Here is a 56,966-nt window from a genome sequence, read left to right as displayed (position 1 = left end):
CCTGCTTCGACCGGTTGCCCTTGGCCAGCATCACCTTGGAGCCGCCCGCCGCCTGGAACTGGGCGACGTAGCTGTCCATCCGGCCCGCCGTCGTCGGGCCGAAGGAACCGGAGGCGTACCCCTCGGGCGTCTTCGCCGGGCCCGCGTAGTAGACCGGGTGGTCCTTCAGGTACTGCGGCATCTCCTCGCCCGCGTCCAGCCGCTCCTTGATCTTGGCGTGCGCGATGTCGCGGGCCACGACCAGCGGACCGGTCAGCGAGAGCCGGGTCTTGACCGGGTACTTGGTCAGCTCGGCCAGCACCTCGTCCATCGGCCGGTTGAGGTCGATCTTCACGACGTCGCCCGACTCGTCCAGGTGCTCGTCGGTGGTGTCCGGCAGGAAGCGCGCCGGGTCCTTCTCCAGCTGCTCCAGGAAGACGCCCTCGGCGGTGATCTTCGCGACGGCCTGGCGGTCCGCCGAGCAGGACACCGCGATCGCCACCGGCAGCGAGGCGCCGTGCCGGGGGAGCCGGACCACGCGCACGTCGTGGCAGAAGTACTTGCCGCCGAACTGGGCGCCGATGCCGATCTTCTGCGTCAGCTCGAAGACCTTCTCCTCCAGCTCCTTGTCCCGGAAGCCGTGACCGGTGGGGGAGCCCTCGGCGGGCAGCTCGTCCAGGTAGTGCGCGGAGGCGTACTTCGCGGTCTTCAGCGCGAACTCGGCCGACGTACCGCCGACGACGATCGCCAGGTGGTACGGCGGGCAGGCGGCCGTACCCAGCGAACGGATCTTCTCCTCCAGGAACTTCATCATGGAGGCCTCGTTCAGTACGGCCTTCGTCTCCTGGAAGAGGAACGACTTGTTGGCCGAGCCGCCGCCCTTCGCCATGAAGAGGAACTTGTACGCGCCGCCGTCGGTGGCGTACAGCTCGATCTGCGCGGGGAGGTTCGAGCCGGTGTTCTTCTCCTCCCACATGGTGAGCGGGGCCATCTGCGAGTAGCGGAGGTTGAGCTTGGTGTACGCGTCGAAGATGCCGTGCGACAGGGCCTCCTCGTCACCGCCCTCGGTCAGCACGTTCTGGCCGCGCTTGCCCATCACGATCGCGGTGCCGGTGTCCTGGCACATCGGCAGCACGCCGGCCGCGGCGATGTTCGCGTTCTTCAGGAGGTCGAGCGCGACGAACTTGTCGTTGGACGACGCCTCGGGGTCGTCCACGATCCGCCGCAGCTGCGCCAGGTGGGCGGGGCGCAGGTAGTGCGAGATGTCGTGCATGGCCTCGGCGGCCAGGGTGCGCAGCGCCTCCGGGGCGACCTTGAGGAACGTACGGCCGTCGGCCTCGAAGGTGGAGACACCCTCGGAGGTCACCAGGCGGTACGGCGTGGTGTCCTCTCCCAGCGGGAGCAGATCGGAGTACGCAAACTCTGGCATTACGGCCATTCCTCACTCGGCAGACGGTGGCTGACCTCCCTCGGGCAGCGCATCCACCAGGGTAGAGCGCCGCGGGCGGGGCGAAGCTGTGAGGTAAGGCTCAGTCGCCGGATGTGCCCCGTGCGTCCGGGGTGGCGGGTGTGCCGGACGGGGCGGTGGACACGGCTGGTCCGGCACGCCGGGCGACCCGCACCCTAGTCGCGATCTATCGCGTTTGGGTAGGCTGGTCCGGTGGACCTAGAGAAGCAGCCTCAGCAGCCGGTGGCGCCGGTCGGCATCCGTGCCTCCGACGCGGACCGGGACCGGATCGCGGACATCCTGCGGGAAGCCATGGCCGAGGGCCGGCTCACCGCCGACGAGCACGCCGAGCGGGTCGACGCCGTCTACCGGGCCAAGACCGTCGGGGAACTGGAACCGCTGGTGCGGGACCTGCCGGGCGCCCCGGGCGCGGTCCGCTCCGCCGTGCCCGCCGCCCCCGGCACGCAGGAGGCGCAGGGGCCCGAGGGTCCGGCCGACAACCTGGTGGCGATCTTCAGCGGATCGACCCGCAAGGGCCGCTGGCGGGTCGGCGCCCGGACGAACGCCTTCGCGCTCTTCGGCAGCGTGGAGATCGATCTGACCGAGGCACTTTTCGGTCAGAGACTGACGGTCATCAATGCGACGTCCGTCTTCGGGAGCGTCGACATCAGGGTTCCCGAGAACATCTCGCTGCGCGGCGGTGGTGCGGGCGTCTTCGGTAATTTCGAGGTCGCCACGCTGGAATCCGGCGACCCCGAGGCGCCGGTCGTCGTCATCAACGGATATTCCGTGTTCGGCAGCGTCGAGGCGAAGCCCAAGCGCGGCAAGTTCATCGCGGATCTCCAGGACCGGCTGCGCAAGCGCCTCGGCTGACCGGTCGTACCGGCATCCGCGTCGGAGCTGGTCCGCGACGGTACGAGGGGGCGCGCCGGGCGGCTCTCGGTGGCTCCCCGGGGGTTCGCCCCGCCTTCTTCCGGCGGTCCCGGAATGCCGTGGCGAACTCCCGCGAGGGCTTTCGGCGGGCCCAGGGCGTTCCCGGGCGGGCCTTCCGGACCTCCGTGGGACTTCTCGAACCCGCGTGAATCTCCGTGAATCCCCATGGGTTCCGGTGGGTCCCCGCGAATCTTCGCGAATGTTTGCGAACCTTCGTCAAACTTCGAGAACAAGCCAATTCCCGGGGCGCCGCAATTCGACCCCGGGTGCGGGGCGCCACTCAGTGCATGGGCGTGCGCACAGGGGGTAGGGAATGCTGCATCGTCTCTCGCTCGCGAAGCCGTCGTCAGGAGTGGACCGTGCTGCAACTGCCGCATCAGCCCCTGCAGGTAGCCGCCGTGCCTGCCCAGCGCGCCCCCGCGCGGGAGGACCAGGCCGGCCCCTGGCACTCGGAGGCGGTGTGCCGCCGGGACGAGGCCGGGCTGTTCTTCGCCCCGTCGAAGGAGCCGACGGCCGCCAGACTCGCGCGTGAGGAGTCCGCCAAGCGGGTCTGCGCGCGCTGCCCCGTGATGATCGAGTGCCAGGAGCACGCGCTCATACAGCCGGAGCCCTACGGGGTCTGGGGCGGGCTCACCGCCGCCGAGCGCCGTGTGGTGCTCGCCCGGCGCAGACGGCGCGAGATGGAGCTCAAGGCGTCGTCGGCGTCGGCCGGGGCCACGGGCCGGATCGCCGCGGCCGGCTGACCGCCCGACCGGGCCGCGCGCACGCCGCCGCGGTCCGGCCTCCGCGCGCACCGGCCCGACGACGGCCCGGTGGCGCGGCCACCCACGCGAAGAGGCGCCCCCACCGCACACGGGGGGCGCCTCTTCGCGTGGCCGTGCCCGGGGACCCGCTCCGGAGAGGCGTCCTCGAGGGCGGCTCCTACTGCGCGCGGTCGAAGCCGACGGCGCTGTAGGCGCGCAGCTTCGAGAGCCGGTGCGTGGAGTCGATCCGCCGAATCGTGCCGGACTTGGAGCGCATCACGATGGACTCGGTGGTGGCCGTCTCCGCCCGGTACCGCACCCCGCGCATCAGCTCGCCGTCGGTGATGCCGGTCGCGGCGAAGAACACGTTGTCGCCGCTGACCAGGTCGTTGGTGGACAGCACCCGGTCCAGGTCGTGCCCGGCGTCCAGGGCGCGCTGCCGCTCGGCCTCGTCCTTCGGCCAGAGCTTGCCCTGGATGACGCCGCCGAGGCACTTTATGGCGCAGGCCGAGATGATGCCCTCGGGCGTGCCGCCGATGCCCATCAGCAGGTCGACGCCGGTGCCCTCGCGGGCCGCCATGATCGAGCCCGCGACGTCGCCGTCGGAGATGAACTTGATGCGGGCGCCGGTCTCGCGGATCTCCTTGACGATGCCCTCGTGGCGCGGGCGGTCGAGCACGACGACCGTGACGTCCTCGGGGGCGGAGTTCTTCGCCCGGGCGACCCGGCGGATGTTCACCGAGACGGGGGCGTTGATGTCGACGAAGTCGGCGGCCTCGGGGCCGGTGACCAGCTTGTCCATGTAGAAGACGGCCGAGGGGTCGAACATGGCGCCGCGGTCGGCGGCGGCCAGCACGGCGATCGCGTTCGGCATGCCCTTGGCGTTCAGGGTGGTGCCGTCGATCGGGTCCACGGCGATGTCGACCTCGGGGCCGGTACCGTCGCCGACGCGCTCGCCGTTGAACAGCATGGGGGCTTCGTCCTTCTCGCCCTCGCCGATGACGACGACGCCGTTCATCGAGACGGTGGAGACGAGGGTCCGCATGGCCTTCACGGCGGCGCCGTCCGCGCCGATCTTGTCGCCGCGGCCCACCCAGCGCCCGGCCGCCATGGCGGCGGCCTCGGTGACCCTGACCAGCTCCAGGGCGAGGTTGCGGTCGGGGGCCTCGGGGGAGACCTCCAGCGGAGACGGCAGATGATGCTCGGGCATCGGAGCGCACCTTTCTGTACGGCGACGACCGGAAGAGGGTGCTGTGACTCTATCGTCAGGTCGACAAAATGAGCAGACCGGGTCACTTTTGAGCGCTCGTTGTCGGCCGCCGCCCCCCGCTCGAGTCCGCCGGGCGCAATGCGACCATGGGTCCGTGGCTAGCAAGCGAGGCAAGCAGACGGCGCGGGACATGTTCCTGTCGATGGCGGTCATCACCGCCGTCGCGGGCAGTGTCTACATCTTCATTCCGCAGGACAAGAACGCCGATCCGGTCCCGGCCGTCGACTACCGGGTGGAGCTCCTGACGGCGCGGCGCGCGGCGCCGTACCCGGTGGCCGCCCCGGACGGGCTGACCGGCGGCTGGAAGGCCACCTCGGTCAGCTACGACCGCAAGGCGGGCAACAGCTGGCACCTGGGCTTCCTCGACCCGGACGGCAAGTACGTCGCCGTGGAGCAGTCCACCTCCCCGGCGAAGCGGTACGTCACCGAGGTCAGCCAGAAGGCCGCGGACACCGGCCGTACGCGCCAGGTCGCGGGCGAGGCGTGGCAGCACTGGGAGGGCGACAAGTACGACGCCCTCGTGCGCCAGGACAAGGGCTCGACCACGGTGGTCACGGGCTCGGCGTCGACGGAGCGGCTGGCGGAGATGGCCGCCGCGCTGAAGACCGCCGCCCCGTCCCCCACGCCCTCCCCGTCCTCCTGACGGCTCCCGCCCGCGCGGCGCGCGGGCGTACGCGACGAGGCCCCGGAGCGTGCGTCGCTCCGGGGCCTCGTCGCGCTGCGGGCGGTCGACGACCACCCGGACGGCCGTGCGGCCGGGGGGCGGCTCAGACGGTCGTGATGACCTCGTCGTAGGAGAGGCGCGGCAGGCGCGGGAACCAGGCGTCCTCGCCCGGCTTGCCGATGTTGACGACCATCAGCAGGCTGTGGTCGCCGTCCAGGAACTCCTTCTCGATGCCCGCGGCGTCGAAGCCGGTCATCGGGCCCGCGGCCAGGCCGGCGGCGCGGACGCCGATGATGAAGTACGCGGCCTGCAGGGCGCCGTTCAGCGCGGCGGACGACTCGCGGACCGGGCGCTCGGAGAAGAACGCGTCCTTGGCCTGCGGGAAGTGCGGCAGCAGGGCCGGGAGCTCCTCGTGGAACTCGTTGTCGGTGGCCAGGATCGCGACCAGCGGGGCGGTCGAGGTCTTGGCCTGGTTGCCCTCGGCCATGTGGCTCACCAGGCGGGCGCGGGCGTCCTCGGAGCGGACCAGGACGACGCGCAGCGGCGACTGGTTGAATGCGGTGGGCCCGAACTTGACCAGGTCGTAGATCGCCTGGACCTGCTCGTCCGTCACCGGCTCGTCGGAGAAGGTGTTGGCGGTGCGGGCCTCGCGGAAGAGGAGGTCCTGGGCGGTGGGGTCAAGAGCGAGGGACATCGTGCGTATTACCTTCCGGACGTACACGGGGGTCGAGCGACTCGGCCACCGTAACGGAGAGGTAGGTTAATTTTCAACTAAACCGTGGGTGGGGGTGACCCGCTCCACAGGGAGCCGCGCGGATTCAGCCGTTGCCGCCGCTTTGCTCCTCGTCCTCCCGGCTCCCGGCCTCCGGTCCCGCCAGGGCCGCGTCCAGCTTGGCCCGGGCGCCCTCCAGCCAGTGCCGGCACACCTGGGCCAGCTCCTCGCCGCGCTCCCAGAGCGCCAGCGACTCCTCCAGCGTCGTACCGCCCGTCTCCAGGCGGCGCACCACCTCGATCAGCTCGTCACGGGCCTGCTCGTAGCCGAGCGTGCCGGTGGCACCGGCCTCCGCGGCCGTCTCGTCCGTCATCTTCTCCACCTCGTGTCTCGGTCCTCTGCCGCTTGTCCGGAACGTTCCGCCCGTTGTCCGGCACGTTCCGCCCGCTGTCCGGCACGTTCCGCCCGGCGGGCACCGGCGCACCGGTCCCTCGTCACTCGCCCGTACGCCGACCGGTCCGCCGTCATTCGCCCATCCGTCACTCGCCCACCCGTACGGCGAACTCGCCGCCCGAGACCCGCGCCCGGAGCACCTCGCCGGGCTCCCCGGCCTCCTCGGGGTCCCGCACCACATGGCCGTCCGCCCGCTGGAGCACCGCGTAACCCCGCTCCAGCGTCGCCGCCGGGGACAGGGCCACCACCCGCGCCCGGGTGTGGGCCAGCTCCGAATCCGCCCGGTCCAGCAGATGGCCCAGCACCCGGCGGCTGCGCCCGGCCAGCGCGTCGATCTCCGCCGCGCGCTCGTCCACCATCCGCTGCGGACGCTCCATCGACGGCCGGGCCAGCGCGTGCGCCAGGCCCCGCTCCTCGCGGTCCAGCAGCCCGCGCACCGAGCGCAGCGCCCGCTCGCGGAGCTGCCGTACCCGGTCCAGCTCCTCGCCCACGTCCGGGACGACCTTCTTCGCCGCGTCCGTCGGTGTGGAGGCGCGGACGTCCGCCACCAGGTCCAGCAGCGGCGAGTCGGGCTCGTGGCCGATCGCCGACACCACCGGCGTACGGCACTCGGCCACCGCCCGGACCAGCTCCTCGTCCGAGAACGGCAGCAGGTCCTCCACGCTGCCGCCGCCGCGCGCCACCACGATCACATCGACCTCGTCCAGCCCGTCCAGCTCGCGCACCGCCCGGACCACCTGGCTCACCGCGTGCACCCCCTGCACGGCCGTGTTGCGGACCTCGAAGCGGACCGCGGGCCACCGCCGCCGGGCGTTCTCCAGCACGTCCCGCTCGGCCGCCGACGCCCGCCCGCAGACCAGGCCGATCAGCTGCGGCAGGAACGGCAGCGGCTTCTTCCGGTCGGCCGCGAAGATCCCCTCGGCGGCCAGCGACTTCCGCAGCGCCTCCAGGCGGACCAGCAGTTCGCCGATGCCGACCGGCCGTATCTCCGTGGCCCGCAGCGACAGCTGCCCCCGGGGCGCGTACCACTCCGGCTTGGCCAGGACGACGACCCGCGCCCCCTCCGACACCACGTCCGCGATCCGGTCGAAGACCTGACGGAAGCACGTCACGCTCACCGAGATGTCCTGCGAGGGGTCGCGCAGCGTCAGGAAGACCACCCCGGCGCCCGGCCGCCGCGAGAGCTGCGTGATCTGCCCCTCGACCCAGACCGTGCCGAGCCGGTCGATCCAGCCGCCGATGAGCCGCGACACATCACCTACGGGCAGCGGAGCTTCCGCCGACGTGTGGAGAGCCATGCGGGCGAGCGTAACCGCCCCCACCGACAACCGGCCCTCCACACCACCGCGCGACTGCGTCACTGCGCGACTGCGCCGCCGGACCGCTGCGGCATCGCCGCGCCACTGCGCCGCGGGCGGACCGCCACCGCACCACCGCGCGACTGCGTCACCGCGCCGCGCCGCCGGGCGTGCCCTACCGCCCCGCCCGTCGCCCCCGCTGCGCGGCCAGCACCACCAGCCCCACCGCCAACCAGCACACCCCCACCACCTGGGCGCTCCCGGTCGCCTCCACGATCACCGCGATCAGCACCCCCGCCCCCACCACCGGCACCAGCACATGCCGCCACCAGCTCGGCGGCCCCGCCATCCGGCGTACGACGAACCAGCCGACCACCGACGCGTGCAGCAGCACGAACGCCGTCAGCGCACCGATGTCGACGACCGACACCAGATGGTCCAGCCCGTCGGCCCGCCGGGCCGCCCACACCGCGGCGACCAGCGTCACCACCGCCGCCAGCAGGATCGCGAGCCGCGGCACCCCGGACCCCGCGTCCACCTTCGCCAGCACCCGGGGCAGCCGCCGCTCCCGGGCCATCGCGAACAGCAGCCGCCCCGCGGCCGCCTGCCCGGCCAGCGCCGCGAACGCCGCCCCGATCGCCTTGCTCACCGCCACCAGATCGTGCAGCCAGCCGCCGACCGACACGTCCACCGTGTCGTAGAACGCCGACCCCTGCGCGGCCGGATCGGCGGCCAGTTCCGCCGAGGTCATCGGTTCCAGCAGCGCCGCCAGATACGCCTGCGCCACGAACAGCACCCCCGTCAGCACCAGGCAGAACAGCAGCGCCCGCGCCACCTTCGCCGACCCCCCGGACACCTCCTCCGCGAACGTCGCGATGGCGTCGAACCCCAGGTACGACAGGACCGCCACCGACACCGCCCCCAGCACCGCCGCCATGGAGAACCCGGAATCACCCGTGAACGGCGACAGCCAGCCTCGCTGCGCCCCGTCCCGGACGAGCACCACCACCGCCGACACCAGGAACACCGCCAGCACCACGATCTCCATCGCGAGCACCGCGAACCCCACCCGGGCGGCGGCCCGCACCCCCCACAGATTGAGCAGCGTGGTGACGACGACGGCCAGCGCCGTCCACACCCACCGCGACACCGACGGCACCAGCGCGTTCAGCGCGATCCCGGAGAAGAGGTACGCGACCGCCGGGATCAGCAGGTAGTCGAGCATCGCCATCCACCCGGCCACGAACCCCGGCCCCTCGCCGAGCCCCTTGCGCGCGTACGCGAAGACCGAACCGGCCAGCGGCGCCACCCGCACCATCTGCGCGTAGCTGAACGCCGTGAACGCCATCACCACCGTCGCCGCGACGTACACCAGCGCGACCGCGCCGTCCGACTTCGCGTCCAGCGTCCCGAACACCCCGACCGGGGCCATCGGCGCGATGAACAGCAGCCCGTAGACCACCAGGTCCCGGAAGCCGAGTGTCCGCCGCAGCCGCCCGGCCTCCTGGTGCGCCCCCGAGTCCCCGTCGTCGACCCCGGTGGCGGCGTCCGGCATGGGACCTCCCAGATCAGGTACGGATCAAGGCCCAGTCTCACCACCGGCCCGCTCCTCCGCGATCCCGACGCCGCCGACCGGGCCGTACGATGGGCCGCATGACTGCTACGACCTCCCGCCGCGTCCTGCTCGCCGCCCCCCGTGGCTACTGCGCGGGCGTGGACCGCGCCGTGATCGCCGTGGAGAAGGCCCTGGAGCAGTACGGCGCCCCGGTGTACGTACGCCACGAGATCGTCCACAACAAGTACGTCGTGCAGACCCTGGAGAAGAAGGGCGCGATCTTCGTCGAGGAGACGGCGGAGGTCCCCGAGGGCTCGATCGTGATGTTCTCCGCGCACGGCGTCGCGCCGACCGTGCACCAGGAGGCCGCCGAGCGGAAGCTCGCCACGATCGACGCGACCTGCCCGCTGGTCACCAAGGTCCACAAGGAAGCGGTCCGCTTCGCCCAGGAGGACTTCGACATCCTGCTGATCGGCCACGAGGGCCACGAGGAGGTCATCGGCACCTCCGGCGAGGCCCCCGACCACATCACGCTGGTCGACGGCCCCGAGGACGTCGCCGGTGTCGAGGTCCGCGACCCCTCCAAGGTCGTCTGGCTCTCCCAGACCACGCTCTCCGTCGACGAGACGATGGAGACGGTCGGCGCCCTCAAGGAGAAGTTCCCGCTCCTGGTCTCGCCGCCCAGCGACGACATCTGCTACGCCACGCAGAACCGCCAGATCGCGGTGAAGCAGATGGGTGAGGACGCCGATCTGGTGATCGTCGTCGGCTCCAAGAACTCCTCCAACTCGGTCCGCCTGGTCGAGGTCGCCCTCGGCGCCGGGGCGAACGACGCCCACCTGGTCGACTTCGCCGAGGAGATCGACGAGGCGTGGCTGGACGGCGTCTCCACGGTCGGCGTCACCTCCGGCGCCTCCGTGCCCGAGGTGCTGGTCGACGGGGTCCTGGCCTGGCTGGCCGAGCGCGGTTTCGAGGACGTGGAGATCGTGAAGGCGGCCGAGGAGTCCATCACCTTCTCGCTGCCCAAGGAGCTCCGCCGCGACCTGCGCGCCGAGGCCGCGGCCCTCACGGAGCAGTAGCCCCGGATGCCGCCCGGATGCCGCCCGCCGCAGGGCGGCATCCCGTTCCGGGGAGTGGGCGGGGCCGCCTGCCCGTACCGTGGATCGTATGCAGATCTTCGGCGTGGACATCGGCGGATCCGGGATCAAGGGCGCACCCGTGGACCTGGCCCGCGGAGACCTGGCGCAGGAGCGCCACAAGGTACTGACACCGCGACCGGCCACCCCCAAGGACGTGGTCGAGTGCGTGGCCGAGGTCGTCGGCCACTTCGACTGGTCGGGCCCGGTCGGCGTCACCTTCCCGGGCGTCGTCACCGACGGGGTCACCCGTACCGCCGCCAACGTCGACAAGAGCTGGATCGACATGGACGCCCGCGCCCTGATCGGTGACCGGCTCGGTCTCCCGGTCACCGTGCTGAACGACGCGGACGCGGCCGGCGTCGCCGAGATGACCTTCGGCGCCGGCCGCGACCGCAAGGGCACCGTGATCATGCTGACGCTCGGTACGGGCATCGGCAGCGCCCTCTTCGTCGACGGCGGCCTCGTCCCCAACACCGAGCTCGGCCACCTGGAGCTGAACGGCCACGACGCGGAGAAGCACGCCTCCACCAAGGCCAAGGAGGACGAGGACCTCAGCTGGCACCACTGGGCGCACCGGCTGCAGAAGTACCTGGCCCACGTGGAGATGTTGTTCTCGCCCGACCTCTTCATCATCGGCGGCGGCGTCAGCCGCAAGGCCGCCAAGTTCCTGCCCCTGATCGAGCACGTACGCGCCGAGATGGTGCCCGCGGAACTCCAGAACAACGCCGGGATCGTGGGCGCGGCCATGGCGGCCGGGAGCGCTGCCTGAGGCAGGGCCTACGAGGCGTCCTCCCGCCGGCGCGGGCGGCGCGGACCCCCCTGCGGGGCGCGCGCCGCCCCCGCGGTCCGGGGGGCCACCGCCGTACGGCGCCGGCGCTGACGCATCTGCCGCACCTTCCGTACCGTCGTGATGACACCGGCGACGAGCGTTCCGCCGTACAACCACCCGGCGTGCACGGCGAGCGCGGTGACGACCGCCATGATCCGGCCGCCGAGCCCGCCGGAGCCCCCGGAGATCGGCACGATCCCGACGGCGAACGCGATCGGAACGATGATCGGCGCCGTCACCAGGTCCGCAGGCCGGACCCAGAGCGCGGTCAGCGCGCAGACCGGCAGGAACAGCACCCCGAACACCGCCGGCGACCCGTCCAGGGCCACCAGGTCCAGACAGGCCAGGACGAACATGGTGACCGCGGCGAACAGCCCGGCCCCGATACCGGTCAGCCGGGGATTGGGCAGTCTGCGCAGCGCGAGCACCACGGGCGGCACCGGACGCCTCCGGCCCGTCGGCGGGCGCACCGCCCGGTAGACGGTCGCGGCCTCCTCGATGGTGCCCTGCGGGGACAGCGGGGCCTGAGGCGGCTGAGGTGACTGAGGCGCCTGCCTGCGCTGCGGGGGACGTGTCCTGTGCTGCTCCACCGGGACAACGTAGGGTGCCGGGCGCCGTGAAGCGGGTACGGGACACGCCCTTTGGGCGAGCCGGACGATGAGTTCGATGCCACACGGCCGAACGGGAACCGGCCCGGCCGCCCGGACCCCTCCCCGACCGGACCCGTGGGTACCCGCTTGCCCCCGCCCGTAAACTGGAGAATCGGCCCACCCAGGGCCCCGCTCTCCGCCCACCGCCTCACTCCTCAGGAAGTCGCCAACGTGTCGCTCACGATCGGAATCGTCGGTCTGCCGAATGTCGGCAAGTCGACCCTGTTCAACGCCCTGACCAAGAACGACGTGCTGGCGGCCAACTACCCGTTCGCCACGATCGAGCCGAACGTGGGCGTCGTCGGCGTCCCGGACCCGCGCCTGAACAAGCTCGCCGAGATCTTCGGCTCCCAGCGGCTGCTCCCCGCCACGGTCGACTTCGTCGACATCGCGGGCATCGTCCGCGGCGCCTCGGAGGGCGAGGGCCTGGGCAACAAGTTCCTCGCGAACATCCGCGAGTCCGACGCGATCTGCCAGGTCATCCGCGCCTTCAAGGACGAGAACGTCGTCCACGTCGACGGCAAGGTCTCGCCCAAGGACGACATCGAGACGATCAACACCGAGCTGATCCTCGCCGACCTCCAGTCCGTGGAGAAGGCCGTCCCGCGCCTGACCAAGGAGTCCCGCCTCCAGAAGGAGAAGGTCGCCGTCCTCGCCGCGGTCGAGGAGGCCCAGAAGATCCTGGAGTCCGGCCAGACCCTCTTCGCCGCCGGTATCACCGCGGGCACCGAGAAGGGCAAGCTCCTCCACGAGCTGCACCTCCTGACCACCAAGCCGTTCCTCTACGTCTTCAACGTCGACGAGGACGAACTGGTCGACGAGGACTTCAAGAACGAGCAGCGCGCCCTGGTCGCCCCCGCCGAGGCGATCTTCCTCAACGCCAAGATCGAGTCCGAGCTGATCGAGCTCGACGACGACGAGGCCCTGGAACTCCTCCAGTCCATGGGCCAGGAGGAGCCGGGCCTGGCCACCCTCGGCCGCGTCGGCTTCGACACCCTGGGCCTCCAGACCTACCTCACGGCAGGCCCGAAGGAAGCCCGCGCCTGGACGATCAAGAAGGGCGCCACCGCCCCCGAGGCCGCCGGTGTGATCCACACCGACTTCCAGAAGGGCTTCATCAAGGCGGAGATCATCTCCTTCGAGGACCTGATCGAAACCGGCTCCGTCGCCGAGGCCCGCGCCAAGGGCAAGGCCCGCATGGAGGGCAAGGACTACGTGATGCAGGACGGGGACGTGGTGGAGTTCCGCTTCAACGTCTGATCCGTTCGGCGAAAGGCCGTCCGACCTGCGACGAAGCGGGTTGGGCGGCCTTTGTGGTCCGCACAGAGTCCGCAGTGTGCTGACTTCGGTCAGTGCGCGGGGAGCGGCTACGCCGCTTCGTCGACCTGTGACTGGGTGTCGGCGGACTGGTCCGCGTACGCCTTGTCGACGGCGGCCCGGGTCCGCTCCTCGGAGTCGGGCCACAGGTGGGTGTAGATGTTCAGCGTCATGGCCGCGTTGGTGTGGCCGAGACGCTCGGAGACCGTCTTCACGGACTCGCCGTGCTTGATCAGCAGGCTGGCGTAGTGGTGCCGGAGGGCGTGGGGTCCGGTGCCCTTCGGTATGCCGGCCTTCGCGCAGGCGGGCCGCCAGGACCCGTCCATGAAGTGCGTGTAGACCACGGGTCCGCCTTGCGGCGCCGTGAAGATCCAGCCCTCGGGCCCATCGGCGGGGAAGTCCCGCAGGTGGGCCTTCATCGCATCCACCGCCATGCGGGGGAGCGGGACCGTGCGGTGCGAACGAGCGGTCTTGGGCGGGCAGACGTACACGCCGTGCTTGGCGGTCTGCTGGATCTGCTGCTCGACCGAGACTGTCGCGTGCAGCAGGTCCATGTGCCGGAGCTGGAGACCGAAGAGCTCGCCGGGGCGGAGCCCGGTGGCCGCTCCGAGCAGCACGAGGCCCTTGTAGCGGGCGGGCATCTCCTCGGACAGCGTCCGCACCTGCTCGACGGCCAGCGGCACGACCTTCTTCCGGGGTACCGAGGGCAGTTTCGCCTCGGCGCACGGGTTGTGAGGGATCATCCGGTCACGGACAAGGAGGGTCACAAGGAGGCTCTGCGGAGCCAGGACCTGCTTGCCGCGCTCGTCCAGGACGCCGAGGCACCGTGGGCCGAGTACGGCACCAAGGGCCTGAACGCCTACCACCTGGCCAGCCTGCTGCGCGACTTCGGCATCAGCCCGGCCAACCACCGCTTCGAAAACGGCAGGCAGGCCAAGGCGTACGCCCGCAACCAGTTCCTCGACGCCTGGGCCCGCTACTGCCCCGACCCTGCCCAACCGGTACCCACAGCCGACGAGGTCGCGCTCGCACGGCCAACCCATGGCAAGCCGCCCGCCCCTCCGTCCGGGACGCTGCCCATCGGCCCGCCCGGCGGGCCTGCTGGCCCCAAGCCCACTCGCTGACACCAGCTCCGTATCACTCCGTCGCATCCGTCCCCGCGCAGGTCAGTGCGGGGACGGAGTTCCTTGCCGATACGGATCACTCCGTACCTGCGACCGTCTCCGTACCTGCTCTGACCAGCTACGGGACGGATGCAACGGACGTGACGAAGCCCCACACGACTACCGGAGCACCACCATGCCCGAAACGAACACTGACAACGCCCCCATCCGTCGCCGCAAGGGATTCTTCGGCCTGACCCGCCGATCAGCAGCAAGCTGGAGCGAACGAGCCTCTAACGAGGCTTCGTCCGCGCTTGCCCCCGCCCCAGGGGCGGCGGCGGAGAAGGCCGAGCGCCAGGGGGCGCCCGAGCCGGAGGAGGGTGTAGCCGAGACCGGCTGCCCGCCCGCAGCCGACTCCGTCGCCCCGTGCACTCAGCCGCCGGCCGATGTTCAACCGCCCGGCGAGCAGCCCTCCTGGCGGGATCTCGATGCCCCCGTCCTGCCCGCGCTGATGAACCGCAAGCGCACCGTGGAGAAGCGCGACCAGGAGAAGACCATCCGCTTCACGCGGACTGCGGTCCGCGTGATCAGCGCCGCCGCTCACCAGCGCGGTCAGAAGTTCGCCGGATTCGTCGGGGACGCCGCCCTGGCCGTCGCTCTGGGCAAGGCGGGGCTGGTCGGCAGCCCGGAGGACGATCCTCTCCGCCCGTTGATTGAGGCCGTCGAGGCACACACAGTCGCGCTGAACCGCATCGGCGGCAACCTCAACCAGATCACCGCAGCCATCCACCGAGGAACGGTGCCCGAGCGTGCCGAGGCGGTGCTGGACCGCGTTGAGCAAGCGGCCGAGAGCAGCTACCGGCTGATCGACCAGCTCCTGGCGGAAGGCACCGCGCATGGTTCCTGACGTCTCCACCGGCTCCGACACCCGTGGGCTGATCGTCTACCTCTTCGGCCCCGGCCGCCGCGACGAGCACACCGACCCTCATATCGTCGCCGCCTGGGACATGGCCGGCGCCCCCGACCCCGGCCGCGACCCGGCAGCCACCTACTCCCAGCTCGCCAAGCGCCTCGACACCCACGTCGACCTGCGCACCCGCGAGCTGGGCGGCAAGAAACCACCTCAGCATGTCTGGCACTGCCCGGTCCGCACCGCGCCTGGAGACCGCTACCTCACCGACACCGAGTGGGCCGAGGTCGCCCGCCGCATCGTGGCCGCCGCTGGCATCGCCCCCGAAGGCGACGACAAGGCATGCCGTTGGATCGCGGTACGCCACGCCGACGACCACATCCACATCATGGCCACCACCGTCCGCGCCGACGGACGCCGCCCGCGCACCCACCGCGACGGACAGCGGGCCCAAGCCGAGTGCCGCAAGATCGAAGCCGAGTTCGGCCTGCGCCGCCTGAAGTCCGGCGACCTCACCGCGCCCCGCACCCCCACCGGCGCCGAACGCGCCAAGGCCGAGCGCCAGGGGCAGACGGTCACGGCACGGCAGTGGCTGCGAGAGCAGGCGTACGCGGTCGCCGCCGCCGTACACAACGAAGCCGACTACTTCACCGTGCTGCAGTCCCTCGGCATCAAGGTCAAGACACGACTCGGCCCCGAGACCGGCGACATCATCGGCTACAGCCTCGCCGCACCCGGCGACACCAACGCGGCCAGCGAACCCGTCTGGTACGGCGGCTCCAAACTCGCCCCCGACCTCTCCATCAACCGCCTACGCGAACGCCTCCCCGACCAGGAGATGGCAGACTGCCCCCGGCATGTGGCGGAGCCCGCCGACCCATGGCGGCACACCACCACCGCCATACACACGGCGCACACCGTCCTCGACTCTGATGACGATGCCACCACCCAGGGCCACCTCGACGCCTTCGGCGACGCCCTGTACAACATCGCCAGCGCCACGACCGGCCCTCACCGGGCAGAACTGCGGGCAGCGGCGATGGCGTTCAACCGCGCCCGCCGCTCCGCCACCCGCGCCGACCACCAGGCCGCCACCGCCCTGCGCAAGGCTGCCAAGGAACTCGCCTACGCCTCCAACCAGCCGGGCGGACTCGCCATCGCCCTGCTCTTCGCCACCGTGCACCTGGCGCGCGCCGCCGCCAAGTGGCACGAGCAGCACGGCCACGAACAGCAGGCCGCTGCAGCCGAAGAAGCCTTCCGCCACCTTCAGGTGGGCTACCAGCAGGCCGCCACACCCGTCCTGGCGGACCTGGCCCGCCGTGCACCACGAGCCGCAACCGCCCACCGCTTCGAGCAGGACGTTCGTGCGGCCCTCCTCGACCACGCCGACCGGATCCTCGCCGACCCCACTTGGACCGCCCTGACCACCACCCTCGCCCACGCCGAAACCGCCGGCCACAACCCCCGGCACCTCCTGGCCACGGTCGGCACCCTGCGGGAACTCGACAGTGCCGAGCGCCCCGCCGAGGTCCTCAACTGGCGCATCACCGCTCAGCCGAACAGGCGGACGCAAGCGGCTCGCAGGCGAAGTACGGTCAGCGGCACGTCGTCCATGTCCGCCACACCAATCCCACCGGCCACACCAGTGGGCACGAGGCCCGAAGAGCACAGTCGACACCGCTGACCCGGCCGGATGCCCCCGCCACGCATCGTGGCGGGGCACCGGGTCGAGTTCAATGGCAAGCTTCATGATGGTGCTGTCCTCTGCGGCCCGCACGATGATCGCCGCGGCCGTAGCCGCCCGGCAGCCCCAACGTCGTGATCACCACTGCTCGGGCTACGCGCGAGCTCACCCACGGGGCGAACCTCCCGTCAGACGCTTGTGAACCTGGCTTCGTTGAGCTGAGGTCGAGAACGGGTCAGGATTGTCAGACCGATCATCTACTGTCAAAACCTGATCAGTTCTCAACTGACCTGCTGTACCGGAGACTTGTATGAGGTGTGCGACGTGGATGTTCCGTACGAGGCACGACTGCGCGACATGCTGGCCGACCTCCTGCCGCTCATCGAGCCGAGTCTTCGGTTGATTGGCACGGAGTACCCGCTGCCCAATGCTCATGGAACACGCGGGCGTATAGACATCCTGGCCCGAGACGGCCACGGGTCGTGGGTGGTGATCGAATTGAAGCGATCCGACTCGACCTCGGCCCGCGCCCTTCATGAGGTCACGAAGTACGCCGAGCTGTTGCAGCAGGAGTTGGGGCTCCGCAAGGACCGCATCCGCGCGATGATTGTCTCCACCACTTGGCACGAACTGCGCGTCCCGGTGAGCAACATGGCGAGAGACTGGTCCCACGATCTCCGCGGGTACCAACTCACATTGGACGACAACGGCGTTCCTGTGCGCGCGGACCAGGTGGAATTTCTCGAAGCGGCGGTACCGCCGCGGGTCACCCCACATCACTTCATCTACTTCTACAACTCCCCGGAGGAGCGATCGAAAGGCTGGAACGAAATTCTGGCCACATCCGCCGAGGCGGGAGCGCATGATCTCCTCGCGGCGGACTTCCGGCGCATCTCACAGAAAGACCTTGTGGTCGCACCGTACGGCCTCTATTTCGCAATCGGGCGTCTGGACCCCGATGAAGCGCCAGCATGGCTCGATGGCAATGAGACGGATTCGTACGAGGAAACTGGGGGGTATCCCCTAGAGTACTCGGCCCTTTGTCATATCGCCCGGAATGTCTTCGCAGCTGGCTATGATACGGCCCGCCCCGGCGTGCTCCGGCATCTGGCGGAGAACCCGCACTGGGAGATTGAGGGCTATAGGGCGGCAGGTGAATTCGAGAAGCGTACTTCGCTGGACGAGCGAGATCTTCTCCGCGACCTGAACGGTGACGAAGAGGGAATCGGCGAAGTCCTCTACACAGGCTCCGCGCGTACCACGGATCGTGGAAGATGGCCGGCTTTCCGGGAGGAGAGCAGGATGTGCTTTGCGGGGAATCCCGATTGGGAGAGGCTCGTGGGACGGTGGCTGGACGACGTCTCGGCTAATGCCGTAGAGCGGGATGTCATGCTCCACGTGTACAACCCCTGCGACCTGATTCGATCCCTGGTGCACGGGTGGCCTGACAAGCTCTCAAACCTTGTTCCGATGGCCTTTGGAACGGCGCTTACCCAGGATGGCGTCAACCGCACGATCCATGGCTCGCTCTATTGGGACGGCATTCCGCACACCAATGTGACTGACCGAGTAAGGTTGGTTTATCGAGATGCTATGCACTGGCAGGCCCACCGACTCATGGATGCGGCCTGGGTCACCGATCTTGATCTCCTTAACCTTCTCGGTCTTCGTTACGTACTCATCGAGCAGATTGGGGGAAATCCATTGAACATCTCCGAGGCGCGCGAACTCCGACTCCACTTCGTAAAGGACGCGGACCTCTGCACACTACCGATCCCCTGTGAGGGGTCGCAGCTGCGCGACGCTGGCTGGAACGGCGCCTACTCGCTCGATACATTCCTGGAAAAGTACAGAGATCAGTTCGATGCAATGATTTCGACATATCGATCCGGATTCCATTTCGCGCCCTGATGTTCCACAGTGATCGGCCAGCGGGTCACTTCGCGCGATCACTAGAATCCGGAGGTCATGGGGTCAATCCCCTGGACAGTTGATAGATGCCAACAAATTGCTGGTCGAGAGCAATATCGACGAGTAATTTTCGTTGGCGAGTCAATAGAAGATCGATCCCAACGGCGCAAGTCCCCACTATGGAACGCCGAAGCCGCCGCCACCACTCCGCCGCACGCGGCTATGCCCTCGGCCACCCTGGATGCAGTCGGCGTTCGCTGCCTCCGCCATCAGCGGCGCCGATGAAAATCCCTATCACACTGCCATCTCGTTCAGAATGCCGAACGGTGCCCAGTCGCAGGCAGCGCCCACAGTGCACCCTGATGCCCTCGCTGCTCGTGGCAGCGAGGGCATCAGTCGTCAGGTGGTGTGGGCTGCGGGCAACTGCGAGGCCCACGTCGTGACCTCGGTCAGGTGCTCGGGCTGCAGCCCGAGGTGCGGCTCGGGCTGAATGAGGATGGTCGCTGTTCCCTTCGCAGTGCGCTCCACCGCCCATTCATGGTCGAGACCGGTGAAGTCGTCATCGATCCAGACGGCGGGGGCGTCGCCCAGCCAGGCGTCGACGTGATCGCGCTTCCACAGGTAGCCGTTGGGGTGGCTGGTGGTGATCTGCGGACGTGGGAGATCGATGTACGGCAGCGTCGGGAGGCCCAGGAGGGGCCCAATGAGGGTGGTGGCGTCCTGGCGCCAGCTCGTGCACCAGACCGGGGTGACCAAGCCGGTGCGGACGACGTCCATGAGCAGGCGGCCGTGGTCGGGGTTGAGCCAGACCGTGACCGGGTTGTCGGCGCTGCGGCCGGCGGGGACGACGTCGTGGCGAGTGTGTGTGGCTGGGGTGGTCCCATCCTCGTCGGGGAAGGGTATGAGGACGCCGTCGACGTCGAGGAGCAGGTACGGCGGGCGCATTGGTCCTCCAGGGGCCGGAGAGAAGGCGGCGGTCAGAGCTTGCGAGCGCGGATCAGCATGGTGGTGGGCCAGTGGCCCATGCGGGCGTCGTGGAATTCCTGTGCCGAGGTGAGCCAGAAGCCCGCCCTGCTGAGGTGCTTCTCCCAGCGGTCCGTGGAGAACTCCCAGCGGGCGATGGGTAGGCGGGTTCGATCGGGAAGAGTGACGTGGTCGCGGCGGGGCCGGTCGTCGCCCGAGGGGCTTCGGCCGCCGCGCTGCGGGTGAGGGACAGAGAAGACGAGCACCCGGCCAGGCGTGAGGCGCTGGGCCACGGCCGGCAACAGGAGCTCGGGGGCGACGAGGCCGACGGCGCCGAATACGGAGTAGATCGCGTCGAACTGCTCGTCGGACGCGTACAGGTAGTGCAGGGCGTGGCCGGCGACGAAGGTGAGGTTGTTCAGCCGTCCGTAGTGCGAGCGGGCCCGGCGGACCTGGAGGCCGACCAGGTCGACGCCGGTGACGCGGGCTCCGTGGCGGGTGGCGAGGTGGGAGGCGTTGTGGCCGGGGCCGCAGCCGAGTTCCAGGAGTCGCTTGCCGCGCAGGTCGGAGCCGAGGATCTCGGCTCCGGGACCTTGGCCGGGTCTCGTGGCCCATTCCATCCGGGCGGGTACGGAGAGGGGTTCGGCGAGTCCGGTGGCGGTGCGCTGGAGGGCGTGGGCGTGCCAGGGGGATGCCTGGGCGAGCACGTCAGATCTCCAGGAGGTGGAGGACGTCGGTGAGGTGGCGGCGGACGGCCTTGATGTAGGCGGGGTCGGTGGCCGGGTCGTTGATCCAGCGGATGGACTGCTCCATGAACCACTCGACGGCCCACATGCGGTGCCAGCCCAGGGCCCAGTTTTCGGCGGTGAGCCCGCCGCGTGGGGCGAGGGCGTCGGGGGTGCCGCCGGCGGTGACGTACTGCTCCAGGAAGACGCGCAAGCGCACGGGGTGCGGGGGCTCGATGGTGCCGTGCCAGCTGGCGAGGTCGAGCAGGCCGGGGCCGGTGAAGGCGCGGGCGAAGTCGAGCAGTCGCCAGCCGCGCTCGCCGATGTGAAGGCTGGTGGGGTGGAACTCCGAGTGCACCCAGCCGAACGGTTCCAGCATCGCTCCGGCCGAGCGGGCCTCGGCTGCCTGGACGATACGGTCGAGCGAGTCCTCGACGTCGTCGGCGTCCTGCCACCGATCGGCCTTGCGCAGCTGTTCGAGGTGTTCCAGCGCCCGGGCCGGGAGCGTGCGCAGCCGGTCCTGGTCGAGGACGGGCAAGGGCGGAGCCGTACGGGTGCCGTGCAGGATCACGGCCGCGGTGACGCCGTCGAGGTCGTCGGCCTCGCGGACGGACGGTCCGAGGTCCTCCATGAGCATGCCGAGCCATCCGTCCAGGACGGCGGAGGCGTGGACCTGGGGCACGGGTACGCCGAGGGTGTGGGCCAGGCGGAGGGCCTGGTCCTCGCTGTCGAATGGCTTCTTGGCGTACTTGAAGATCGCCGTGGAGCCGTCGGGGAAGGCCACGCGCTCGACGCCGGACATGGACCACACGCGCACCTCCTCCCGTACGGCGGTGGTCTGGCCGGTCGCGGTGAGCAGGTTGTCGAGGAGTTCGGCGCTGGGGTTCGTGGTCACAGGAGGGCTCCGGGGAGATGGTGGCGTCCGGGGCGGGCGAAGGATGCCGGCCCGCCCCGGAGCCTGATCGGGTGGGGTTACGCGGCGGGGTTCACGCGGTGGGCGTAGACCTGCTCGATCCAGCCCGCCTTGAAGGCCGCGAGGGCGTCGCGGAAGTTCGCCATCGAGGCACCGAAGGGCGCGACCACGCCGCCGGACTGGTCCGGCACGGACTGGCAGCCGTGCACGAGCCGGCCGCCGAGCGCGGCGTGGGCCTTGATGGACTCGATCCGGCGGTGCTCGTTGAACCAGCCGCCGTGGTAGACCTCGTCGAGCATCCCGCCCATCTCGTCGTCCAGGTCGAAGACGACAGAGGTGGCGGCGGGGAAGAACCAGCACGGGCCGACGTTGGAGATGTGTCCGTCGAGCTCGACCTTGTTGAGCGCCATGAGCGTGGCGGCCTCGCGCAGCATCCGCAGGTGCTCGGCAGTGATCTGCGGCAGGCCGAGGCCGGCCAGGTGCTCGTAGCGGAAGAGGTACGCGTACACCTCGTACGCGGTAGCCAGGACGCGGGCCGCGTCGGACGTGGACTCGGCGTGCTGCTTGATGAAGTCGAGCGCGAGCTGCTCGACTGCGCTCTCGGTCGTCTCGTCCACGTCCAGGAGCTGGGACTTGACCAGCTCCCAGTCGGCGACGAGCCAGGTGTTCGACTCGAAGCGGAAGAAGTACTCGGCCGGGTCGATCGTGATGCGTCGGCCGTCGACCTGGATGCCGGGCAGGCGGCTCCAGCGCGGGTCGAACGCCTCGGGCAGCTCGACCGTGATGGTCGTGGTGTCGATGGTGGTCAACGTGTCTCCGTCTCTGATTGGCCGGGTTCGGGCACAGGAATGCCCGAGCCTTGTGTGGGCGTACGGAACTTCGGGGTGCCGCCCGGACCAAGGGGGAGCCGTGGATCACGGTCGCGCCGTTCCGGGCGGCTGCTGATAAGTGAACCCGTGGTCACGCTCAGTGGGTACGGTGGAAGGCAGTTGAAGCGGTATACGCGGTTTACAGCTCCAGGGCGGAGGCGATCGTGGCGGCGCAGAGAGACCCCAATTCCCGTCTGCGCGACGTCATCGCGGCGGTCGACTGCACCTACGAGGCCCTCGCCCGAGACGTGCGACGTATCGCCGCAGAGAACGGCGAGATCCTCCAGACCAACAAGTCGGCTATCTCGCACTGGGTGAACGGCACCCCGTGCCCCGTCGGGCCGAGTAGGCCAGTACCTCGCCGAAGCGTTGTCCCGTCGAGCGGGGCGCACGATCACCCAGACCGAGATCGGCCTCCAGGCCAGCGATGACGAAGCGCCGGCGGAATCCGACCCTGTCCTCGCGGCTACCGACCTGGGCCGGGCCGACGTCGAGCGCCGCCGCTTCCTCGCCATCGCGGCCTTCACCACCGCCGGCGTCGCCATGCCGCTCGGCTACGACCACGAAGCCACCGCCCGCATGCTCCGCGCCCGCACCGGCACGTCCCTGGTCGGCGCGGAGGACGTGGACGTCGTACGCCACATCACAGCGGCCTTCAGTGCGGCAGACGAGCGCCTCGGCGGCGGGCACGGCCTGACCACCGTCACCGCGTACCTCGCCGACACCGCCGCCCCCATGCTGCGCGGACGCTTCCCCAACGAAGCCTTACGCCGGGCCGCCTTTGGAGCCGTCGCCGAACTCGCCTACCTCGCAGGGTGGAAGCACCACGACCTCGGCCAGGAAGGCGCCGCCCAGCGCTACTACCAGGTCGGCTACAAGCTCGCCTGCGAAGCCGACCCCCACGGCCACGCCGCCTGGATGATGCGCGCCCTCGCCCACCAAGCCCTAAGCCTCAAGCAGCCTCACCACTGCGTTGACCTCGTCGAAGGCGCCCTGCGCGCAGGTCTCGGCCACGTCGACGGTCAGACCGAGGCGCTCCTCCACATCACCCACGCCCGCGCCTACGCCGCCACCGACGAGAACCCGTCAGCCGCACGCGCCCTGCTCGCCGCCGAGGACGCCCTCCTACGGGACGACGGCCCCCAGCCTAGCTACTCCCGCGTCAGTGGCCCCGCCGCCGGCACCGTGGCCAGCCACACCGCCCGCACCCTGACCGATCTCGCCGACCACATCGGTACCGAGCAGCAGCACCGCGACGCCCTCACCCGCTGGGACCCCGAGAAGTACAAGCGGGTCCACGCGCTCACCCACGCCGACCTCGGCGACAGCCTCGCTGCCCAGGCACGCGCCGACGAGGCCGTCGCCGCCTGGACCCAGGCCCTGGTCACTATGGAGGGCATGACCTCCGACCGAACCCGCAAGGCGATCACCTCAATCCGCTCCACGCTCGCGGTCTACCAGCGCCGCCGCGTTCCTGGTGCCGCCGATCTCGCCCGCCGCACCCGCGAGGCCCTCGCCTAACATGCCCAACAACCCGCCCGACGAAGGGAACACCGTGGCCCAGCAAACCAACGACCAGCCGAAGGCCCTCAGGCCAGCTCTGGAATCCATGACCCTGCTGGTCGCCGCCGTGATCGTCCACGACAAGGCCACCAACCGCGTCGTCCTCCTACAGCGCAGCGAAAACGCCAAATTCGCCCAGGGCCTGTGGGACCTCCCCGTCGGCAAGAGCGAGCCGGGCGAACCCATCACCGAAACTGCGGTGCGCGAGCTTTACGAGGAGACGGGCCTCACCGTGAAGCCCGAGTCCCTCAAGGTCGCCCACATCATCCACGGCGCCTGGGGCGTCGAAGCCCCCAACGGCTTCCTCACGGTCGTCTTCGCCGCCCACGACTGGACCGGCGAACCCGAAAACCGCGAACCCCGCAAGCACTCCCAGGTCCGCTGGGTTGAAGCCGACGCTATCCCCGATGCCTTTGTGGACACCACAGCAAGCGCTCTTCGTCAATATTTGAATGCTGGGTCGGCGGTCTCGTTGAACGGGTGGTGAATCGGCTGGGACGTAGGCAGCGTGCGTCCCTATTTATTCCCTGGTCGAAATAGTGAGATAACTCCCGAAGGGAGATCTTCTTCGGGGTTAGCTTCTGCAGATTGTGGGCCGTCCCAGGTGGGGAATCGTGATGTGGCCACCCGGAATAGATCCAAGGGAACCCTGGCTTCGCCAGCCAAAACCTTTTCCCCTATTCCAACCTGGCCCAGAATTTCCACGGCTCTCGGGAAAAGGGATGGCTGCTCGGTCACTGGCATTACGCCTGGCTCGCGTCGCCTCCATCCCTTTGAGGAAAGATACAGGACTGCATTCCTGTAGGTCACGTCACTCATTGCACCCAGTTGTCGCGACCTGTAGAGGAGGGCCTGTAGGCTTACATTCCAGTCGGCCTTCAAGGCGCCGAGGATTCTCCAGTCCGCCTTCGTGGGGAGTAGGTCTCGCATCTCGTCAGCAGGCATCAGAAACTCTGCAGCAAATCGATTGGCCTGGTTTTCCGTAATGCGATCTCCGGGCTCCGAGTCTACGTGCATGACCAAGTGTCCGAGTTCGTGTGCAACATCGAAACGTTGGCGAAAGTAGTCGTTCTTGGTTGGATTTAGCACAACCGTTGGTCGACTGTCTGTTTCGAAGGAATATGCATCAACTGCGGCCGTCTGGCTGGGGCTGTAGACAACAAGGACACCACGATTCTCGGCCATCCTGACTAGGTGGCCGATTGGTCCACTCGGCATGTCCCAGTGCTTGCGGAGGAGTCTCGCAGCTTGCTCGGGGAGATCAGTCTGCTCGTCCTCGACGTCGACGCTCAGGCGCGGGATGTCGGGATTGGGAAACTCGACATGCCTCTCCAGGGCGGCACCTACATCAGTAGCGACAAGCCCATAGGCGAAGGCTTGATCGCGAACCAGTTGTGATGTGGACCGCAGCGACCTGAAGTGCGGAACGGAGTATCCGGCTTCAAGCCGCTGCGCCCCAGGCAGAAAGAACGAAGGGTCAACGCCGAGGGTCAAGCACAACTGGGCCACGGTGGCCGGAGCCGGCCGCTTGGAGTTGCTTTCGTAGGCCGCTACGGCAGTCGGGCTCTTGTCGATTTGAGCTGCCAGCGCATTCTTGCGAAGTCCCGCGAGTTGGCGAGCCAGCGTTAGTCGACGCCCGTCGAAAAGTCGCGAGGCGTCGTTTACGCGAACCTCCACAGGACGACTATGCTCCATGACCATCCGCTCATTCCGTGATTACTTTCCGTCGCCCTCCAGTGCGTGACGGCGGAGTCGAACGGCCGCGTCAGGTACGGCGTCAAAGCCCCCTGACGGCTTGGGTGTGATCGGCTGTTCACCCCTGCCGTAATCGCCGAAGGGCGGCTTCAGTAGATCATGCTTCCAGTGCCACGCGGCGCCGCCCCCCTTGTTCAAACGAGAGCGCCCAAGGAAGAGTTCTCTTGCGCCAAGCTCCTTCTGAACTGCGTGCGCGATGACCAGTGTCGTAAGGTCGTCGGCGCTTTCATCGAGAGCTAGCAGAGTCGCCGCCATGACGTCCCGGAAGAGGTGGGCTTCATCATCGTCCACGGGAAGCATCGGCTGATCTGCCGGGCCCGGAAGGCGCTGGGCCGCGACGCGCCGCTTGGTGGGACTCTTCTGGGGCCACGGGATCGCGTTGCTCTCCCCGAAGGGGAAAGCCGCCTGGAGCCACCTCCAGTCGCCGAAGCGCCAGCCCGGAGAACCATTTAGGTTGGCTCGCCGAACCGCACCCGGAAGGAGTCGGGGCATTCGCTCGAATTCTCCCGGGAGAAGGCCAGCTGCGACCGTATCGAGACCTGACAGCGCGTCGGCCGGCGAGCCGACGGCGTACTTGCCGCACGAGAAGACTCGATCCTGGCGGTCACGCAGAAACCCGTGGGCGGTGTATCCCACCCAACCTTGATCGTGCCCGGCGTCCGGGTCGTAGTCGCGCATGGTGCGCGCGTACGCAGACTCCGCCGCCCAGCTCATCGCTGCTAATACGCCAGCCTCTTCAAGGTCTTCCAGCGCATCCTGCTGCTCACTCATGAGGTGACTCTACACGACTCCAGTATCTAGTGCGGAAAACTGAACCAATGGCAGGGTCTTGTGCCATCAGCTGAATCGATCATACGTTCTATGGAGGCTAGCTGGCTAGGGAGGGCGGGGGTGGGCGCTGGCAAGTCAGCGGTGATTTGGGGTAGTTGAACTAACCGCCGCTTCAGGATCCGGCAGGACTGTTGCTTCTGGGATTGGCCCCAACAAGCGCCGTCACTGGGGACTCCGAGGCGTCAGATCAGTGCGCCCCCACTCCCCGGTCCCTGGGAGTGGGGGCGGGGGTGTGGATGAGTCGGTGCTGGTCCCGCCAGGGCTGCTGCCTGAGTCGCTGGCGGTGGCGAGCGTCAACAACAGGGTGGCGACTGCCACGCCGACCAGGAGGGCGGCGCCGAGTCGCTCGTCGTTGTACGCCTCGCGCACAGCGAGGACAACCAGGACGGCTATCAGAACGACCGTGAGTGCGTCTTGCATTCACGCCTCCGACTGTTCTGCTTGGCCGCTGCGACCGGCTGAGGGGCCACCGAGTGGGTCGGCTTGGGGGAATGCGTTCCCATCCGAGAGGGCCGCCTCTCCCGGGGCGACCCCGTCAGGCCGCTGGATTTGGGCCCTGGCGGAAGCGTGGCGGGCGGTGTGTCGGCCACCAAGTCGCTTGAGCTTACGGCGCACCCGCTCACCCAAGGCTTGCGCGTCGAGTCCGGCGTACTTGCGGTGGCCGGGACTGGCAAGGGCGTCAAGGGCCAAGATGTCTGCGGCGGCTTCTGTCCAGCTGGTGGTGCGCGGCCGAGACCAGGCCAGTGCTACCGCCCGTTCCAGAGGGGATAGCTGATTCAGAACACTGAGTACGCGCGGGTCGTCGGGCAGTGTGCCCCCGAGGGCATCGGCGGGGTCGGGGCCGCTCGCGATGAGATCGCCCAGAGTTAGGCCGCTGTCGAGGACGGGAGCGTCGAGGCTGAGCAGTCGCTCTCCGGCGCAGCGCCGTCGCCATAGCGGGGTGAGCTGGCGGTGGATCTCACGTACGTCACGCATCAGTTGGTCCAGGGCGCCACGGCGGATGGTGCCGTGGGTGTAGAGAGTGCTCGCCCATTCGCCCATTAGGGCGGTGGCCACCGGTTCCTGCCAGCGGGCTCCCCGCCACAAGCCCAGGTCGGAGGCCATGAACCTTTCGACAAGTTCCATGTTGCCCAGTGCGGCCTCGTTTCGAGCCTCCACTGCCCGCGCAGCCTGCAAGGCTTCGCCCCGATAGGGGGTGCGAGGCCATTGGCCGTCACTGCCATGCCCCCAGGTTCGGACGATGTCACCTGGCGAAAGCCTGGAGGTCGTTGTATCGATGAACAGTCGCCCGGCCAGCAGGCGGCCGCCGACCTGCTCGGTGCCGAAGTAGAAGTACGAGCTGTCTCGGATGCCGTTCCCAGGGCCGGCGTAGGCGATCAGATCGTCCTCCTCCAGCTTGGGGTGCTCAGTGGCGGACTCGGGGGCGGGCGGGGCGAGCACTGGTTCGGGAAGGTTGCGCCATCGTCTGATCAGTCCGAACCTGGCGTAGTAGGCGTCAAGGTCCTCATCGGGGGATACGGCTGCTTCCGATGCTGTGGTCGAGTCGTCCGACTCGGCTGTCTCGGCCGCGTCGGTTACTTCAGGGGCTTCAGGTGCCACAGGTCCAGGCGCTTCGAGTGTCACGGGTGGTGCCTCCAGGAATAAAGGTCGAGCCTGTCTCCTTTCGGCCCCCGGAAGTTCGAGAACCGGCAATCAATGCCCCTCTCCATCGTGTGATGTGCATCACGCTTGGATGTGTCGCGTCGATGACTGGCTGGCTCTGAGGACTCGCGTCATGAGGGGCGGATCGCGACCGCCCCTCGGCCGTGCCTGTCACCTCGATCCGGTGGGTAACTCCCGTGCGTTGCCAAGGCCCGGCATGGTGAGGGGGGAGCCTGCCGCGGCCGCTGACCTTGGGCTCGCCTGTGCCTTCAGTTCGTCGTATGTAGCTGGAGTGGTCGCGGAGCTGGAGGAGGTGCTGACTCATTGGTCCCGCAGTCCGGTGGCGTCGCCCGTCCCAGGCGGGCGCGGTAGGCGCGACGCAGGGGTTCGACCGCGCAGGCTGATCTCCAGGGGCAAGGGGCGCGACATCGCCGATGCCAACCAGTCGCGTGCGGGCACCATAGGCGACACCGCCGAGCTGTGGGCGAGGGCCTTGAAGAGGGACGCCATGATGCCATCCGGTGATCGTGGCGCCAGAAGGTGGGGAGCCACCATCAGAGCACCGAGCGGTCGTCGGGCACGGGGCGCGGTCCTCGGCTGCCCAGTCCTCGAAAGAGTTGCGCGTCAGATCGATGGGGCGCCAGGCGGGGTCGAGCGGCTCGTCCTCCACCAGCGGGCGGACGTACCGCCGGCCGTGCTCGTCGCAGGCGCCGAAGTCCTGGTAGTTGCGCTGGGCCTCGATCAGGGAGACCTTGTTCGCCCCGCCTGCCATGGTCGGCCAGCGGAACTGGACCCCGTCGTCCTCTCAGAAGTAGACGGGCAGATCTCGTAGGAGCCGGGCATGGCGTCGAGCACGCGGTGCCCGCAGTAGGGGCAGGGGTAGCGGTCGCTCAACTGCGCAGTCTCGTTGCGGGTCCGGCCGGTGCGCCATGGATTTCTCTGCCTCGGCGTACCCAGCCAGTCCGCAACCAGTCCGCAGAACACCCGTAAACGGCCGTCGGGAGCCAGCGTATGCCAACGAGGAAATCCCAGGTCAGGGCCCTGGATGGGGCTCCGCCGCAGGTCAGGATTGGCTGGCAGACATTCCGCTTCAACGTGTGAGCGTCGTGTTACTGCGAGCAAGGCACTTCGTCAGGTTTGCAGGTGGCAAGGGGCCGGCTGCCCGGGCAGCCGGCCCCTCGTCGTCTCCCGTGCTGAAATGGTGCTGGGATTCTTGATCTTTCGTCAGGTGTCTGCCCTGTCCCGGAGTGGTGAAAGTGGTACGTTATTCGGTACCACAATCGGGAAGGGGCAGGTCATGTCCATAACTGCGAGTGAAGCCCGCAAGGCGCTCTTTCCGCTGATCAAGAAGGTCAACGACAATCACGAGGCCATCGAGATCGTCTCCAAGCACGGCAACGCGGTGCTCGTCTCGGCCGAGGACTATGCGGCGCTACGCGAAGGCTCGTACCTCCTGCGCTCTCCGGCGAACGCTCGCCGCTTGCTCAAGGCGTACGAGAACGCCCTGGCCAACATCAACGTGTCCGAGCGGGATCTGATCGACCCCGACTCGCCGGATGCGGCACGTGAGGGTGCCGCGTGAGGCTTGTCTTCGAGGATCAGGGCTGGGAGGACTATACGTCCTGGCTCAAGAACGACCGGAAGATGCTCGCTCGGATCAACAAGCTCATCGAGGACGTCAAGCGTGACCCCTTCACGGGGATCGGCAAGCCCGAGCCGCTGAAGTACCACTTGCCCGGGGCATGGTCGCGGCGGATCGACGATGAGCACCGCCTCGTCTACCTGGTCACGGGCAAGGAGATCGTCATTCTCGCGGCTCGCTATCACTACTGACGTCCGGGACGTTTTCTTGTGGGGCGAGGCCCGTGCGTTGCAGGCTGGCGACGGAATGCGCTGCCAGGGGCACAGTCCGGGAGTTATGTCGCCCATGGCTTGCTGCGGTCGGGCATGGATTCCTGACCGTGTTGGGGCACCCGGCGGAGAGCCCGTCCGCCGGTCAGCCGGAACCAAACTTGGCCTCGACCTGAGTGACCAAAGCGCACCCGGCGACGACGTCAGGGATGCGGTCATCTTCGGGGTGAGGGGCCGGCGAGGACGTGGTGGAGGGCGCTCAGGACGGCCGGCGCGCGGAGGTGGGTGCGGAGTTCGACGAGGTCAGGGAGGCACCGATGCCGACACGGGCGCGCCGGAGGCGGACGGAAGCGGATGGATTGATTGCGCTCCGCGTCCGGAAGTGAGTCGTCGGTTTCTTGTCGTGGTCGGATGACGCCGGGATGGCGCAGCGGAGGGGCGGGCTCTCCGGGTGTGGGGGCAGGGGCGCTGAGATCTTCAGCAACACGCGCAGCGGGTATGGGTTGTTAGGGTCCCGGCATGGCGCGGTTGAAGATTGAGATCGCTGTTCCCGAGAGTCATGTGGAGGCCGTGATCGACGCCCTCCACGGGGCCGGTGCGGGGCGGGTCGGGGCGTACGTGCGGTGTTCCAGTGTCTGGAGGGCGACCGGGAGCTGGCAGCCGTTGCCTGGTTCGCAGCCGTACGACGGAGAGGTCGGCGTCATGCGGCACAGTGAGGAGTGCCGGATCGAATCGGTCTGTGACGTGGAACAGGCCGCTGCCGTCCAGCGGGCCGTGCGCGCCGCCCACCCGTACGAGGAGGCGGCCGTCCACTTCCTGCCGCTGTACGGGCCGTAGGCGGGGTCGGCCCGTTCCCGGCTGCACTGTTCCGGGGCGGCGCCGCGGAGAATACGCGGGCCCACCGGGTCCCCGTACTCCGTCTCCGGTCCCCCTGCCGGGACAGGTGCACCCCTGGGCGTGACGCGCAATGTCCGGCATCTCGTGGCGTGGCTTCCGTGCCGGACGGCACCGAGCTGTCCGACCGGTCGGTAGCGGCGAAGGACTGTCCGTCCCGGCGGCTACCGGTCCTCCGACGCCGCCTGTGAGGTCCGAGCCGCAGCCGTCCTCTGCCGTGCCTGCGCGGGCCCCGCTGGGGCGCTGCCGGCCGGGCGAGCGGGATGTCCGAGGGGCTCAGGAGGTGGGGTGGCGCGACGAGCCGGCCCAGGCGAGTCCCTCCAACTGCTCGATGCCGTGGTTGAACTCGATCACCAACGTGAGGAACTGCTGGGTCCGTTCGCCGTCCCAGCCCGCCTCCTCGATCAGCCGGGCCGCGCCCGCGCGGCTGATGGCGCGGTCGGCCTCCAGCCGTTCCAGGCCCAGGGGGGTGGGGCGGAACCGGCGGGCGCTGCCGCGGGTGGTGGCGTCCAGACGTTCGACGAGGCCGTGCTTGAGCATGGTGCCGACCTGCCGGTTGATGGTCGACACGTCCGCCTGGAAGGTGTGGGCCAGTTCCTTGAGCGTGAGGGGTTCGCCCGTCTCCAGCCGGGTGAGCAGTACATAGGCCGACCGGTCGAGGCTCTGGCCGATCCGCGGACCGCGCGAGGCGATGAAGTGCCGCGACATCAGTGTCAGTTCACGTTCCAGGTCGTCCGGACGGCGCTCCTGTTCGCTCGGCTCGGTCATGTGCGCCGTGCTCCCTTCCTCGGCTTTCTCCTCCCATGATGGCCGCTCCCCGGTCCCGTATCACCGGGTGGCACCGGTTTTGTCAGCTGGATGTGTATGTAGCATACACATCAGGGCCCACGCCTCACGCTGCCCCCGGCCCCGCCCCGGCGAGTCCGCGGGACCCCCGGACCCACCGGACCGCCTCTTCCCCCCCACGAGAACATCAGAGAACACCAGGAGAACCCCATGGGAACCATCGCAGTCACCGGAGCCGCCTCGGGCATGGGCGCCTCGATCGCCGCCCGGCTCACCGAACAGGGCCACCGCGTCATCGGCGTCGATCTCCGCGGCACCGATGTGGACGCCGACCTCGGCACCTCGGAGGGCCGGACCGCCGCCGCGGCCGAGGTCACCCGCCTCGCCGACGGACGGCTCGACGGCTTCGTGCCCTTCGCCGGGATCTCCGGGGGCGCCGGACGGCCCGCGAGCCTGCTGGTCTCCGTCAACTACTTCGGCGCCATCGGTCTGCTGGAGCAGCTGCGCCCGGCGCTGGCCGCCGCGGGGGAGTCCTCCGTGGTGCTCGCCTCGTCCAACTCCGCCACCACGCAGCCCGGCTGGAACCCGGAGCTGGCGGAGGCGTGCCTGGCCGGCGACGAGGACGCGGCCCGCGCCCTCGCCGACGCGCTGACGGACGAGGGCGGCGTCCTCACCTACCCGGCGACGAAGGCGGCCATCGCCCACTACACACGCACCCGCGCCGCCGACTACATCACCGACGGCATCCGCCTCAACGCGATCGCGCCGGGGTACATCGACACGCCGATGACCCAGGCGGCCCGGAAGGACCCCCGGACCGCGGCCGGTATCGAGGCGTTCCTCGCGTCCATTCCGGCGGGCCGGGCGGGCCGCCCGGAGGAGGTGGCGGAGCTGGTGCTCTTCCTGCTGTCCGAGAAGGCCGGGTACTGCGTCGGCAACCTGATGTACTGCGACGGCGGCCTGGACGCCAAGCTGCGCGGCACGGACTGGCCGAAGGTGTGGACGCCGGGCGTCTGACGGCACGGGACGGCGCGGGACGGCGCGGGACGGTAGGGGACGGTAGGGGACGGTAGGGGACGGCGCGGGACAGCACGGGGCCGGACCCGTACCGTCCCGACGCCGCGTCGTCCTCGCCTGTCTGCACTAACTCCGCGCGCGCCCGGGGCGGGGGGCCGGGAGGCTGTGGGCATATGCGCTCACGCCGGTGATCCGGCGAACGACGAAGAAGGTTCCTCCTGTGCGTCTGTACCGAATAGCGCTCTGGGCCGTCGTGCCCGTGACGCTTCCTCTGCTGGCCGCGCCCGCCGGAGTGCCGACGGCCCGCCACGCCCGCGACCGGGTCCACCAACCGCCGCTCTCCGCCGGGCGGTTCGAGGCGGCCACCCGCCCCACCCGGGGCGACCGGCCGTCCCCCGCGCTGGGGGCGCGGCCGATGGCGCCGCCCCGTGCGGCACCCCGGCCCGCCATCGTGCCGCGTGCCGGGTGGCGGCCCGACGAGACCAAGCGCGACCGCACCGCCCGGTACGCGGGCGGCGTCGGCGCGGTCTTCGTCCACCACACCGACACCCCCAACGACTACGACTGCGCGGACGTCCCCCGCACCCTGCGCAACCTCTACGACGGGCAGACCGGCGACCTGCACTGGGGCGACATGGGATACAACTTCCTGGTCGACCGGTGCGGCACCGTCTACGAGGGCCGCGCGGGCGGGGTCGACCGGGCCGTCATCGGCTCCCACACCCTCGGCTTCAACCAGGGCACCACCGGGATCGCCGCCATCGGCACCTTCGGCCCCGGCGTCCCCGTCCCGGCCGCGATGGAACGCGCGATAGCCGCGCTCGCCGCCTGGAAGCTCGGCCTGGGCGGTGTCGATCCGCTGGGCAAGACGCGGCTCACCTCCACCAACAGCAACAGCCGCTATCCGAGGGGGACATCGACCTCCTTCGACGCGATATCCGGCCACCGCGACGGCTTCGCCACCAACTGCCCCGGCGAGGCGCTCTTCGCCCGGCTCCCCGCGATCCGCAGGCTCGCCGCCGAACTCCAGGCGGCTGCCGCGACCCGGCGCGCCGCCCTTCACCCCGTCGGACCGGGCAGCCCGAACGGTGCGCAGAAGAACATGAAGTGACGGTGCGTCAGGGCTGGGTCACGCGCAACTCCCTCACCCCTGCCGGTCGGCGTTCGTCCGTCGAGGTGACCGTCAGCCGGATCCAGCGGGCCGGTTCCCCCGCCCGGTAGGGCCGCCAGCGGCGCTGGTCGGCCGAGACCTCCAGGCGGTACGCGGCCGGGCGCGGCTCCGCCCATTCCGGTACCGCCGAGGTCACCGCGGCCACCCGTCCCAAGTCCACCGTCAGCGCGCCCGTCCGGCCCGCCGGGGACCAGGAGGTGGCGCGGCTGCCGTCCACCGCGGCGGCCGCGTACAGTCCGGGGGCCTCGGAGTCGGCCGTCGCGGGGCGGCAGCGGGCCGCGTCGTCCGTCGCCGCCAGGTCGGGCCGCCGGGTCGGCAGCGTCAGCGCGCCGCTCAGCAGGCGGGGGCCGGTGGGGGAGTGGACGGTGAAGGGGGCGCCGGAGGTCAGCCGGACCGTCGTCGTGCGCGGGCCGATCGCCACGTCGTACGTGCGCCCCTGGTAGCGCAGGCCGGTCAGGGTGACGCCGGGCGCCAGCTGCGGCGGCAGCAGCGGATCGAGCCGCACCCCGTCCTCCCGCAGCCGCAGTCCCGTCAGCCCGTGCGTGAAGACCTGGAGGAAGCCGCCCTTCCCGGTCAGGAAGTCCTCGGCGGGCGACCCCGACAGGGCGTCCTGGGCGCCCGCCTTGGCGCCCCTGGCCTCGCTGAACAGCGCGTACGGCTCCCGGACGAACGGGCGTACCGCGCGCTGGAGGTAGGTGTACGTCGCACAGCCCGGCTCCCCGATCGCGGCCGCGTCGATCGCGTGCACCGAATCGGTCATCGCCGGGCCGTCCGGGTCGGTGCGCTCGGCGTAGTGGTCGAGGGTGGCCGCGGCGGCGCCCGGCTCCATCGGCCACTCCAGCGGGTAGATCAGCAGCACCGTGTCGGCCTGCTTGATCGTCGAGCCGTCGTACCCGGCGTACTGGAGGAAGAGCTTGCGGGCCGGGTCGTACGGGATGCGCAGCCCGTCCGCGACCCGCTGCCAGGCGGCCGGGGCGGGGCGGCCGAGCAGCCGGGCCGCGCGGGTGGCGTCGCGCAGGGAGGTGGCGGCGACCGCGTTGGTGTAGGCGCCGTCGGTGACGCCGTTGCTGTACTCGTCGGGGCCCGCGACCTCCTTCAGCGAGTAGCCGCCACCGTCGTCGGCGGTGGCCCGGGAGACCCAGAAGTCGGCGGCCCCCGCCAGCAGCGGCCAGCCGCGCCGGGCGAGCCAGTCGCGGTCGCCGGTCGCCAGGTAGTACTGCCAGACGGCCAGTGCCACGTCGCCCTGGAGGTGGATCTGGGTGACGCAGTGCGGCGGGTTCCAGCTCTGGCACTCGGACCACAGATCGCCCCGGCTCGCCCCGGTCCACGGGTGGAACAGGCCCTGGAACCCCAGCTTGCGGGCGTTCTCGCGGGCGGCGTCCCGGGTGCGGTAGCGGTACTCGACGACGGAGCGGGCCAGTTCGGGCCGGGTGGCCAGCAGCCCCGGGTACATCCAGATCTCGGCGTCCCAGAAAATCATGCCCGCGTAGTCGTCGCTGGTCAGACCGGCCGGGGCGACGCTGTCCCGGGAGCCGGGCCGGGTGGACGCCAGCAGTCCGTACTGGGCCGCCCGCAGCCACTTCTGGAGCTCGGGGGCGCCGGGGACGGAGATGTCGGCGGACCGGTCCCGCCGCCAGGCCGCCGCGTTCGCCGCGAGGACCCCGGACCAGCCGCGCCGGGCGGCCCGGCGGGCGGCGTCCCGTGCCGCGCCGCGCGGGTCGCGCGAGGTCAGCGTGGTGTCGACGCCGACGTACTTCTCGACGGTGTACGTGCGCCCGGCGCGCACCCGGTGCGTGCTCCGGAGCGCGAGCGCCGTCCCGGTTCCGCCGGAGCGCACTTCCTGGGCGATGGCGCCCCGGACCCCGGTGCCCCGGGTGCGGAAGGTGCCGTCCCCGGCGAGGTCGATCCGGCGTGCGCCGCGCGGGTCGAGCCGGGCGGTGACGGTCGCGGTGCCGCTCCAGCGCGGGGTGAGGCTCAGTCGTACGGCGCCGGTGTGCACTGCGGACCGGTCGGTGAGCACTTCGTGGACGAGGTCGGTCGCGTGCCCGTCGGCCGTGGTCCAGCGCAGCGCGGTCCGCACCAGTCCGCAGCGGAGGAAGAGGGTCTGGCGGTAGTGCGAGATCCGGCCGGCCGGGGTGGCGGGGCCGTAGACCTCCCCGCCGACGCGCAGCTCCAGATCGGTCCAGGTGGGGAGCGCGGCGGCCACCTCGCGGCCCGCCGCCAGCGCCGGTTCGCGCCCGTACAGGCCGGAGACGAGGGCGCCGTCGTAGCGCGGGGTGTAGAGCGGCCAGCCGGACTTCCCGCCCGGGACGGCGTACCCGGCCCCGGCGGCGGGCACCCGGTGGCCCAGGTACCCGTTGCCGGTGTACGGGTCGTGACCGGCCGCCCGGCCGTACCCGGTGGAGGACGGCGCCCAGGCGGGGTCGGTGTCCCGGCCGCAGGCGGTGGGCGCCGGGGCGCCCGGCGACGCCGCCCGTGGCGCGGGGGCCGGGGCGGCGGCGAGCAGGGCGCCCGCGAGCAGCGGCACGCAGCAGGCGAGGGCGGTACGGCGGCGGATGCGCGGGAGGCTCACCGTACGACCGTAGGAAGCCGCCGCCGCCCGGTGGCGCGCGGCGCGCGGGGTGATCGGGCGACGGTGTGCCACCGGGCGGGCGGCGGTGTGCCCCGGGCGGGTGGTGGTGGCCTCCCGCCGGGTACCGGTGCTGTTTGTTCCCGGCGGTGGGTCAGGCGGCGGCGAGGCCGGTCTTCAGACCCGCGCCGCACAGCGGGACGACGACGCTCCGGTCCGTCCAGCCGCCGACCGCCGCCCAGCAGGCGACGCCCGTCGTCTCGACGTAGAAGCCGCGCGCGGCCAGATCCAGCTGGGCGGCGCGGATCTCGTCCTCGGTCACGGTGAGGAAGGTGCCGCCCGACTCCCGGACCGCGGCCAGCACCGCCCGGGCGCGCGGCGGCCGGAGGATCGCGATGCCCTCGGCGAGGGTGGCGGCGGCCGGCCCGGCCGGGGCGTCGGGCAGCCCGTCGGCGCCCGCCCGGAAGGCGGCGGCCAGCGGGGAGACGGCCTCGGCCTGGACGGCGATCAGCGCGGGCCGCCGGTCGATCAGCCCCCGGGCGTGCAGTTCGGCGGTGGCCAGGGCCGCGCCCAGCAGCAGGGTGCCGTTGCCGACCGGCACGGCGAGGGCGTCCGGCAGCCGCCCGCCGAGGTCCTCCCACAGCTCGTACACATAGGTCTTCGTCCCGTGCAGGAAGAAGGGGTTGAAGACGTGCGAGGCGTAGAAGGTGCCGGGGACGTCGGCGGCGGCGCGGGCGGCGGCCGCGGCCGCCTCTCGGTCGCCGGGGACGATCTCCAGGCGGGCGCCGTGGGCCCGGATCTGCTCGGTCTTCTTCGCGGAGGTGCCCTCGGGGACGTACACCGTGCAGGGCAGCGAGGCCCGCGCGCAGTACGCGGCGACGGCCGTCCCCGCGTTGCCGCTGCTGTCCGCGACGACGCGCTCCGGCGCCAGACGGCGGGCCAGCTCGGCGAGCATCACCGCGCCCCGGTCCTTGAACGAGAGCGTCGGCATCAGGAAGTCGAGTTTGGCCGAGACCGTTCCCGTGAGCGGGACGAGCGGGGTGCGCCCTTCGCCGAGGCTCGTCGCGGGCGCCGAGAGCGGCAGCACCTCCTCGTAACGCCACAGTGAATTGACGCGGCCCGCGAGGGAGTCGGGCGAGAGCGTGCCGGTGGGCTCGAACGCGAGGTCCCAGGGGCCGCGGCAGACCGGACAGCACCAGGTGAGAGCGGTGGTGTCGGCGCGGGTGCCGTCCTGCGGGCAGATGTATGCGGGCATGCGGTCAGCATGTCAGCCGTATGACCGCCCCGTGGCGAAGGTATTGCGGAGCCCAACGCACTCTTGTGCGATTCCCAAGGATCGGCCAATCTTTCGCTGTCGACGGGGACTTGGCGGCGCGGCGATCCGGTCCATCGGTTGTCATGCGCATGCCTGTCCCCGTTCCGGCGCAGCTCTGTCTCGACGCACGTGATCCCCCACCTGAGCACCGCAATCGAGGAGGCCCCCACATGTCAGTGACGCGTCACACCCCTCTGTCCCGCCGAAGAGTCGCCGCGGTGAGCGTGGTGGCGGGTGCGGCCCTTGCGCTGTCCGGCGCGGCCGTCTTCCCCGCCTCGGCGTCCGGCCCGGCCGCCGAGGGCCGGATCCTGAACGCCGGCGCCCCGGACACCGTCCGCGGCAGCTACATCGTCACGCTCGACGCGTCGGCGGCCAGGGCGGGCTCCGCCGAGGGGCGGGCGCTCGCCAAGGAGTACGGCGCCAAGATCAGGAAGACCTACCGGGCCGCGCTCAACGGCTACTCGGTGGAGCTCTCCGAGGCCCAGGCGAAGAAGTTCGCCGCCGACCCGGCCGTCGAGTCCGTGGCGCAGAACCGGACCTTCCACGTCACCGGCACCCAGACCTCGCCGCCCTCCTGGGGTCTCGACCGGATCGACCAGAAGTCCCTTCCGCTGAACCAGAGCTACACCTACCCGGACCACGCCGGAGCGGGCGTCACCGCGTACATCATCGACACCGGTGTGCGGATCAGCCACAGCGACTTCGGCGGCCGGGCCTCCAACGGCTACGACGCCATCGACAACGACAACACCGCGCAGGACGGCCACGGCCACGGCACCCATGTGGCGGGCACCGTCGCCGGTACGTCGTACGGCGTGGCGAAGAAGGCGAAGATCGTCGCCGTCCGGGTCCTCGACAACAGCGGCTCCGGCACCACCGACCAGGTCGTCGCGGGCATCGACTGGGTGACCGCCAACGCGGTGAAGCCCGCGGTGGCCAACATGAGCCTGGGCGGCGGGGCGGACGCGGTGCTCGACGCCGCCGTACGCAAGTCCATCGCGTCCGGCGTGACCTACGCCGTCGCGGCGGGCAACGAGTCCACCGACGCCTCCACCAAGTCCCCGGCCCGCGTCGGCGAGGCCATCACGGTCGGCTCGACCACCAGCACCGACGCCCGCTCCAGCTTCTCCAACTACGGCAGCGTGGTGGACATCTTCGCCCCGGGTTCGTCGATCACGTCGACCTGGAACACCAGTGACAGCGCCACCAACACCATCTCGGGTACCTCGATGGCGAGCCCGCACGTGGCCGGTGCCGCCGCGCTCTACCTGGCCGACCACCCGGGCGACACCCCGGCGCAGGTCTCCGCCGGACTGGTCGCCGCCGCCAGCACCGGAGTGGTCACCAACCCGGGCACCGGCTCGCCGAACCGCCTGCTCAACGTCGGCACCGGCTCCACCACCCCGCCGACCGGCAAGAAGTTCGAGAGCACCACGAGCTACGCCATCGGCGACTACACCACCGTCGAATCGCCGATCACCGTCAGCGGCGTCGGCGGCAACGCCCCCGCCACGCTGAGCGTGCCGGTGGACATCACCCACACCTACAGCGGCGACCTGAAGATCGACCTGGTCGCGCCCAACGGTTCGGTCTACAACCTGAAGGCGTACGGGGTCGGCGGCAGCACCGACAACGTGAAGACCACCTACACGGTGAACGCGTCCGCCGTGGCGGCCGACGGCACCTGGAAGCTCCGGGTCAGCGACAACGCCGGCGGGGACACCGGACGGATCAACTCCTGGGGTCTGCAGTTCTGACCGCGGGGGTACCGGATCACCGCCCGTACGGGCACCGGTGAGGGAGCGCCCCTCGTGACGGGGCGCCCATGATGCGCGGAACGCGTGGGGCGGCTGCTTCGGCGGCCGCCCCACAGCCATGCGGGGGACATCGGGGGCGTACGGCCCGAACCGGTCACGGCCGCGGTGAACCGGGGACGGGCGCCGCTCGTGCAGAGGACGGGAAGTCTCCGGGGCCGCCGAACGCGCACCCGAGGGGCGCGCGCCGGACGCGGGCGGGCACGTGCGGAGGTGTCCGGGCATGCGCGGACGGCCAGGGAATCATCACTTCGGGTGAATCTCTGGCCCATGCTTGCGGTTCACAACCGACGGTTGTCAATCTGTTGCAGTCCGTCAACCTGTTGGGAGTGGCCTGTGGCTTTCGGTGAGCAGCCCGCGTATCTGCGCGTCGCAAGCGACCTGCGGGAGAAGATCGTCAACGGTTCGCTGGCGCCGCACACGCGCCTGCCTTCGCAGGCCCGCATCCGCCAGGAGTACGGCGTCTCGGACACGGTCGCGCTGGAGGCGCGCAAGGTGCTGATGGCCGAGGGGCTGGTCGAGGGCCGTTCCGGTTCCGGTACGTATGTGCGCGAGCGGCCCGTTCCGCGGCGGATCGCCCGCTCCGGCTACCGCCCGGCGGCCGGCGCCAGCCCGTTCCGCCAGGAGCAGACGGCGGAGGGGGTGCACGGGACGTGGGAGTCCCGCAGCGAGCAGGAGGCGGCGAGCGCCGAGGTCGCCGGGCGCCTGGGCATCGAGCCGGGCGACCGGGTGATGCGGACGGCGTACGTCTTCCGCGAGGCGGGGGAGCCGATGATGCTCTCCACCTCCTGGGAGCCGCTCGCCGTGACCGGGCGCACGCCGGTGATGCTGCCGGAGGAGGGCCCGCTGGGCGGCTGCGGGGTGGTCGACCGGATGGCCGCGATCGACGTCGTCGTGGACAACGTGTCCGAGCAGGTCGGCGCGCGCCCGGGGCTGGCGGAGGAGCTCCTGGCGCTCGGCGGCGTGCCGGGCCATGTGGTGATGGTGATCGAGCGGACGTACTACGCCTCGGGCCGCGCGGTCGAGACGGCCGACGTGGTGGTCCCCGCCGACCGCTTCCGGGTCGCGTACCACCTCCCGGTCCGGTGAGCCGCCGGAGGCCGTGACCGATCGATTGTCATGGCCCGGACGCAAGGCGTCCCCAAGGTCCCCTCGGGGACTCCTCGTACGCACCTCGAAGGGGCGCATCCAGCCGGATGCGCCCCTTCTGCCTGCGCTTCTCGGACTGATCGGTGTCTCTTTGTGTAATTACGTATTCGTTGCGTGAAGGTCAGGCGTACGCTCGCGCATATGCGTACTGCGGTTTCCTGGGGATCCTTAGTGAGGTGCACGATGTTCGTGGGAGGGGCACGATCCGGGGGAGGCGCGCGATGAGCGACAACCGCGCCACTCTGCCCTGGCTGGTCATACGGCAGGACGACAACGGCAATCGCTACCGCGTCGGCCACTTCGCCACGCAGGGGGAGGCCCAGGCGATCGCCGACAAGCTCGACGGCCGCGGGCACAAGCAGCTCTACTGGGTGGAGCGCGTCGAACGCGGCCCCCGCGCCTGACCCGCCCCGCCGTCTCCTCCCGCGCCCGCGCTCCCGCTCCCGTACCGCCGCCCGCGACCCCGGCGTCCGCCGGAGGCGCGCCGCCTCGTTAGGGTCCTTGCGACCGGGCGGTACGAACGAAGGCGGAGCGATGTCGGGCCTGATCGACACGGTGGCGTGGGTGCGGGTGGAGAACGGCAGGATCCTCTGCGCCCGATCGCGGGGGAAGGACGTGTTCTACATCCCCGGCGGCAAGCGCGAGGGCCGGGAGACCGACCTCCAGACGCTGTTGCGCGAGGTCGACGAGGAGCTGAGCGTGGCCATCCTGCCCGCCACGGTCTCCCCGAAGGGTACGTACGAGGCGCAGGCGCACGGCCATGCCGACGGCGTCCTCGTCCGCATGGCCTGTTACACCGCCGACTACGAGGGAACGCTGGCGGTCGGCAACGAGATCGAGGAGATGGCCTGGTTCTCCTACGCCGACCGGCCGCTCGTCCCGCCCGTCGACCAGCTGCTCTTCGACGACCTGAAGGCCGCGGGCGAGCTGAGCTGATCCGGCCCGGGCCCCGGGCGTCGGCCCGGTCGCCCGGCGGTCGGGTCCGGGTCCGGAACCATGGCGGCGGCGCGTGTCGGAGGGCCGTGCGCCCTCCCCGCCCTGCTCACCTGTCCGTGTGCGCGGGCATACACCCGTACGCCCCACGTGCCGATCCTGGCGGTAATTTGTACCGATTATCGGGTATGTGAGGGGTAGTCCTTGCACACGGGACGTCCCCGCCGCTGGCCCTGGGAAGTGATCGGCGTGATCGACACCGAAGGCGACACCGCCGAGTGGACCTTCCCGGCCGAGCCGGGCGCCGCGCGATCCGCGCGGCACGCCGTCCACGGCGCGCTGAGGGACTGGGGGATCGACGGCACGGTCGGGGACATGACGGTTCTGCTGGTCAGCGAGTTGGTCACCAACTCGATGCGGTATACATCCGGCCCCATTGGCGTACGGTTGGTCCGCCCCCGGTCCGACGGTGAAACCGCCGTCGCCCGTCCCGGCCTGCTGGTGGAGGTCTCCGATCCGCTTCCGGATCCCCCCACCGAACGTATGGCTGGGCCGGAGGACGAAGGGGGCAGGGGGCTCCAGCTGGTGGCGTGTTCCGCCCGGCGCTGGGGGACCCGCCGGGGAAAGAGCGGCAAGACCGTGTGGTTCGAGCTGGCTCTGCCTGGTTAGGAGTGGGGTGGGACGGACTGCGATCACGGCTCGGCCCGAAGCGGGCGGAAAGGGACTGAGACCGTGCTGTGATCGTGAACGCCGTGTCGGTTGAGGCCGGAGTGCTGAATACTGCGGGCAGGACCGGTCCGGTGTGTGAGCTGGAGGGGACGGTCGCGTGAGCGAAATACCTGGGACAGCGGGCGACATCATGTGGCAGAGCAGCCCGCCTGGCTCGATCTACGACTACATCAGGGTCGCCTCCTTCTCGATCGGCCCCGATGGCCGGATCGAGCAGTGGAGCCGCCGGGCAGCCGGCCTTTTCGGCATGGGCGCCGACAAGGCGGTCGGCATGGACCCGGTCGACGTCTTCATGCCCGCCTCGATGCACGCCGACGGGCGGCGCCGGGTCGCGGAGATCCTCGACGGCAAGGAGTGGACGGGCCTGGTCCCGTTCCGGATGCCGGGCGAGCGGGCCGCGCACGGGCTCGCCGAGATCTACGTGATGCCCAGTGAGACGGCGAGCGGGGAGCGGGGGGCGCTCTGCATCGTCGTGGACGTCCGGGCGCTGCGCCACATCGAGACGGACCTCGCGGCCTCGCAGGCCATCTTCGGCCAATCACCCTTCGGGTTCGTGCTGTTCGGCACGGACCTGGCGGTCCTCCGTGCCAACCAGCGGTTCGCCACCGTCTTCGGCGGCCGGGCCGAGGACCACCGCGGCCGCACCGTCGAGGACTACCTCTCCGGGCCCGAGGCCGACCGGCTCACCGCCACCATCCGGCGCGTCCTGGAGACCGGGGTCTCCGTCACCGACCTCCAGATCGTCGGCACCGCGCCCGGCGAACCGGGCAGCCGCCACTGGTCCATGAACCTGTACCGGGTGCACTCCGGCTCGGGCCGCCCCACCGGCGTCGCCGGGCTCGCCACCGATGTGACCCGCCGCCACATCGCCGCCCGCGAGGCCGCCAGCGCCCGCCGCAACCTCGCCCTGCTCAACGAGGCCAGCGCCCGCATCGGCAACTCCCTCGATCTGGAGACCACCGCCCGCGAACTCCTCGACGTGGCCGTGCCCGGCTTCTGCGACCTCGCCTCGGTCGACCTCTACCAGGGGCTGCTGACCGGTGACGACGCCCCGCCGGGGAGCTGGGACTCGCTCCGCCAGGAATCCGTCGGAGGCTCCGCCGAACTGCGCCGGGTCGCCCTGGCCAGCGCGGTCGCGGACGTACTGCCCGAGGACGACGCGGACACCGGAAGCCCCGAGCTGGGCTCGGTGCACCGCTTCGCGTTCAACTCGCCGTGCGCCGTGGCCCTGCGCACCGGCCGGGTCGAGGACGTGCCCGGCGACGACCGGGGCTTCGTCCAGTCCACCCTCGCCGTCCCGATGGTCGCCCACGACACCGTCGTCGGCCTCGTCCGGTTCTCCCGTACGAAGGGCAGCGAGCCGTTCGGCGAGCGGGACCGGGGGCTCGCCACCGAACTGGCGGCCCGCGCCGCCGTCTGTATCGACAACGCCCGCCTCTACCGGCGCGAGCACGAGCGGGCCCTGATCCTCCAGCGCAGCCTGCTGCCGCCCGGCGACCCGGTCGCCGCGGGCCTCGACATCGCCTGTCGCTACCTCCCCGGCAACACCGCCACCGAGGTGGGCGGCGACTGGTTCGACGTGATCGAGCTGCCCGGCCACCGCACCGCGCTCGTCGTCGGCGACGTGATGGGCCGCGGACTGCGCGCCGCCGTCGCCATGGGCGAACTGCGCACGGCCGTGCGGACCCTGGCCCTGCTGGACCTGGAGCCCGCCGAAGTGCTCGCCGCGCTCGACGAGGTGGCCCGGGGGCTCGGCACCCCCGGCGGGACCGCGTCCGGCGGCGGCTCCCAGTGGCCCTCCCGGGCCGCCCACAAGTCCCGCGAGGCCGACCTCTCCGAGGTCTACCTGGCGACCTGCGTCTACGCGGTCTACGACCCGGTCACCCGGCGGTGCACCTTCGCCAACGCCGGCCACCTGCCGCCCGCCGTGGTCGAACCCGGCGGCCGGGCCCGGCTGCTCGACGTACCGCCCGGGATGCCGCTCGGCGTCGGCGGCGAACCCTTCGAGGAGGTCGAGGTCGACCTGAAGGAGGGCGCGCTGCTCGCCCTCTACACGGACGGGCTTGTCGAATCCCGCGACCACCCGCTCGAAGAAGGGCTCGACGCCCTGCGCGGCGCGCTGGTCGAGGCGGAACGGCCGGTCGAGGAGCTCTGCGACCACGTACTGACCACGCTCGACACCCGGCACGGCGAGGACGACATCGCCCTGCTGATGGCCCGCATCCAGGGACTGCCCGACGAGGCGGTCGGCGACTGGCGGCTGCCCCGTGAACCCCGCTCGGTGGGCCGCGCCCGCGAGCTGGCCCGCGACCGGCTGCTCGCCTGGGGCCTGGACGACCTGGTGGACACCACCGAACTGCTGGTCAGCGAGCTGGTCACCAACGCCCTGCGGTACGGGGAGGGCGAGATCAGGCTCCGGCTGCTGCGCGACCGCACCCTGGTCTGCGAGGTGTGGGACGCCGGGCTCGTCCAGCCCCGGCGCCGCCGGGCCCGCGACACCGACGAGGGCGGGCGCGGGCTCCAGCTCGTCGGACTGCTCAGCGTGGCCTGGGGATCGCGGCGGACCCCGCGCGGCAAGACCGTCTGGTTCGAACTGGCCCTGCCCGACGGCGAACCGGCCGTGGAGCTCTCCGTCGACCAGTTGCTGAGCATGTACTGAGCGGCCCGCGCGGGGGACAGGACGGCCCGGGTCACGAGGAGGTCTTCAGCGCGGCCAGCCGGGCCTCGACCTCCGCGCTGTCGCCCAGGCTGTCCAACTGCTCGAACTGGGCGTCCAGCGACGAGGCGGCCAGCTCCTGCTTGCCCATCGCCCGCGCCTCCTCGCGCCGCACCTTGTCCTCGAACCGGCCGATCTCACTGGTCGGGTCGAGGACGTCGACGCTCTTCACCGCGTCCATCATGCGGTTCTGCGCCTCGGCGGACTTGGCGCGGGCCACCAGCTCGTCCCGCTTGGCCCGCAGCTCCGCGAGCTTCTCCTTCATCCGGTCCAGCCCGGACTTCAGCCGGTCCACCACCTCGGTCTGCGCGGCGATGACCGGCTCCGCGCCCTTCGCCTCCCGCTCCGAGCGGAGCTGGCGGCCGAGCGCCACCTTGGCCAGGGTGTCGAACCGGTCCGCCTCCGCCGCCGAGCCCGCCGCCCGCAGCTCGTCGGCCTTGCGGCTCGCGGCCAGGGCCTTGCCGCCCCACTCCCCGGCCGCCGCCACGTCCTCCCGGTGGTCCTGCTCCATCAGGCGGAGGTTCCCGATGGTCGCGGCGACCGCCTGCTCCGCCTCCGCGATGTTGGCGGTGTAGTCGCGGATCAGCTGGTCCAGCATCTTCTGCGGATCCTCGGCCTGGTCGAGCAGCGCGTTGATGTTGGCCTTCGCCAACTGGGTGACCCGGCCGAGAATGGTCTGCTTGGACATCTATGCCTCCTGGTCGTGAAGGGGAGTGGGTGATGCGTACGGGTTGTCAGAACCGGCCGCCGCCCCCGCGCCGGCCCCGGGTGCCCCCGCCGCCGAAACTGCCCGGCCCGCCGCCCCCGCCGAAGCCGCCGTGGCCCCCGCCGCCGTACCCCCCGCGGCCGCCGCCCCCGCCCAGCAGGCCGCCCAGGATGATCCCGCCGAGCACCGCGCCCCCGACCCCGCCGCCACTGGACGGGCCACCGCCCATGCCACCTTGACCGCCCGGCCCGCCGTACGACCGCACGTCGTGCTCCGCCAGCCGCCGGGCCTGCCCGGCCAGCGCGTCCGCCTGCTGCGCCTCGGCCAGCGCCGTCTGCGGGTCGGTGCCCGCACCGGCCAGCTCCCGGGACCGCTCCAGCCGCCGCTGGGCCTCCGCCAGCCGGGTGCGGGCCTGGCTGCCCACCGCGCCCCGGTTGGTGGTGATCAGATCGGCCGCGGCGGCGATCGAGGAACGGGCGGTGAGCGTCGCCCCGTCCAGCAGGGCGAGGGCCCGCCGGTCGCCCTCCTCCCGCTCCCGGGCCCCGGCCAGCGCGGTGTCCAGCGCCGTGTCCGCCTCCTCGACCCGGCGCAGCGCGTCGATCGGGTCGTACGGGCCGGTGCGCAGCTCCTCGCGCACCGCGTCCACCACCGCGCGGGCGCGGGCGATCCGGCCGCGCAGATCGGCGGTCGGCACCCCGGCCGGGGTGCCTTCGAGCAGCCCGCCCGCGTCGGCCAGATCGGTCTCGGTCTCGGCCAGCGCCCCGGGCAGCCGCTCCGCCGCCTCCGCCAGCTCCCGGGCCCGCCGGTCCACCGCGTCGACCAGTGTGGCCGCCTGGTCCACCCCGCCCTCACCGGCCCGGAGGTACACCGCGGCCGCCGACCGGTCCGCCGCGTCCAGCGACTGCCGGGCCCGGTTCAGGTTCGACGTGGCGAACAGCAGCCGGTCCTTGGCCAGTTCCAGGTCCTCGCCGGCGGCCGCCGAGGCGGCGGGCGCGTACCGCTCGCGCATCGCGATCAGTGTGGTCTCGGCGCCGGAGACCCGGCCGGCCAGGGTCCGGAACGCGGTCTCGGCCGCGGCCAGGGCCTGCGGGGCCTCGCGCTCCAGGGCGCGCAGCCGGTCGAAGTCCCCGGCCACGGCGTCGAGGCGGGCGCCGGCCGCCGCGCACCGGGCGAGGATCTCGTCCAGCATCAGGCGCCGGTCCTCGTCGTTCTCGGGGACGGCGTCGTCCAGCCGCTGGCGCACCCGGAACGCGGTGGTCAGCTCACCCTTCGCGAAGTCGACGGCCGAGGTGAACGGGGCCGCCGCCTCCTCGCCGAACTGGGCGGTGGCGAAGCCCAGTTCCTCCTCGCTGGTACGGACCGCGTCGTCGGTCGCCACCAGCGCCTCCTTCGCCCGGGCGTCCAGCTCCGGCAGCGGCACGGGCGGCCCGCCCGGCCCGGCGGCCGGGCCCCAGCCCTTCGCGGCGGGCGTGGTGCGGGTCGTGCCGCGCTTCCTGCGCCGGACGTACGCGTAACCGGCCAGCCCCGCCACCCCGGCCACGACCATCAACGGGAGGACCAGACCGGCGGTGTCCGTGCCGCCGGAGCCGGTGCCGGGGTCGGCGGGGCCGGGGGTGAGGGACGGGACGGGCACCGGCTTCCCGGTCAGCACCGCCGAGTAGCCCTTCGCCGCGCCGATCGCGGCCCCCGCCCAGTCGTGCACCCGCAGCGCGGGCTCGATCGCGGTGGACGCCACGTCCCGCAGTTGGGCGTCGGTGAGCCGGGAGCCCTGGTCCACGGTGTAGGCGTACCGCCGGTCGTGGGTGGCGACGGCGAGCAGGACGTCGTCCTGGCCCAGCCCGTTGAGGTCGGCCGTCGCATCGGCCCAGTCCTGCGCCGACCGGCCGGAGAAGTCCCGTACGTACACCACGAAGAGCTGGAGGCGGCGGTCGGCGTAGAGCCGGTCGAGCGCGGCCCGCACCTGGCCCGCGCGGTCGCCCAGCGCGTCGACCCGGTCGGTGACCTGCCCGTCCCGGGACAGCGTGACGGGCCCGTCGGCGTGGGCCGGACGCACGGCGGAAAGGGCCGGCCAGGCCACCGCCAGCAACACGGCGAGCAGCGCCCGGCCCGGCAGGGATATCCGGGTACGGCTCACGAGCGGCGTCACGTTTGTGAGGCTATGTCCACCCTCCGTCACCCGCGACCGGAGCCCGGCACCCGCACCGGACCGGTGCGGGTGCCGGGCTCCCGCCGGGCGGGTCAGATGGAGAACCGCTCCATGGCCAGCAGCGGCCGCACCTTCGCACGGAAGCCGCCGGTCCGGAACGGGCGCTGGAGCAGACCGGGGCGGAGCGCCTGGGCGAGGGCGGCGGCGATCATGCCCTGGTCGAGGGCGAGCAGGTAGTCGCTGACCCGGCCGGTGGAGACGTTGACCGAGTCCCGGAAGCCGTATCCGGGGTGGTACGCGCCGAAGTCGCGGTCGAGGGCGCGGAGGTTGGCGATCGCCTCGGCGGGCGCGTGGGGCAGCGCGAGGAAGGAGGCGTGCGGGGTGACCACCCCGTTGGTGAAGGCCGAGGCGGGCGGCAGCGGGGCGCCGTCGGTGGTGTAGGTGCGGTCGGTGTTGGAGGCGTAGCCGTCGACCTGCATGCCGATCGCGTCGACGCCGTACTCCTGGTAGCCGCCCTCGGGGATGTTGGCGGGGGAGAAGCCCCAGTAGCCGTACCCGGCCTCCGCCAGGCCGTGCTCGATGTGGCTGCGGACGTAGCGCTGGTGCGTCAGGCCCCAGGAGCGCGGCGACCACTCGGCCTCCGGCACGAAGAGCGGCACCATCAGGGCCTCGAACATCGACCCGCCCCAGGACGGCACCAGCTTCCGGCCCCGGTGGGTGTAGTGGCCCTGCCAGACGCGTACGCCGTTCATCGCGACGTAGGAGCCGTCCGGGTGCTGCTCCTGCTCGTGCTCGGGGAGCATGGTGCGCAGCAGGTGCCAGTAGTGGTCGGCGGGGAGCGAGCCGTCGGCGATGCCGAGGTAACTGGCCATGCGGGGCTCGGTGTTGAGGGCCCCGTAGTGGTGGCCGGTGGGCTCCTCGGTGTCGGGCCAGAAGCCGCCGCGCAGCTGGCCGGGGCCGGCGACCGGGTCGGCCGGGTCGTACGGCGTGTAGTAGTAGGACCAGTCGGCGGTGGCCAGGATGCGGGCGATGCGGGGGCCGAGGGCGGGGGCCGCGTCGGCGGCGATGCGCAGTCCGGTGATCAGCCAGGCGTTGTCCACGGAGGACAGGAAGGGGCGGACCGGGTCGCCGGTGCCGGGCCACTCGGTGATGACGGAGCCGTCGTGCGCGTCGTACCAGTTGAGCCAGAAGCCGTGGTGGCGCTCCAGCTTCTCGACGGCCCGCACGGTCTTCTCCAGGCGGCGCAGCATGGTGTCCTGGCCGATCACCCCGAGACCGGCGGCGGCCACGGTCGACCAGAGGCCGCAGCCGATGTTGGTGGGGGAGGTCTGGCGGGACCGGACGGGGGCGCCGGGGCCGCTGACGTCGATCTTGTCGACGGCCAGACCGAAGTCGGTGGTCATGGCCTCGATCGAGCGGTACGTGTCGCGGAACCAGCGCAGCAGCAGCGGGGCGTGCGGGCCGCGCGCGGGCTGGGCGGCGCCCGCCGGGGTGGCGGCGAGCGTGCCCAGGGAGAGGGCCGCGGCCCCCGTTCCCGCTGCGGTGAGAAACGTACGACGGTCCATCAGATCCCCTCGGGAAGGCAACTGGGAGGACCCACCGACTGTGGGCGGTGGGCGGATTTCGTGCGTCGGTCGTGAGGTGCGGGCGCCGGGGCGCGGTGCCGGGTGCGGCACCCGGGCGGGCCGCCGTCCGTGAGCAGGGCCGGACACGGGCGGCGGCCGCGCGGGCGTACGGGAACCGGTGTCCGTCAGGTGCAGCCGGTTCCCGTACGGGTGGGAGCGGTCAGGTCGCTCCCGGTTCGGGGGCCCTCGCGGGCGTCAGGCGGTGGTGCGCGGCAGGGTGCGGGTGCGGCCCATCGCGCCGAGCCAGGAGGCGGACGGCTTGGGCAGCCGCTCGAAGGTCTCCGGGTCCCAGCCGACCAGGCCGAAGGTGGCCTTGTAGGTGCCCCACTCGTAGTTGTCCAGGGCGCTCCAGGCGAGGTAGCCCCGGACGTTCAGACCGTCCTCGATCGCGGAGGCGACCTCGTTCAGGGCGCCGGTGTAGTAGTCGATCCGGCGCTGGTCGTCGTCGGTGGCGATGCCGTTCTCGGTGACGATCAGCGGGACGTCGTTGCCGAGGACCTCGGCGGTGTGGCGCAGCGCGTGGCCCACGGCGGTGGGGTAGTACTCCCACGTGGTGAGGGTGCGCTCGACGTCGGCGGGGGCCGGTATCGGGCCCTCGGGGCCGATCTTGGTCCGGGTGTAGGACTGCACGCCGATCCAGTCGTCGCCGCGCGCGGCCTCGATGAAGACGTCCTCGCGCGGGTGGCGGTAGGCGGCGGTGACCTCCTCGGCGCCGGGCAGGGCCTGGTAGACCTGGTTGGCGATGGTCCAGCCGACCTTGATGTCCGGGTTGATCGCCCGGACGGCGGCGACGGCGGCGACGTGCGCGGCGATGACGGCGCCGGTGGTCTCGTCGTCCGGGGTGGGCAGACCGGCGGGCGGGAAGCTGTTGTCGCCGCGCTTGGCCTGGCCGGCCATGACGGCGATCATGTTCGGCTCGTTGATGGTGCAGACGTACTCGACGCCCTCGGCGATCACCGGCGCGCAGGCCGCCACGTACCGGGCGAAGAGCTCGACGGCGCCCTCGGCGGTCCAGCCGCCGCGCGCCTCGAACCACTGCGGAACGGTGAAGTGGTGCAGGGTGATCATGGGGCGCAGGCCGCGCGCGATCGCGCCGTCCACCATGCGGCGGTAGTGGGCGAGCTCGGCGCGGGAGAAGGTGCCCTCGACCGGCTCGATGCGGGCCCACTCGATGGAGAACCGGTAGTCGGTGAAGCCCAGCGAGGCGAGGATGTCCATGTCCTCGTCCCAGCGGTGGTAGCTGTCGGCGGCGTCCAGGCTGGGCTCGGCGATGTGGGTGCCCTCGGCGTGCTCCTTGACCCACCAGTCGCAGTTGGTGTTGTTGCCCTCGATCTGGTGGGCGGCCGTGGAGGCGCCCCACAGGAAGTGGTCGGGGAACGGGACCTGGGTGTGCGTCATCGCGGACTGTCTTTCTGGTGAGGAAGGGGTGTGACCGCGGGTGCGGGCCGCGGCCTCGTACGTTTCGGTGGGGCGCCGTGCTCGTCGGCGGCCGGGCTACTTCATGCCCGCGGTGGCGATGCCCTGGGTGAAGTGCCGCTGGAGCGCGATGAACAGGACCACCACGGGCAGGACGACCAGCAGGGAGCCGGCCATCAGCATGCCGTTGGAGCCGCCCGCCTTGTTGGGGTCGGTGGCGAAGGTGGCCAGGGCGACCGGCAGGGTGTACTTGTCCGGGTCGTTGGTCGCGATGAGCGGCCAGACGAAGTTGTTCCAGGAGCCGAGGAAGGTGAAGATCGAGAGCGTCGCCAGCGCGGGCTTCACCAGCGGCATCACGATGCGCCAGAAGATGTACCACTCACCGGCGCCGTCCATCCGGGCCGCTTCCAGCAGCTCGTCCGGGATCGACTGCATGAACTGGCGCATCAGGAAGACCCCGAAGGCCCCGGCGGCGAACGGCAGCACCAGACCGGCGTACGTGTCGATCAGCTGCAACTTGCTCATCAGCACGAACAGCGGCAGCAGCATCAGGTTGCCGGGCACCATCAGGGCACCGAGCACCAGGCCGAAGATCTTGTTGCGGCCGGCGAAGTTCAGCTTGGCCAGGGCGTAGCCCAGCATCGAGCAGAACACCAGGTTCGAGACGGTGACCAGCACCGCCACGATCACCGAGTTCATGAAGTACAGCGGCAGGTTCAGCTTGTCGAACAGCTCCCGGAAGCTGTCCAGGGTCCATTCGGTCGGCAGCCACACCGGCGGGCTGGCGGTCAGCTCCCGCTGCGTCTTGAACGCGGACAGCGCCATCCACAGGAAGGGCGCGGCCATGACCAGCAGGCCGGCCGAGAGCAGGACGTAGACCAGGACGCGCTTGGGGCGGAGCCGCCCCGTACGGCCTTCGGGCTTCTTCACGGGCGGAGCGGGGACGGCGCCCGGTGCACTGGTGGCGCTCATTTCGTGTTGTCCTTCAGCAGTCGGAGCTGGAGCACCGTGATGCCCATGATCACCACGAAGAGGACGTACGCCATGGCGCTCGCGTAGCCCATGTGGAAGAAGTTGAAGCCCTCGCGGTACATGTTCAGCGAGACGGTGAGGGTGGAGTCCGAGGGACCGCCCTGGGTCATCACGAACGGCTCCTCGAAGACGTTGAGGTAGCCGATGGTCGTGATCACCGTGGCGTAGAGCAGGGTGGGCCGCAGCAGCGGCACCGTGATCCCCCTGAACTCCTGCCAGGCGCCGGCCCCGTCCAGCCGGGCGGCCTCCCGCACCTCGGTGGGGATGGCCTGGAGGCCGGCGATGAGGAGCACCATGACCGTGCCGAGGTTCCGCCAGACCGCCATCGCGATCATCGACGGCATGGCGAGCGCCTCGGAGCCCAGGAAGTCGGGCGCGGTGAGCCCCACCTCCGAGAAGAGCCCCGCGACCAGCCCGTCGCTCGGGTCGAGCACGAACCGCCAGACCACGGCGACCGCGACGATCGTCGTGACCACGGGGGTGTAGAAGCCGACGCGGAAGAAGGTCCGCGCCCGGTCGATGCCGTTGTTCAGCAGCACGGCGACGACCAGCCCGAGGAAGAGCGTCAGCGGAACGCCGATCACCACGAAGTACGCCGTGTTGAACAGCGACTTGAGGAACCTCTCGTCGCCGAACAGCTTGGTGTAGTTGTCGAGGCCGATGAAGTTCGCGTCCATCGGGTGCGTCACGTTGCGCAGCCCGAAGTCGGTGAAGCTCATCACCAGCGTGGCGATGATCGGGAACGCCATGAAGACGAGGAAGAGCACGAGGAAGGGGGTGGAGAACAGCCAGCCGGCCACGTTCTGCACGCCCATCGACTTGCGTCGGCGGCCCTTGGGCCCGGCGGCCGGGGGCGTGGTGGGTGCCCCCGGCCCGGCCTGCGCCTCGGCCGCCCGTGCGGCCTTTGCGGTCATGGTGCGCATGACTCCTACTTCACGAGGCCTTCGATCTCGGACTGGGCGGTCTTCAGCGCGTCCTCGGCGGACGCCTTGCCCTGGGTGACCTTGGCGATGGCCAGGTCGACCTTGTCCGTGATCTCCGTCCAGTTGGACAGCGACGGGGAGGACTTGGCGGTGTCCATCTGCTTCTTGAAGACCTGGAGGTCGGCGTCACCGGCGAGGTCGCCGGAGGTCCAGGCGGCGGTGTTGGCCGGGAGGTCCTTGGTGCGCTTGTACCAGTCGGCCTGGCCCTTGGTGTCGGTCAGGTACTTGATGAACTCCTTGGCGGCGGCCTTGTGCTCACTGTCCTTGGAGATCACCAGGGAGGAGCCGCCGGCCATCGAGACCGAGGACTTGTCGGCGGGGACGTTGGCCACCGCCCACTTGCCCTTGAGCTGCGGCTGGCCCTCGTTCAGCAGGGTGACGTGCCAGGGGCCGCCGAAGAACATCGGGACGCGGCCGTTGCCGAAGTCCTTGACCACGTCGTAGCCGGGCTGCACGGACTTGTTGGACAGGCCCTTGTCGAAGTACGAGCCGTACTCCTTGAGCGCCCTGACGGCCTCGGGGCTGTCGATGACGGCCTTGCCCTGGTCGTCGAGGATCTCGCCGCCGGCCGAGTACAGGAAGGAGTAGAAGTTCTGCACCGTGTCCAGGCCGCTGGGCTGGATGGACAGGCCCCACTTGGTCCCGGCCTTCTTCTGGTAGGCCGTGGCGAGGTCCTGCATCTCCTTCCAGTTGGTCGGAGCCTTGGTGATCCCGGCCTTCTCGGCCAGGTCGGTGCGGTAGTAGAGGACGCGGGTGTCGACGTACCACGGCACGCCGTACGCCTGGCCGTCCACCTCGCCCTGCTTCCAGCCGGAGGCGAAGTAGTCCTTCTCGTCGAAGGTCTTGGTGTCGACCGGCTCCAGAACACCCAGCTCGGCGAACTCGCCCATGTAGCTGCCGCCCATCTGCGCCACGTCCGGCAGGGTGCCGGCGGCGGCCGCGGAGACCAGCTTCTGGTGGGCGACGTCCCAGCCGACCGGGGTCACCTTCACGGTGATGTTCGGGTTGGCCTTCGTGTACTCCTTGGCCACATCCGTGAGCTTCTCGCCCTCGGCCCCCATTGCCCAGACGGTGATCGTCTGCTTCTTGTCCGCCGCGACGTCGTCGCCGCCGGAGCTGCCGCACGCGGTGAGACCGAGAGCGAGCGCGGCCGTGGCTGCGATGCCGATCGTGGCGTTTCTGGCGGTGCGGGACATGGAGGGCTCCTCCTTGAGCAATCCGAATGTATGCGCTGCCTGTAAGCGCATACATCACTCTGCGGCAGAGATTCGGGAATCCGCAAGAGGGTGCTGGGTCACACTCGTGCAACGTGCCGGACACCTGGACGTCCCATAGGTGCCGACCGGGACGCGGCAAGTGTGTCATTTGTGTGCTTGGGGGAGGTGTGACCTATTTCGCTCGCCGGGTGGCGACAGGCCCCGGCCGGGGCGTCCCGGAGGGGGCTATACGGTCGTGACCATGGCTGAATTCGTGCATGACTTCCCCTTCGATCCGCGGTACGACCACACGCTCCCGGAGCTGCTGGAGGTGCCCGCCCCCGCAGGTCCGGACGATTTCGACGCCTTTTGGCGTGATCGTCACGCCGAGGCCCGCGAGGTCGCCACGGAGCCGGAGATCGGCCCGCTGGAGGAGGAGCGCGACGGGGTGCGCATCCACGGTGTGACCTTCACCTCGGTCGGCGGCGTGCGGATCGGCGGGTGGCTGGCGCTGCCCGTCGACGGGCCCGCCGGGCACGGTTTCGTCATCGGGCACGGCTACGGCGGCCGTGAGGCGGCCGGCCCCGAGGTGCCGCTGCCGCTGCCCCGGTCCGCGGCGATCCTGCCCTGCGTACGGGGCATGAAGGACCGCGGCCTGGTGCCCGGCATCCCGGACGTCTCCAGCGGCCACGTGCTGCACGGGATAGCCGACCGCGACACCTACGTCATCGGCGACTGCGTCGCGGACCTCTGGTGCGCGGCCTCGGCCCTGGCCGAGCTGGTGCCGGGCCTCACCCCGCAGGAGGGCGGCCCCGGCCTCGGCTACTACGGGGAGAGCTTCGGCGGCGGGCTCGGCGCGCTGGCGCTGCCCTGGGACGACCGGTTCCGGGCCGGACAGCTCACCGTGCCGACCTTCGGCAACCACCCGCTCCGGCTCACCCTGCCCTGCATCGGCAGCGGCGAGGCGGTACGCGGTTACCGCGTCGAGCACCCCGAGGTCACCGAGGTGCTGCCGTACTTCGACGCCGCCACCGCCGCGACCCGGCTGGAGCTGCCCGTGCTGGTGGCCGCGGCGCTCTTCGACCCCTCGGTGCCGCCGCCGGGGCAGTTCGCCGTGTACAACGCGCTGGCCGGGGAGCGCGAGCTCCAGGTGATGGACGCGGGCCACTTCGCGTACGAGGGCACGGCCGCCGACGTGGCGGAGCTCCAGGCCGCCCGCGGCCGGTTCTTCGGGAAGTGGCTGACCGCGTAGGCACGCCGGGCCCGCCGCGGCGGGCCCGGACCCGCGCGGGGGCGGTGCCCTCCGTCAGCCGCAGCCGCAGCTGGCGCGGCGGGCCTGGGAGACCGGGAGCATCAGCGAGACCGGCTCCCGGTCCCGTTCGGCCAGCCGCTGCACCAGCAGCTCCACCGCCTGCTCGCCGAGCCGGCGGATCGGCTGGCGCACCGTCGTCAGCGACGGCGTCACGATCCGGCTCAGCGGAATCCCGTCGAAGCCGGTGACCGCGACGTCCTCGGGCACCCGCACCCCGCGCCGGGCCAGCGCGCGCAGCGCGCCCACCGCCATCTGGTCGTTGGCGAAGAGCATCCCCTGCGGCCGCTCGCCGGGCCGGTCGAGCAGCGCCTCCGCGGCCCGCGCCCCCTCCGCCTGCGTCATCATCGCGATCCGCAGATCGGGCGCCTCGGGCACCGGCAGCCCGGCGTCGGCGCACGCCTGCCGGAAGCCCAGGAACCGCGCCTCGGCGTCCGGCGAGTCCGTCTCGCCACCGACGAAGGCGAGCCGGCGCAGCCCGTGGTCCTCGATCAGGTGGCGGGTCAGCTCGCGCTCGCCGTCCGTGTTGGCCACGACGATGTGGTCGAGGTGGTCTATCTCGCGGGGACCGGCCAGCATCACCACCGGGAGCCGGCGCGACAGCACGTCCAGGTCCTCGGTCGGCACCGTCCGCGCCATCACGGCGAAGCCGTCGACCCGTCCGGCGACCTTCGCGACGAGGTCCTCCGTACCGCCGTCCAGCAGGGCGGCGATCAGCAGCGCGTAGCCGTGCCGCCGGGCCGCGCGCTCCATGCCGCGGATGATCTGGTCGGAGTAGAGCATCACCGCGTCGTCGGCGTCGCTGTCCTCCGCCTCGGCCTCGGCCTCGGGGTCGGCGTAGTCCGGGAAGCAGAGGCCGAGCACCCCGGTGGTCCGGCTGGCCAGGCCCCGGGCGTTGCCGCTGGGGACGTAGCCCAGCGCGCGGGCGGCCTCCAGGACCCGCTCCCGGGTCTGCGCGCGCACCGAGTCCGGGGTGCGGTAGACCCGCGAGACCGTGGCGATGGAGACGCCCGCCCGTTCGGCGACGTCGTACACCGTGGGCGCGCTCACTCGACCGACCGCCCGCTGTTCGTGCTGTGCCGAAGCACCAGTTGTTCCATGGACCGACCCTTTTCTGAAAGCGCATTCACCCTAGGTCCCCGGCCGCTCGGCGAGCAAGGTCGTCCGGCCGTCCGGCGGTGTCCCGCCACGACGGCCGCATCCCGTACGGGCCGGCGGGCCGTGCGGTGGTGCGGGCCAAGGCCGCCTCCGCTGCGCCGCACGGGTGAGCTTCGCGGGCGGCGGCGCCGTGTCTGCGCCGCCGCCCGCGCACGGGCGCATTCAGTAGACGGACCAATCAGTGTGATCATCTGCAAATGCCACCAAGAGCGCCCCATCCGGCCCCCCCACTGACGGGCGGGCCGGACCGGGCCGGCCCCGGAGGTAACCAGCCATGTCCCACCTCGGCGTCCCGTGGGGGACGGCCCGCACGCGCCGCTCCCTCGCGCTTCTCACCACCGGTGTGCTGGCCTTCCCCCTGCTGGCCGGCTGCGACTCCGGCGACGGCTCCACCGCCGGTCCCGACATCGCCGTCGTGGACCGGAACCGGATCGCCGACGGCGGCACGGTCGACTGGGCGGTCGACGCGCTGCCCACCACCCTCAACGCCTTCCAGGCGGATACATTCCTGGAAAAGTACAGAGATCAGTTCGATGCAATGATTTCGACATATCGATCCGGATTCCATTTCGCGCCCTGATGTTCCACAGTGAT

50 protein-coding genes and 2 pseudogenes (1 of these 52 running past the window's edge) are annotated in these 56,966 nt (G+C 70.8%); 25 read left to right on the top strand and 27 right to left on the bottom strand.

What is annotated here, in order from left to right; genetic code table 11:
• A protein-coding gene (locus ACF08W_RS29740; protein WP_352273345.1) for a fumarate hydratase crosses the window boundary here: on the bottom strand, positions 1-1,408 show its 5' portion. 260 nt of this gene lie to the left of the window's left edge; only the first 1,408 of its 1,668 coding nucleotides appear in the window; the start codon lies at positions 1,406-1,408; its stop codon lies beyond the left edge, outside the window.
• A gap of 231 nt (positions 1,409-1,639) precedes the next feature.
• On the opposite strand from ACF08W_RS29740, the gene ACF08W_RS29735 reads away from it, so the two are divergent.
• Both ACF08W_RS29735 and ACF08W_RS29730 read left to right on the top strand, forming a co-directional pair.
• Positions 1,640-2,299 carry a DUF1707 domain-containing protein gene (locus ACF08W_RS29735; protein ID WP_385214224.1) on the top strand — a complete coding sequence of 220 codons (660 nt, stop codon included), beginning with the start codon at positions 1,640-1,642 and terminating at the stop codon, positions 2,297-2,299.
• A 419-nt stretch (positions 2,300-2,718) separates the two neighbouring features.
• Entirely contained in the window at positions 2,719-3,102 is a 384-nt protein-coding gene (locus ACF08W_RS29730) for a WhiB family transcriptional regulator (RefSeq protein WP_366295475.1), read from the top strand.
• 178 nt (positions 3,103-3,280) lie between these two features.
• On the opposite strand, the gene glpX is transcribed toward ACF08W_RS29730, so the two are convergent.
• Positions 3,281-4,312, bottom strand: coding sequence for a class II fructose-bisphosphatase (gene glpX / locus ACF08W_RS29725; RefSeq protein WP_352273342.1), 1,032 nt, complete (start codon positions 4,310-4,312; stop codon positions 3,281-3,283).
• A gap of 154 nt (positions 4,313-4,466) precedes the next feature.
• Here glpX and ACF08W_RS29720 point away from each other — a divergent pair, with 154 nt between their 5' ends.
• Positions 4,467-5,015, top strand: a complete 549-nt coding sequence (locus ACF08W_RS29720; RefSeq protein ID WP_352273341.1) for a DUF4245 domain-containing protein — start codon at positions 4,467-4,469, stop codon at positions 5,013-5,015.
• A gap of 124 nt (positions 5,016-5,139) precedes the next feature.
• On the opposite strand, the gene ACF08W_RS29715 is transcribed toward ACF08W_RS29720, so the two are convergent.
• From ACF08W_RS29715 to ACF08W_RS29700, 4 genes are all read right to left on the bottom strand, one after another.
• A complete protein-coding gene (locus ACF08W_RS29715; RefSeq protein WP_385214219.1) occupies positions 5,140-5,730 on the bottom strand; it encodes a malonic semialdehyde reductase in 591 nt (196 codons plus the stop codon).
• Positions 5,731-5,854: 124 nt separating this feature from the next.
• Complete coding sequence (locus tag ACF08W_RS29710) at positions 5,855-6,121, bottom strand: exodeoxyribonuclease VII small subunit (RefSeq protein ID WP_392281156.1); 267 nt, start codon at positions 6,119-6,121, stop codon at positions 5,855-5,857.
• A 166-nt stretch (positions 6,122-6,287) separates the two neighbouring features.
• Entirely contained in the window at positions 6,288-7,499 is a 1,212-nt protein-coding gene (xseA, locus tag ACF08W_RS29705; protein ID WP_392281155.1) for an exodeoxyribonuclease VII large subunit, read from the bottom strand.
• Between the two features lie 175 nt (positions 7,500-7,674).
• Complete coding sequence (locus ACF08W_RS29700; RefSeq protein WP_392281154.1) at positions 7,675-9,054, bottom strand: APC family permease; 1,380 nt, start codon at positions 9,052-9,054, stop codon at positions 7,675-7,677.
• A gap of 89 nt (positions 9,055-9,143) precedes the next feature.
• On the opposite strand from ACF08W_RS29700, the gene ACF08W_RS29695 reads away from it, so the two are divergent.
• Both ACF08W_RS29695 and ppgK read left to right on the top strand, forming a co-directional pair.
• The gene (locus ACF08W_RS29695; RefSeq protein ID WP_352273336.1) at positions 9,144-10,133 is read left to right on the top strand and encodes a 4-hydroxy-3-methylbut-2-enyl diphosphate reductase; all 990 of its coding nucleotides are present in this window, start codon (positions 9,144-9,146) and stop codon (positions 10,131-10,133) included.
• 88 nt (positions 10,134-10,221) lie between these two features.
• Positions 10,222-10,962, top strand: a complete 741-nt coding sequence (gene ppgK, locus ACF08W_RS29690; protein WP_385214210.1) for a polyphosphate--glucose phosphotransferase — start codon at positions 10,222-10,224, stop codon at positions 10,960-10,962.
• 8 nt (positions 10,963-10,970) lie between these two features.
• Here ppgK and ACF08W_RS29685 read toward each other — a convergent pair whose 3' ends face one another.
• Positions 10,971-11,612: a DUF6542 domain-containing protein gene (locus ACF08W_RS29685; protein ID WP_352273334.1), complete on the bottom strand. Its 642-nt coding sequence runs from the start codon at positions 11,610-11,612 to the stop codon at positions 10,971-10,973.
• 231 nt (positions 11,613-11,843) lie between these two features.
• Between ACF08W_RS29685 and ychF the strand changes: the two genes are divergently transcribed.
• On the top strand, positions 11,844-12,932 hold the full coding sequence (gene ychF, locus ACF08W_RS29680) for a redox-regulated ATPase YchF (protein WP_352273333.1): 1,089 nt from the start codon (positions 11,844-11,846) through the stop codon (positions 12,930-12,932).
• Positions 12,933-13,039: 107 nt separating this feature from the next.
• Here the strand turns inward: ychF and ACF08W_RS29675 are convergent, their stop codons facing one another.
• Positions 13,040-13,732 carry a tyrosine-type recombinase/integrase gene (locus tag ACF08W_RS29675; RefSeq protein ID WP_392281153.1) on the bottom strand — a complete coding sequence of 231 codons (693 nt, stop codon included), beginning with the start codon at positions 13,730-13,732 and terminating at the stop codon, positions 13,040-13,042.
• Positions 13,733-13,750: 18 nt separating this feature from the next.
• Between ACF08W_RS29675 and ACF08W_RS29670 the strand changes: the two are divergent.
• From ACF08W_RS29670 to ACF08W_RS29655, 4 genes and pseudogenes are all read left to right on the top strand, one after another.
• Positions 13,751-14,113 (top strand): annotated as a pseudogene (locus ACF08W_RS29670) (DUF3631 domain-containing protein); the annotation flags it as partial.
• Between the two features lie 175 nt (positions 14,114-14,288).
• Entirely contained in the window at positions 14,289-14,999 is a 711-nt protein-coding gene (locus tag ACF08W_RS29665; RefSeq protein ID WP_392281152.1) for a hypothetical protein, read from the top strand.
• Positions 14,989-16,686: a relaxase/mobilization nuclease domain-containing protein gene (locus tag ACF08W_RS29660; RefSeq protein WP_392281151.1), complete on the top strand. Its 1,698-nt coding sequence runs from the start codon at positions 14,989-14,991 to the stop codon at positions 16,684-16,686. The genes ACF08W_RS29665 and ACF08W_RS29660 overlap by 11 nt, the downstream gene beginning before the upstream one ends.
• A 324-nt stretch (positions 16,687-17,010) precedes the next feature.
• Positions 17,011-18,597, top strand: coding sequence for an endonuclease NucS domain-containing protein (locus ACF08W_RS29655; protein ID WP_392281150.1), 1,587 nt, complete (start codon positions 17,011-17,013; stop codon positions 18,595-18,597).
• Between the two features lie 399 nt (positions 18,598-18,996).
• Here the strand turns inward: ACF08W_RS29655 and ACF08W_RS29650 are convergent, their stop codons facing one another.
• The 4 genes from ACF08W_RS29650 to ACF08W_RS29635 all read right to left on the bottom strand — a co-directional run bounded on the left by ACF08W_RS29650 (position 18,997) and on the right by ACF08W_RS29635 (position 22,007).
• The gene (locus ACF08W_RS29650) at positions 18,997-19,542 is read right to left on the bottom strand and encodes an HAD domain-containing protein (protein WP_392281149.1); all 546 of its coding nucleotides are present in this window, start codon (positions 19,540-19,542) and stop codon (positions 18,997-18,999) included.
• A 32-nt stretch (positions 19,543-19,574) separates the two neighbouring features.
• Positions 19,575-20,267: a class I SAM-dependent methyltransferase gene (locus ACF08W_RS29645; RefSeq protein ID WP_392281148.1), complete on the bottom strand. Its 693-nt coding sequence runs from the start codon at positions 20,265-20,267 to the stop codon at positions 19,575-19,577.
• Between the two features lies 1 nt (position 20,268).
• A complete protein-coding gene (locus ACF08W_RS29640) occupies positions 20,269-21,180 on the bottom strand; it encodes an aminoglycoside phosphotransferase family protein (protein WP_392281147.1) in 912 nt (303 codons plus the stop codon).
• 77 nt (positions 21,181-21,257) lie between these two features.
• Positions 21,258-22,007: a hypothetical protein gene (locus ACF08W_RS29635; protein WP_392281146.1), complete on the bottom strand. Its 750-nt coding sequence runs from the start codon at positions 22,005-22,007 to the stop codon at positions 21,258-21,260.
• A gap of 224 nt (positions 22,008-22,231) precedes the next feature.
• Here ACF08W_RS29635 and ACF08W_RS29630 point away from each other — a divergent pair.
• Both ACF08W_RS29630 and ACF08W_RS29625 read left to right on the top strand, forming a co-directional pair.
• A pseudogene (locus tag ACF08W_RS29630) lies at positions 22,232-23,588 on the top strand (tetratricopeptide repeat protein).
• A 1-nt stretch (position 23,589) separates the two neighbouring features.
• Positions 23,590-24,117, top strand: a complete 528-nt coding sequence (locus ACF08W_RS29625; RefSeq protein ID WP_392281145.1) for an NUDIX domain-containing protein — start codon at positions 23,590-23,592, stop codon at positions 24,115-24,117.
• A 29-nt stretch (positions 24,118-24,146) separates the two neighbouring features.
• Here ACF08W_RS29625 and ACF08W_RS29620 read toward each other — a convergent pair whose 3' ends face one another.
• The 4 genes from ACF08W_RS29620 to ACF08W_RS29605 all read right to left on the bottom strand — a co-directional run bounded on the left by ACF08W_RS29620 (position 24,147) and on the right by ACF08W_RS29605 (position 28,629).
• Positions 24,147-25,325, bottom strand: a complete 1,179-nt coding sequence (locus ACF08W_RS29620; protein WP_392281165.1) for a helix-turn-helix domain-containing protein — start codon at positions 25,323-25,325, stop codon at positions 24,147-24,149.
• A gap of 21 nt (positions 25,326-25,346) precedes the next feature.
• Positions 25,347-26,156: a hypothetical protein gene (locus tag ACF08W_RS29615; RefSeq protein ID WP_392281144.1), complete on the bottom strand. Its 810-nt coding sequence runs from the start codon at positions 26,154-26,156 to the stop codon at positions 25,347-25,349.
• A 480-nt stretch (positions 26,157-26,636) separates the two neighbouring features.
• The gene (locus tag ACF08W_RS29610) at positions 26,637-27,839 is read right to left on the bottom strand and encodes a hypothetical protein (RefSeq protein ID WP_392281143.1); all 1,203 of its coding nucleotides are present in this window, start codon (positions 27,837-27,839) and stop codon (positions 26,637-26,639) included.
• Positions 27,805-28,629 carry a CPCC family cysteine-rich protein gene (locus ACF08W_RS29605; protein ID WP_392281142.1) on the bottom strand — a complete coding sequence of 275 codons (825 nt, stop codon included), beginning with the start codon at positions 28,627-28,629 and terminating at the stop codon, positions 27,805-27,807. The genes ACF08W_RS29610 and ACF08W_RS29605 overlap by 35 nt, the downstream gene beginning before the upstream one ends.
• Before the next feature lie 525 nt (positions 28,630-29,154).
• Between ACF08W_RS29605 and ACF08W_RS29600 the strand changes: the two genes are divergently transcribed.
• The 3 genes from ACF08W_RS29600 (at position 29,155) to ACF08W_RS29590 (ending at position 30,545) form a co-directional block, all read left to right on the top strand.
• Positions 29,155-29,439 (top strand): type II toxin-antitoxin system Phd/YefM family antitoxin, encoded by a 285-nt coding sequence (locus ACF08W_RS29600; protein WP_030358066.1) that lies wholly within the window; start codon positions 29,155-29,157, stop codon positions 29,437-29,439.
• The gene (locus ACF08W_RS29595; RefSeq protein WP_385214182.1) at positions 29,436-29,690 is read left to right on the top strand and encodes a Txe/YoeB family addiction module toxin; all 255 of its coding nucleotides are present in this window, start codon (positions 29,436-29,438) and stop codon (positions 29,688-29,690) included. Before ACF08W_RS29600 ends, ACF08W_RS29595 begins: the two co-directional genes overlap by 4 nt.
• Positions 29,691-30,227: 537 nt before the next feature.
• Complete coding sequence (locus tag ACF08W_RS29590; protein ID WP_392281141.1) at positions 30,228-30,545, top strand: hypothetical protein; 318 nt, start codon at positions 30,228-30,230, stop codon at positions 30,543-30,545.
• Positions 30,546-30,878: 333 nt separating this feature from the next.
• On the opposite strand, the gene ACF08W_RS29585 is transcribed toward ACF08W_RS29590, so the two are convergent.
• The gene (locus ACF08W_RS29585; RefSeq protein WP_392281140.1) at positions 30,879-31,370 is read right to left on the bottom strand and encodes a MarR family winged helix-turn-helix transcriptional regulator; all 492 of its coding nucleotides are present in this window, start codon (positions 31,368-31,370) and stop codon (positions 30,879-30,881) included.
• A gap of 228 nt (positions 31,371-31,598) precedes the next feature.
• On the opposite strand from ACF08W_RS29585, the gene ACF08W_RS29580 reads away from it, so the two are divergent.
• The gene (locus ACF08W_RS29580; protein ID WP_392281139.1) at positions 31,599-32,405 is read left to right on the top strand and encodes an SDR family oxidoreductase; all 807 of its coding nucleotides are present in this window, start codon (positions 31,599-31,601) and stop codon (positions 32,403-32,405) included.
• 220 nt (positions 32,406-32,625) lie between these two features.
• Positions 32,626-33,516, top strand: a complete 891-nt coding sequence (locus tag ACF08W_RS29575) for a peptidoglycan recognition protein (protein ID WP_392281138.1) — start codon at positions 32,626-32,628, stop codon at positions 33,514-33,516.
• A gap of 7 nt (positions 33,517-33,523) precedes the next feature.
• Here ACF08W_RS29575 and ACF08W_RS29570 read toward each other — a convergent pair whose 3' ends face one another.
• Positions 33,524-36,148 carry a discoidin domain-containing protein gene (locus ACF08W_RS29570; RefSeq protein WP_392281137.1) on the bottom strand — a complete coding sequence of 875 codons (2,625 nt, stop codon included), beginning with the start codon at positions 36,146-36,148 and terminating at the stop codon, positions 33,524-33,526.
• Positions 36,149-36,299: 151 nt separating this feature from the next.
• Positions 36,300-37,400, bottom strand: a complete 1,101-nt coding sequence (locus ACF08W_RS29565) for a threonine synthase (RefSeq protein WP_392281136.1) — start codon at positions 37,398-37,400, stop codon at positions 36,300-36,302.
• A gap of 230 nt (positions 37,401-37,630) precedes the next feature.
• On the opposite strand from ACF08W_RS29565, the gene ACF08W_RS29560 reads away from it, so the two are divergent.
• The 6 genes from ACF08W_RS29560 (at position 37,631) to ACF08W_RS29535 (ending at position 44,744) form a co-directional block, all read left to right on the top strand.
• On the top strand, positions 37,631-39,217 hold the full coding sequence (locus tag ACF08W_RS29560; RefSeq protein ID WP_352273325.1) for a S8 family peptidase: 1,587 nt from the start codon (positions 37,631-37,633) through the stop codon (positions 39,215-39,217).
• Positions 39,218-39,610: 393 nt separating this feature from the next.
• Positions 39,611-40,363 carry a GntR family transcriptional regulator gene (locus ACF08W_RS29555; RefSeq protein ID WP_352273324.1) on the top strand — a complete coding sequence of 251 codons (753 nt, stop codon included), beginning with the start codon at positions 39,611-39,613 and terminating at the stop codon, positions 40,361-40,363.
• Positions 40,364-40,644: 281 nt separating this feature from the next.
• Positions 40,645-40,827: an SPOR domain-containing protein gene (locus tag ACF08W_RS29550; RefSeq protein WP_352273323.1), complete on the top strand. Its 183-nt coding sequence runs from the start codon at positions 40,645-40,647 to the stop codon at positions 40,825-40,827.
• A 130-nt stretch (positions 40,828-40,957) separates the two neighbouring features.
• Entirely contained in the window at positions 40,958-41,359 is a 402-nt protein-coding gene (locus tag ACF08W_RS29545) for an NUDIX domain-containing protein (RefSeq protein WP_352273322.1), read from the top strand.
• Between the two features lie 237 nt (positions 41,360-41,596).
• On the top strand, positions 41,597-42,025 hold the full coding sequence (locus ACF08W_RS29540; protein ID WP_385214530.1) for an ATP-binding protein: 429 nt from the start codon (positions 41,597-41,599) through the stop codon (positions 42,023-42,025).
• Positions 42,026-42,215: 190 nt separating this feature from the next.
• Positions 42,216-44,744, top strand: a complete 2,529-nt coding sequence (locus ACF08W_RS29535; protein WP_352273618.1) for a SpoIIE family protein phosphatase — start codon at positions 42,216-42,218, stop codon at positions 44,742-44,744.
• A 31-nt stretch (positions 44,745-44,775) separates the two neighbouring features.
• Here the strand turns inward: ACF08W_RS29535 and ACF08W_RS29530 are convergent, their stop codons facing one another.
• The 7 genes from ACF08W_RS29530 to ACF08W_RS29500 all read right to left on the bottom strand — a co-directional run bounded on the left by ACF08W_RS29530 (position 44,776) and on the right by ACF08W_RS29500 (position 53,905).
• Positions 44,776-45,489: a PspA/IM30 family protein gene (locus ACF08W_RS29530; RefSeq protein ID WP_352273321.1), complete on the bottom strand. Its 714-nt coding sequence runs from the start codon at positions 45,487-45,489 to the stop codon at positions 44,776-44,778.
• Between the two features lie 46 nt (positions 45,490-45,535).
• Entirely contained in the window at positions 45,536-47,641 is a 2,106-nt protein-coding gene (locus ACF08W_RS29525; RefSeq protein ID WP_385214525.1) for a TPM domain-containing protein, read from the bottom strand.
• A 104-nt stretch (positions 47,642-47,745) separates the two neighbouring features.
• On the bottom strand, positions 47,746-49,218 hold the full coding sequence (locus tag ACF08W_RS29520) for a glucoamylase family protein (protein WP_392281135.1): 1,473 nt from the start codon (positions 49,216-49,218) through the stop codon (positions 47,746-47,748).
• Between the two features lie 255 nt (positions 49,219-49,473).
• Complete coding sequence (locus ACF08W_RS29515; protein WP_385214154.1) at positions 49,474-50,676, bottom strand: glycoside hydrolase family 1 protein; 1,203 nt, start codon at positions 50,674-50,676, stop codon at positions 49,474-49,476.
• A 96-nt stretch (positions 50,677-50,772) separates the two neighbouring features.
• A complete protein-coding gene (locus tag ACF08W_RS29510; protein WP_385214149.1) occupies positions 50,773-51,666 on the bottom strand; it encodes a carbohydrate ABC transporter permease in 894 nt (297 codons plus the stop codon).
• Positions 51,663-52,649, bottom strand: a complete 987-nt coding sequence (locus tag ACF08W_RS29505; RefSeq protein ID WP_352273317.1) for a sugar ABC transporter permease — start codon at positions 52,647-52,649, stop codon at positions 51,663-51,665. The genes ACF08W_RS29510 and ACF08W_RS29505 overlap by 4 nt, the downstream gene beginning before the upstream one ends.
• Before the next feature lie 5 nt (positions 52,650-52,654).
• A complete protein-coding gene (locus tag ACF08W_RS29500) occupies positions 52,655-53,905 on the bottom strand; it encodes a sugar ABC transporter substrate-binding protein (protein WP_352273316.1) in 1,251 nt (416 codons plus the stop codon).
• 262 nt (positions 53,906-54,167) lie between these two features.
• Between ACF08W_RS29500 and ACF08W_RS29495 the strand changes: the two genes are divergently transcribed.
• A complete protein-coding gene (locus tag ACF08W_RS29495) occupies positions 54,168-55,157 on the top strand; it encodes an acetylxylan esterase (RefSeq protein ID WP_392281134.1) in 990 nt (329 codons plus the stop codon).
• Between the two features lie 54 nt (positions 55,158-55,211).
• On the opposite strand, the gene ACF08W_RS29490 is transcribed toward ACF08W_RS29495, so the two are convergent.
• Entirely contained in the window at positions 55,212-56,264 is a 1,053-nt protein-coding gene (locus ACF08W_RS29490) for a LacI family DNA-binding transcriptional regulator (protein WP_385214141.1), read from the bottom strand.
• A gap of 382 nt (positions 56,265-56,646) precedes the next feature.
• Between ACF08W_RS29490 and ACF08W_RS29485 the strand changes: the two genes are divergently transcribed.
• Positions 56,647-56,952 carry a hypothetical protein gene (locus ACF08W_RS29485; protein WP_392281133.1) on the top strand — a complete coding sequence of 102 codons (306 nt, stop codon included), beginning with the start codon at positions 56,647-56,649 and terminating at the stop codon, positions 56,950-56,952.
• The last annotated feature ends 14 nt before the right edge of the window (positions 56,953-56,966 follow it).

Origin of the sequence: Streptomyces sp. NPDC015144, assembly GCF_043079735.1 — a bacterium.
In the GTDB taxonomy this organism is placed as follows: domain Bacteria; phylum Actinomycetota; class Actinomycetes; order Streptomycetales; family Streptomycetaceae; genus Streptomyces.
This window is presented reverse-complemented; position numbering and strand designations above follow the sequence as displayed.

Bases quoted from the DNA above. Each gene is read 5' to 3' on its own strand.
- glpX (WP_352273342.1), bottom strand. From the start codon at position 4,312: ATGCCCGAGCATCATCTGCCGTCTCCGCTGGAGGTCTCCCCCGAGGCC.
- ACF08W_RS29715 (WP_385214219.1), bottom strand. From the start codon at position 5,730: ATGTCCCTCGCTCTTGACCCCACCGCCCAGGACCTCCTCTTCCGCGAG.
- ACF08W_RS29710 (WP_392281156.1), bottom strand. From the start codon at position 6,121: ATGACGGACGAGACGGCCGCGGAGGCCGGTGCCACCGGCACGCTCGGC.
- xseA (WP_392281155.1), bottom strand. From the start codon at position 7,499: ATGGCTCTCCACACGTCGGCGGAAGCTCCGCTGCCCGTAGGTGATGTG.
- ACF08W_RS29700 (WP_392281154.1), bottom strand. From the start codon at position 9,054: ATGCCGGACGCCGCCACCGGGGTCGACGACGGGGACTCGGGGGCGCAC.
- ACF08W_RS29695 (WP_352273336.1), top strand. From the start codon at position 9,144: ATGGGCCGCATGACTGCTACGACCTCCCGCCGCGTCCTGCTCGCCGCC.
- ppgK (WP_385214210.1), top strand. From the start codon at position 10,222: ATGCAGATCTTCGGCGTGGACATCGGCGGATCCGGGATCAAGGGCGCA.
- ACF08W_RS29675 (WP_392281153.1), bottom strand. From the start codon at position 13,732: ATGATCCCTCACAACCCGTGCGCCGAGGCGAAACTGCCCTCGGTACCC.
- ACF08W_RS29665 (WP_392281152.1), top strand. From the start codon at position 14,289: ATGCCCGAAACGAACACTGACAACGCCCCCATCCGTCGCCGCAAGGGA.
- ACF08W_RS29660 (WP_392281151.1), top strand. From the start codon at position 14,989: ATGGTTCCTGACGTCTCCACCGGCTCCGACACCCGTGGGCTGATCGTC.
- ACF08W_RS29650 (WP_392281149.1), bottom strand. From the start codon at position 19,542: ATGCGCCCGCCGTACCTGCTCCTCGACGTCGACGGCGTCCTCATACCC.
- ACF08W_RS29625 (WP_392281145.1), top strand. From the start codon at position 23,590: ATGCCCAACAACCCGCCCGACGAAGGGAACACCGTGGCCCAGCAAACC.
- ACF08W_RS29620 (WP_392281165.1), bottom strand. From the start codon at position 25,325: ATGGAGCATAGTCGTCCTGTGGAGGTTCGCGTAAACGACGCCTCGCGA.
- ACF08W_RS29615 (WP_392281144.1), bottom strand. From the start codon at position 26,156: ATGAGTGAGCAGCAGGATGCGCTGGAAGACCTTGAAGAGGCTGGCGTA.
- ACF08W_RS29605 (WP_392281142.1), bottom strand. From the start codon at position 28,629: ATGGCAGGCGGGGCGAACAAGGTCTCCCTGATCGAGGCCCAGCGCAAC.
- ACF08W_RS29600 (WP_030358066.1), top strand. From the start codon at position 29,155: ATGTCCATAACTGCGAGTGAAGCCCGCAAGGCGCTCTTTCCGCTGATC.
- ACF08W_RS29590 (WP_392281141.1), top strand. From the start codon at position 30,228: ATGGCGCGGTTGAAGATTGAGATCGCTGTTCCCGAGAGTCATGTGGAG.
- ACF08W_RS29585 (WP_392281140.1), bottom strand. From the start codon at position 31,370: ATGACCGAGCCGAGCGAACAGGAGCGCCGTCCGGACGACCTGGAACGT.
- ACF08W_RS29580 (WP_392281139.1), top strand. From the start codon at position 31,599: ATGGGAACCATCGCAGTCACCGGAGCCGCCTCGGGCATGGGCGCCTCG.
- ACF08W_RS29565 (WP_392281136.1), bottom strand. From the start codon at position 37,400: ATGCCCGCATACATCTGCCCGCAGGACGGCACCCGCGCCGACACCACC.
- ACF08W_RS29560 (WP_352273325.1), top strand. From the start codon at position 37,631: ATGTCAGTGACGCGTCACACCCCTCTGTCCCGCCGAAGAGTCGCCGCG.
- ACF08W_RS29550 (WP_352273323.1), top strand. From the start codon at position 40,645: ATGAGCGACAACCGCGCCACTCTGCCCTGGCTGGTCATACGGCAGGAC.
- ACF08W_RS29545 (WP_352273322.1), top strand. From the start codon at position 40,958: ATGTCGGGCCTGATCGACACGGTGGCGTGGGTGCGGGTGGAGAACGGC.
- ACF08W_RS29535 (WP_352273618.1), top strand. From the start codon at position 42,216: ATGTGGCAGAGCAGCCCGCCTGGCTCGATCTACGACTACATCAGGGTC.
- ACF08W_RS29530 (WP_352273321.1), bottom strand. From the start codon at position 45,489: ATGTCCAAGCAGACCATTCTCGGCCGGGTCACCCAGTTGGCGAAGGCC.
- ACF08W_RS29520 (WP_392281135.1), bottom strand. From the start codon at position 49,218: ATGGACCGTCGTACGTTTCTCACCGCAGCGGGAACGGGGGCCGCGGCC.
- ACF08W_RS29515 (WP_385214154.1), bottom strand. From the start codon at position 50,676: ATGACGCACACCCAGGTCCCGTTCCCCGACCACTTCCTGTGGGGCGCC.
- ACF08W_RS29510 (WP_385214149.1), bottom strand. From the start codon at position 51,666: ATGAGCGCCACCAGTGCACCGGGCGCCGTCCCCGCTCCGCCCGTGAAG.
- ACF08W_RS29505 (WP_352273317.1), bottom strand. From the start codon at position 52,649: ATGCGCACCATGACCGCAAAGGCCGCACGGGCGGCCGAGGCGCAGGCC.
- ACF08W_RS29500 (WP_352273316.1), bottom strand. From the start codon at position 53,905: ATGTCCCGCACCGCCAGAAACGCCACGATCGGCATCGCAGCCACGGCC.
- ACF08W_RS29495 (WP_392281134.1), top strand. From the start codon at position 54,168: ATGGCTGAATTCGTGCATGACTTCCCCTTCGATCCGCGGTACGACCAC.
- ACF08W_RS29485 (WP_392281133.1), top strand. From the start codon at position 56,647: ATGTCCCACCTCGGCGTCCCGTGGGGGACGGCCCGCACGCGCCGCTCC.